The following is a 57,671-nucleotide window of genomic DNA, read 5'->3' as shown; positions in this document are numbered from 1 at the left end:
AAGCTCGCCCATCTCCGCGTCCGAGACGTTCGGGAAGACCCGAAGCCCCTCGCCTTCCAGCAGGGCCACGTCCGCGGGCTCGCCCCGCCCGACGAGCGCGAAGACGCAGGCATCCTTCGCCTCCGGATGCAGCAATCCGAACTCCTGGGCGATATCGACGTAGCGGTCGACACCCTTGTAGTTCCGTTCGGAGGCCGTGAAGCGGCAGACGTTCAGGATCACGAACCGGTTCGTCAGGTTCCAGCGCGCGCGAAGCGCATCCCGGCGGGCGGCCCATTCGGCGTTCCACGCCGTCAGGTGCGTGCCGCCGTTGCGCAGGACCATGGCGTCCTGTCGGAACTGCTGCCCGTAGATCGTGCGCGAGATCGTGAAGATGCGCTTGGCGAAAGCCGCCGAGAGCCGCTTCTCGCGGTCCACGGCCTCGCGGCCGACGCGATCGGGAAACAGCTCCGGGCTCGGCTCTCCATGGTCGACGAAATACGTCGCCGGATGGGCGCCGAGCAGGCGGGCGACGCTGAAGAACGGCTGCGTATGCGCCACGACGCAATCGATGCCCTCGCTCACCGCGAAGTTTGCTGCCGCACGCGCGTCTGCGAGCGCGACGCGGCGGCAGCCCGGATACTCGGTGTCGCGCTCGGAGACGGGGCCGCCGACGGTCACCTCGAAGCCGCGGGCGCGGAGCGCCGCCGCCTGCTGCGCCAGGACCACCGGCACGCCGAACCCCTGTCCGTGGACGAGGCTCAGCATCAGCACGCGCTTCGCCCCCCGGCTTCGCCGCCACGGCCGCACGATGCGCGGCGGGAAAGCCGGGTCGTAGAGGCGGGTCAGCGACAGGTTCGGGCTGTAGGCCGGATCGTCGCGAAACATCGCGGGGACCTGGGCAATCAGGGTCGCTGCCTCCCGATAGAGGCGGTTGAGCTTGGCGCTCGAGTCGCTGTAGCCGCGCGACTTCGACTCGTGGTGGTAGAGCAGCGGTTCGGCGATGTTGACGGTGCGGTATCCGGCCTGGACGGCCGCCACGCAGAGCTTGGTGTCGTTGAAGTTCACCTCCAAACTCGGATCGAAGCCGCCGAGTTCGAGGAAGAGCTCGCGCCGCATGGCGAGGCAGGCGCCGGTGACGGCCGAGAATTCGCGGGTGACGTCCGCCGTCGCGATCGCCGTGTACGGAACGCCGGCATGGCGGTGGATGCCGACGCCGTGGACGCCGAGGATGACGCCCGCATGCTGCACGGTGTCGTCCGGATAGAGCAGCGTCGCGCCGACGGCGCCGACCTCCGGCCGGCGGGCCTGGGCCACGAGCTTCTTCAGCCAATCGGCCCGGTTCACCGTGGTGTCGTTGTTGAGGAAGACGAGGATGTCGGCGTTCGAGCGGGCCACGCCCGCATTGTTGATCGCCGAGAAATTGAACGGGCCGGGCGCCGGCACGATGACGACGCCGCGCGCCGCGATGTCCCGGAAGTATTCCGCCGTCTCGGGCTTCTCGGAGCCGTTGTCGACGACGATGATCTCGCGGCGGTCGGCTGGATAGTCGGTCTGCGCCAGGATGCTCTCGATGCAGGGCCGCAACAATTCGATGCGGTCGCGGGTCGGGATCACGATGCCGACACTGGCGAAGGCCTCGCCCGGCTCGGCGATCACCGGCTCAGCCGTCACGAAACGCGGCGTCGGCGCCGCGCCGATCCGGTGCGAGAGCACGAACGGCACCCGCGTGACGGCGGCGGGATCGAGTCGTTGCAGGAAGGCGCTCGGCAGGGTCGCGCTCGGCTGCGCCCGGGCATAGGCATCCGAGAGTGCCGCGCGGGTGCCCGCGTCGGAGCGGAAGGCGGCGGCCGGCCCGGCATAGGCGACGCGGCGCAGGTAGTCCGGCGACATCTCGGGAGTGAAATCCGGCGCCGTCCGCTCTGTCCCGGTCAGGCGGTCGTGATCTGCATAGGCGGCCGTGGCGCCATGCGCGCGAAGCCAGCGCGCGAAGGCGTCGGCGGCATGGGCCCGCAGGATCGCGTCGCCCGCGCAGAGCAGAACGGTGCTGCCGTCTGCGATCTCGCCGAGCGCGAGATCGAGCGAGATCGCACATCGGATCTGCGAGTGTCCGGAGACGCCGGTTTCGCAACGCCGCCAGAGCTCGGCGGGAAGGTCGGCGGCGGGGGCGAGCGTGGCCTGCCAGTCCGCGCCGATCTGGCCGCGCAAGGCTTCGAGGATCCGCGGCAGGCCGTCCACGGCCGCGGCGTCGAGCACGCAGAGCACCTGAACCGGCGGCAGCGGATCCCGCTCGGCCTCGGCGCGGATCGCGGCCTCGTCCTCGGGCGTGAGGGCGTCGTGAAGCTGGATCCAGCGCTGGTAGAGCGGCGCTCCGCTGCCGGCATGGCCGCGCGCGCGGCCATACAGCACGAAATGCTCGATCGGGGTCGGGAACAGCGTCCGGTAATCCGGGTAGAGTTCGGTGTAATATTCCGGATCGAAGGCCGGACCCGGCGCGCGGTTCTCGAGGCGCCCGTAGCGGATGTAGTGGTCGAACGGTTTCGACGTGGTGCGGGCGACGTCCGGGTTCTGCGCGAAGTAGAAATCCGGGTCGAACAGCCCGCTCGCCAGGATCACCGGCCGCAGGGCTTCCTCCGTCGAGGGCGTCCAGAGATAGGCCGAGTCCGGCTCGCGGCGGCGCATGGCGTGCAGGAAGGGCGGTTCGCCCGAGGCCGCGACGCCGGTCGCCCGCGCGCGGTAGGCGTCCGTGCTGAAGAGCGGGCCGGGATCCTTGCCCTCGTAGATTCCGTGCTGGCAGAAATGCGCGAGCGGGCCGGCCGGGTAGGTGCGCACGTCGGGATAGCGCCGCAGATACCAGCGCGGGGCGAACAGGCCCGACTGGCGTACCGCCGCGATCAGGACCGGGTCAAGCTTGCGATGCCAGGTGAGGCGGCGAACGATACGACGCAGTCGCATGCGATGGGACGATCCGGGTGCCGAGAGCATGATGCGGGATCGCGCCCGCGCCGACGGGTCCTCACGGGCCGCGACCCGCTCTTGGCCCGTCCGGAAGCGAGCGCTTGGTACAACGGGGCCGAGGGGCGGTCCAGCGAGGGAGGCTCGATCAGCCGGCCTGCCGGATCGCTTCGCCGAGGATCATCGCCGCCGCCACCGCGACGTTGAGCGAGCGCAGCCCCTCGCGGATCGGCACCACCACCCGCGTGTCGGCCGCCATGTGGACCGCCTCCGGTACGCCGGCAGATTCCCGGCCGACCAGGATGCAGTCGCCGTCCCGGAATGCATGCTCCGTGTAGGGCACCGCGCCCGCCGTCGTCGCCAGCACCAGCCGAATGCCGGCCTCGCGCCGCCAGTCCTCGAAGGCGGCCCAGGAGCGGTGGCGGGTGATCGCGACGTGTTCGAGATAGTCGAGCCCCGAGCGGCGCAGGTGCCGGTCCGAGACGTCGAAGCCTGCCGGCTCGATGATCTCGACGGCCACGCCGAGGCAGGCGGCCATGCGCAGCATGGTGCCGGTGTTCTGTGGGATGTCGGGCTGGTAGAGGGCGAGGCGAAGCATGGACTCATCGATCGGACGGCCATGTGGCCGTTGGCAAGCGCGAATGCACGTCGCAGCCCATGCTGTGGACGGTCCCGGCGGCGTCGGCCGGCAGGGCCACGCGACGTGTCCGGTCATGCCCGCGGCATCGCAGCGGACTTGGCTGATCGTCGAGGCGGCTTAAGTCTGGCTCTCCAACCTCAATCGGTACCCCACGCATGTTTCTCGACTGGCTCGAGCGCCGCATCGACCCGTTCGCGGCGTTCGACGACCGGCAGATGCCGCCCAAAACCGTGATGGGCTTCGTCGGCTTCTACCTGAGGCCGATCCGCTTCGCCCTGGCGATCCTGTTCGTCGCCGCCGTCTTGGCCGGCACGATCGAGGCCTCGCTCTACCTGCTGATGCGCTGGTTCATCGACCTGATGAACGGCGCCGACCGCTCCACCGTGCTCGCCGAGCACGGAACGGGGATCGGGCTGGCGCTGGCGCTGCTCCTCGTGGTGCGCCCGGTCTCGATCTGGCTGCACGAGATCTGCTCGAACCAGCTCATCGTGCCGCAGACCGCGAGCCAGATCCGTTGGCGCACGCATCTCTACACGCTCGGGCACTCGCTCTCGTACTTCCAGTCCGACTTCGCCGGGCGGCTGGCCAACCGGATCGTCCAGGTCGGGCCGGCAGTGCGCGAGCTCGCTGTCGTGTTCATCGACACGTTGCTCTACGTGGCGATCTACGCCGTCACCGCGATCGGGCTGTTCAGCTCGATTTCCCTGTGGCTCGCGCTGCCGGTCGTGGCCTGGGTCGCGGCCTATGCAGCGCTGACGACGTGGTTCGTGCCGCGCGCCCGGGAGCGCTCGCACAAGAGCGCCGAGACCCGCTCGACCCTCGTCGGCCGCGTCGTCGACAGCTACACCAACATCCTGACGGTCAAGCTCTTTGCCCGCGACCGTGAGGAGCGCGCGGCCGTGCGCGAGGCGGTCGACGCCAACACGGCGGCCTATCTCCACCAGTTCCGGCTGACCACGCTGACGACGACGCTGCTCGGGATCCTCAACAGCGTCCTCCTCGTCGCGACGGCCTCCGCCTGCTTCCTGCTCTGGCGCGACAACGCCATGACCACCGGCGAAGCCGCCGCCGGCCTGGCACTGGTCATGCGCCTCCTCGCCATGTCGGGCTGGGTGATGCAGACCGTGCGCGGCGTCTTCGAAAATGTCGGTGTGATCCAGGAGAGCATGGCCACCGTCTCACGCCCGCACGCCCTGGTCGATGTGCCGAATGCCGGCACGCTGCGGGTCTCCGGAGGCGACATCCGCTTCGAGGACGTCGACTTCCACTACGGCCGGGGCGATGCCTCGATCATCGAGAACCTGTCGTTCCGCATCCGGCCCGGCGAAAAGGTCGGACTCGTGGGCGTCAGCGGCGCGGGCAAGACCACCATCACCGCACTGCTGCTGCGCCTACACGACCTGGAGGGCGGCCGCATCCTGATCGACGGCCAAGACATCGCCGAAGTCACGCAGGATTCGTTGCGCGGCTCGATCGCGATGGTGACGCAGGACACCTCGCTGCTGCACCGCTCGATCCGAGACAACATCGCATACGGCAATCCGGAGGCGTCTCAGGCCGAGATCGAGCGGGCTGCCCGGCTCGCGCAGGCCGACACCTTCATCGGTGACCTGATCGACCACAAGGGCCGGCGCGGCTACGACGCCCAGGTCGGCGAGCGCGGCGTGAAGCTATCGGGCGGTCAGCGCCAGCGCATCGCCATCGCCCGCGTCATCCTCAAGGACGCGCCGATCCTGATCCTCGACGAGGCGACCTCGGCCCTCGACTCGCAGGTCGAGGCGGCGATCCAGGACAGCCTCGACATGCTGATGCAGGGCAAGACCGTGCTCGCCATCGCTCATCGCCTCTCGACCATCGCGGCGCTGGACCGGCTCATCGTCATCGACAAGGGCCGCATCGTCGAGGAGGGCAGCCATGCCGAGCTGATCCGCTCGGGCTGCCTCTATGCAAGGCTCTGGCAACGCCAGTCGGGGGGCTTCCTCGGAGATGGCGCCGCAGGCGCCGACGCCTCACGCAGCCTCGACACGACGGCAGCGGAGTGAGGTCGGGTTCGCCCACGGTCAGGAGCGGGCCACCGCCCCCAGCGCCGACAGGATACGCGCCCAGCTGCGCGTACCCTTGTGGAAGCTCTGCAGCTCGTACTTCTCGTTCGGCGAGTGGATCCGGTCGTCGTCGAGGCCGAAGCCGATCAGCAGGGTATTGAGGCCGAGGATGCGCTTGAAGTCGCCGACGATCGGGATCGAGCCGCCGGCCCCGACCGCGATGGCGTCGCGGCCCCATTCCTCGGTGAGCGCAGCCTGCGCGACGGCGAGCTGCGGCATGTCGAAAGGCAGCGCCAAGGCGCGCGAACCCTTGTAGCAAATCACGTCCACCTTGCAGTCGGCCGGAACGCGCTCGCGCACGAACGCCTCGAAAGTCTTCGCCAACACCTGCGGGTCCTGGTCGTCGACCAGTCGGAACGACACCTTGGCGCTCGCCTGGCCGGCGATGACCGTCTTCGTACCCTCCGCCGTATAGCCGCCGATGATGCCGTTGACGTCGCAGGCCGGGCGCGACTGGATCAGTTCGATCAGCATGCGCCCACGCTCGCCGGCCGGCTCCTTGAGGCCGATCGGCCCCAGGAACTTCTCGGCGGTGAAGTCGAGGCCCTTCCATTGCTCCAGCACCTCGGGCGGCGGCTCGCGCACCCCCTCGTAGAAGCCCGGCAACGTCACCCGGCCGTCGTCGTCGTGGAGCGCAGCGAGGATCTTCGACAGCACATGGATAGGGTTCGCCGCCGCCCCACCGAAGAAGCCCGAATGCAGGTCGCGATCGGCGCAGGTCACCGTCACCTCGAAATAGGCGAGACCGCGCAGGGACGTGGTGATCTGCGGAGTGTCGCGGTCCCACATCGCCGTGTCGCAGACGAGGGCCACGTCGGCCTTGAGCCGGTCGCGGTTCGTCTCGACCCATTCCGGCAGCCCCTGCGACCCACTCTCCTCCGCCCCCTCGATGACGATGGTGACGGCACAGGGCAGTTCGCCGGTCATGGCGAGATGCGCCCGGCAGGCCTCGATGAAGGTCATGACCTGACCCTTGTCGTCCGAAGCCCCGCGGGCGACGATCTGGCGGTGATCGCCTTCTCCGGTCAGGCGCGGCTCGAAGGGCGGGTGCGTCCACAGGTTCAGCGGGTCGACCGGCTGCACGTCGTAATGGCCGTAGAACAGAACGTGCGGCGCACCGGGCTTGGGCTTGTGCGCGTAGACCACCGGGTGGAGCGAGGTCTCCTCGACGCTGGTCTCGAAGCCGAGCGCCGTCAGCGTACCCTCCAGCCAGTGCGCGGCCCTGCGGCACTCGCCCTTGTAGGCGGAATCGGTCGAGATCGACTCGATGCGCAGGAAATCGAACAGCCGCTCCAGGGCGTTGTCGAGGTCCTTGTCGATGTCGTTCAGGATCGGATCCAGCGCGGCCATGGCCTGTCCTTCGAGAAGATTGTGCGGGTTGGGCCAGCGTTAGCCGAGCGGCAGCCGCGGCGTAACCCCGCTGCAATCCGCTGACGCGGCAGGGAACGGCGCCAGATTGGAACGGTTATCGAAACAATCCGGCGCGGCGTCCGTCCGCGCTGCATCCGTTCAATCGCCCTGCCTCTAGCCGCTACAAGTCACGTTCGCACGGCAGGCGGCGGACCCACCAATCGCAGACGCTCCGGTTCCATGGACCGGAGCAGCATCATGGAAAACGCCATGCTTATCGACAGCGGCTCATCCGGAGCCCATGCCAAGATCGGCATCACCCTAACCATCAATGGCGAGAAGCGCGAGATCGAGGTCGCGCCCTGGACGACGCTGCTCGACCTCCTGCGCGAGCGCCTCGACCTCACCGGCACCAAGAAGGGCTGCGACCATGGTCAATGCGGTGCCTGCACCGTTCTGGTGAACGGCACCCGCATCAATTCCTGCCTCGCGCTCGCCGTGATGAAGGACGGTGCCGAGATCACCACGGTCGAGGGGCTGGCCGGCATGGCCCAGCGCCAGGGCACCAACACCCTGCACCCGATCCAGGAAGCCTTCGTCGAGCATGACGCCTTCCAGTGCGGCTACTGCACGCCGGGGCAGCTCTGCTCCTCGGTCGGCCTGATGAACGAGGGCCACGCCAAGACCCGCGAGGAAATCCGCGAGGCCATGAGCGGCAACATCTGCCGCTGCGGCGCCTACACCAACATCATCGATGCGATCGAAGACGTCATGCAGGGAGCCGCCCGATGAACCGCTTCGATTACGTTCGCCCGACCACTGTTGCCGAGGCCATTCAGGCTCTCGGCTCGGATGCGAGTGCGCGCTTCATCGCCGGGGGCACCAACCTCGTCGACCTGATGAAGTACAATGTCGAGAAGCCGGGCCGGCTCATCGACATCACCCGGCTGCCGCTCGGCGGCATTGCGGAGCATGAAGGCGGCCTGCGCATCGGCACGCTCGTATCCAATGCCGACCTCGCCTACGACGCGCGCATCCAGACCCGCTACCCGCTGTTGTCGAGCGCGCTGCTCGCCGGGGCGTCGGCACAGTTGCGCAACGCGGCTTCGACCGGGGGCAACCTCAACCAGCGTACGCGCTGCTACTATTTCTACGACGAGGGCACGCCCTGCAACAAACGTGAGCCGGGCTCCGGCTGCCCGGCGATCGGCGGCGTGAACCGCATCCATGCGATCTTCGGGGCGAGCGAGGCCTGCATCGCCACCAACCCTTCCGACATGTGCGTAGCCTTGGCCGCCCTGGAAGCGACGGTGCAGGTGACCGGTCCCGACGGCGACCGTGCCATCGCATTCGCCGATTACCACCGCCTGCCGGGTGACGACCCGTCGAAGGACAACAGCCTCAAGCCCGGCGAGATCGTCCTCTCCGTCGACCTGCCCGCGCGAGATTACGGCCAGCATCACACTTACCTGAAGCTGCGCGACCGGCTCTCCTACGCCTTCGCGCTGGTCTCTGTGGCGGCCGCCCTCGAACTCGACGGCCGGACCATCAAGACCGCTCGCCTCGCATTGGGCGGCGTCGCGCACAAGCCGTGGCGCAACGTGGAGGCCGAGGCCCTGCTGCAAGGCAAGCCGGCGACGCGCGAAAGCTTTCAGGCCGCCGCCGACCTCATCGTGGCCGAGGCCAAGCCGCAATCCGAGAACGGTTTCAAGATCGAGCTGGCGCGGCGCGCCATCGTGCGCGGCCTCGAACAGGCCGCCGCGGGCACGCCGCAGAACCAGTCCGACAAGCGCATTCAGTAAGGATCTTTTGCCCATGGCTACGCAGATCAGCCCGGCATCCGGGCGCGACAAATTCGTCGGCAGCGCGCAAAACCGCGTCGACGGTCCCGCCAAGGTCACCGGTCTCGCCAAATACGCCGGCGAGTTCACCTCCGAGAACCTCGCGCACGGCTACGTCGTGTCGAGCGCCATCACCAAGGGCCGGATCACCGCAATCGACAGCGCGGCAGCCGAAGCCGTGCCCGGCGTGCTCAAGGTGATCACCCACGAGAACAGGCCGAGCGTCGCTGGCGAGGCTGAGGCCTACCAGGACATGGTAGCGCCGCCCGGCGCGCCCTTCCGCGCGCTCTACGACGAGACCATCGCGTTTTCCGGCCAGCCTGTGGCGCTGGTCGTGGCGGAGGATTTCGACACGGCACGCCATGCGGCCTCGCTCGTGAAGGTGTCCTACGAGGCCCAGACGCCGCACACCGACATCGCAGCGCTTCAGGATCAGTCCTACGACCCGCCGGAAAAGCGCGGGGGCATCAAGACGCCGCCGAAGCCTTGGGGCGATGCCTCCGCCGCGTTCGACGGCGCCCCGATCAAAGTGAGCGAGCAATACCGGATCGCCCACGAGCATCACAATCCAATGGAGCCCCACGCCTCGACCGTCGTCGTCGAGGATGACGGCACCTATACGGTCTACGACAAGATCCAGGGTGTCGCGAACACTCAGATGTACTTGACCAACGCCTTCGGCCTGAAGCCGGAGCAGGTGCGCTGCCTCAACCCCTATCTCGGGGGCGGCTTCGGCTGCGGTCTGCGCCCGCAATACCAGCTCTTCCTGGCGATGCTGGCCGCACAGGACCTCGGCCGCTCGGTGCGCGTCGTGCTGACCCGCGACCAGATGTGGAGCTTCACCTACCGGCCGGGTGCGATCCAGACCGTATCGCTCGGCGCTGAAAAGAACGGCGTACTTCAGTCGCTGAAGCACGATGCCCTGCACGGCACCTCGCAGTTCGAGGACTACCAGGAGAACGTCGTCAACTGGTCGGGCATCCTTTACCGCTGCGACAATGTCGAGTTGACCTATCGGTTGTCGAAGCTCGACACGGCGACGCCCGGCGACATGCGCGCCCCCGGCGCCGTCACCGGAATGTTCGCCCTCGAGACGGCGATGGACGAACTGGCCTACGCGACACGGATCGATCCGATCCAGTTGCGCATCACCAATTATACCGACACCGACCCGGTCGAGGAGAAGCCGTACGGCTCGAAGGCCTTGAAGGACTGCTTCGTGCAGGGCGCCGAGCGCTTCGGCTGGGCCAAGCGCACCCCCGAGCCGCGCTCGATGCGCGACGGAAAGGAGCTCGTCGGCTGGGGCATGGCCTGCGGGATCTGGGAGGCGCTGATGATGGAGTCGAGCGCCAAGGTCACGCTGACCGCCGACGGCCGGCTCGAAGTCGGAAACTCGACGGGAGACATCGGCACGGGCACCTACACGATCCTGACCCAGATCGCGGCCGACGCCCTCGGCCTGCCGATGGACCACGTCACGACGAAACTCGGCGACACCGACCTCGCCAAGGCCCCCGTCGCCGGCGGCTCCTGGACGGCCGCGTCGTCCGGCACGGCCGTGATGAAGGCCTGCCGAAATGTCGCCGAGCAGGCTTTCAAACTCGCCCGCGGCCTGGAGGGCTCGCCGCTGGCGAACGTTGATTTCGACCGTATCGTGTTTTCGAAGGGCCGCATCGAAGCGGCCGGCGATCCCTCACGTGGCGTGGCGCTGACCGATGTTCTGAAGGCCTCGGGCCAAGACAGGATCGAGGCGACGGAAACCGCAAACCCCGACAAGGACTTCGCCAAGAAGTACGAGGCCTACACCCACTCTGCCGTCTTCGCCGAGGTGAAGATCGACGAGGACCTCGGCATCGTTCGTGTCACCCGCATCGTTTCGGCGATCGCGGCCGGCAAGATCCTCAACACTAAGACGGCGCGCAGCCAGATCATGGGTGCAGTGGTGATGGGCATCGGCTCGGCGCTGCATGAGGAATCGATGCTCGACCACCGCCTCGGCCGGTTCATGAACCGCAACCTCGGCGAGTATCACGTGCCTTCCAACGCCGACATTCACGACATCGACGTGATCTTCGTCGAGGAAGAGGACAAGGCGAACCCATTGGGTGTGAAGGGCGTCGGCGAGATCGGCATCGTCGGCACGGCCGCCGCGATTTCGAACGCGGTGTTCCACGCCACCGGCAAGCGCATTCGCGACCTGCCGATCACGGTGGACAAGATCCTGGCAGCTTGAGCCGACCTGAACGGTGCGACCCGAACCGGCAGCCCTCGCGGCTGCCGGTTCTTTTTTGCGCAGCGACCGCTCCCGCGTTGCGGTCGCCGATCGACGCGCGGTATCGCCGGGCAATGTTGAGTCTCTCAATCGGCTGACCGGATGAACCCCCTCCTCGTCTTTTTCGGTGCCGGGATCGGTGGCGTGCTGCGCCATGGCGTGAACCTCGCCGCCATCCGGCTCGGCTCGGGCTTTCCCTGGGGCACGATGACGATCAACGTCGCCGGCTCGATCCTGATGGGCGTCGTTACCGGCTGGTTCGCCCTGCGCGGCGGCAGCATGCAGGCGCGGCTGTTCATCGCGACGGGCATACTCGGCGGCTTCACCACCTTCTCGACCTTCTCGCTCGAAGCCTTCATGCTGTTCGAGCGCGGCGAGACCGGCGGAGCGATCGCCTACATTCTCACATCCGTGATCGCCGGCATCGGCGGGCTGGCGTTCGGCCTGCTGCTGATGCGCCAGATTCTCTGACGGAAGCGGCATGGCCGAGCTCGCGCAATCCTGGCGGTTCTGGGCGCTGCTTTCGGCAGGGTTCGCGGCGCTGACCGCGATCCTGGCCAAGGTCGGCGTCACGGGCGTGGAATCCGACGTCGCGACCTTCGTGCGCACGGTGGTGATCCTCTGCCTCACCGGCGCGATCGTGCTCGCCGCCGGCCAGAGCCAGGCGCTGACGCAGATCCCCGGCCGCAGTGCGCTGTTTCTCGTGCTCTCCGGCCTTGCGACCGGCGCGTCCTGGCTCTGTTACTTCCGCGCACTTTCGCTCGGGGATGCCTCGCGCGTCGCGCCCATCGACAAGCTCAGCGTCGTCCTCGTGGCAATCTTCGGCGTGGTGATCCTCGGCGAAAAGCTCTCCGGCGTGAACTGGCTCGGCGTCGTGCTGATCGCGGCCGGCGCCGTGCTGGTGGCGTTCCGCTGATGAGACGGCCGGCCATCGTCGCCGCACTTCTCGCCAGCTGCCTTCGGGTCTACGCGGAGAGTCCGTTCGTCGATGCGGCCTCGGTCGTACCCGGCCTCACGGTGGAGATGCGCTATGCCGGCGCGCACAATTTCGTCGGCCGCCGGATCGCCGGCTACGAGGCGCCGCGCTGCTTGCTGACGCCGAAGGCCGCCCGGGCGCTGGCCGCAGCGCAGGCCGATTTGGCCAGCCGGGGCTACGGCCTCAAGGTGTTCGACTGCTACCGGCCGACCCGGGCGGTGGCCGATTTCGTCGCCTGGGCGTCCGACCCTGCCGACACCCGCATGAAGGCCGCGTTCTATCCGGCGATCGACAAGCGCGACCTGTTTCGCCTCGGCTACATCGCCGAGCGCTCCGCCCATTCCCGGGGCTCCACCGTCGATCTGACGCTGGTCCGTCTCGGCGGCAACGAGGTCGACATGGGCACACCCTTCGACTGGTTCGGCCCGGAATCCGCGCCGGGTTGGCACAAGCTCGCCCCGGCGCAATCGACGGCACGCGGCGTGCTGCGGGCGGCGATGATTCGGGCCGGTTTCCAGCCCTACGCACAGGAATGGTGGCATTTCACGCTTCGCGGCGAGCCCCATCCCGCCACGGCTTTCGACCTGCCGGTGCGCTGAGGTCGGATTGGCGAAGTCGCCAAGCCGATGCCCTGCCTCGCCTTTCGAAACCACATTGAATTCTTCTAATTCAGCACTGCCGATGCCACTGGTGTTTTTGCGCTTTTGAGTATTTCCAATGTTTTCACAATGACTTGATTACGGAGATCGCCTCGTTCACTTAAGCATCCATGTCGAAAGCCTTCAGCCAGATCGCTCTTCATCCACCCCGCAGTTTCGCGGTGTTCGCAGTGCCGAGAGCACGGCCCTGGCGGTTCGATTGGAGCAGAGTGGAGAGCGAGATGGCGCGGGCGTTCGGGGCGATCCGGGAATGCGCGAGGATCGCATGGTGGGACGGTTCGGCCATCGGCCTGCACCTGCACGGCGTCTTCGACCTGTTCGACCTCCTCGACATCCGGCCCGGTTCGGATCGGGGAGACCTGCTGTGACCGCCGGCGTCTCCACGGCCATGCGCATCGCCGAGGAGCGCGGCCGCCAGTCGTCGCTGGAGCGCGCCCTGACCTGCGCCTTCTGGCGGACCGTCCAGAACGAGCCGATGCCGGTGATGGCGGCCCTCGAAGCCGCGGCCCGCGCGCTCGGCCACCTCTACCGCCAGACCGCCGCCGCACACGGCCCCGGCGGCAGTTGTGGCTGCGGGTGGCAGCCGGACCCGGAAGCCGACCTGATCGTATTGGAAGCGATGCTCGCCGCCGCCGTCATGCAGCAGCCAGTGGAGACGCTCGCCGAGATGGAAGTGGCCGGCCGGGCTTAGGTTTCTGAGGGCGCTGAAGTTGGCGGGCGCGTAGTCGGCGCGCCGTCCGCACTCGTCGTCGCGGCAGACCAGGTCCATCACTCAAGGCAGGCTGTTCTCGATGGCTCAATGGCTGCGCACGATGGTGCGGAGGCGCTCGGCCGGCAGGGTCAGGGAGGTGATGTAGAGCCGGGTCTCGCACTCGACCGCGGCTCCGATCTCGCGGCAGCTGACCGTGGTGCTCTTGAAGCGGCCTCCCTCTGCTCGGCGACGAAGAGGTCGAGATCGGCGTGCAGCGTCCTCTGGTTGCCCTTCAGGGCGAGGACGTAGTCGGCGCATCCGTCGAGAATCTTTCGGGCGATGCCGCGTTGGCATCCCATGGCCCTCATCTTGAGCCCGTCGAAGGACGAGCGTCACGACGGCGCCCTCGATGGCGATCAGGTCACGCGCGACGATCCCGGCCGGCGGCCCGGTTCGGCAGGGCCGCGAAGAACGTCAGGAAGACAACCGCTTCGCCCAGCTTCTCGAAGGCCGCCTCGTCGCAACTCACGCCCGTGTCCTCATCCCGATCAGAGGATCACGACAGGTTCAGTATCTCACCCCGATGTCACGCACACGTTCACCCGATTGCCCTGGCGCTCGTACAAGCCTGGATTGCAAAGGGGGCGACTTGCCCATCGAGCAGTCGCAGGACCCTCACGGACCGCAAAGCGCGACACGACGGCCTGACGGCGTGTCGCGGACGACTGATCGGCTCCGCCCCATTCTCGACCGACAATCGCGCCACCTCCCCCGGTAGTGGCCGGCGCTGATTTGGAATGCCGGTTGCAACAGGCTTGGCGCGAGACGGAGCGTCCTCGCGCCCTTCGATCCCGAGGACATGATGAGACAGACCAAGACCAAGCTGCTCGCACTGACGCTCGCTCTGCTCGCGTGCGGAGCGGGCGCGTCGCATGCTGCGGATTATGCGGTTGGCCCGCTCACGATCGCCCATCCCTGGGCGCCGGCGACGCCCGAGGGCGCCAAGGCCGCGCCCGGCTACTTCACGGTGACCAATGCCGGCCGCGAGGCCGATCGCCTGATCAGCGGCTCGTTCGTCGATGCCGGTCACGTCGAGATCGTCAGCGGCGGCGGCAAGGCGACCCAGGCGATCGCTGGCGGGCTCGTCATCGCTCCGGGCGAGACGATCACGCTCTCGCCGACCGGCCCGCACCTGATGTTCACCGGACTGATCGGCCCTCTCGAACAGGGCAACTCGGCGCAAAGCATCCTGCGCTTCGAGAAGGCCGGCCCGGTCGTGCTCGAATTCGCGATCGAGGGCGCTGCCCGCAAGCCCGCATCGGGCAAGGGCGCGCACCACGGGCACTGAGGCGCCGCCCTTGCCAAGGCCCGCATCGCGGTCCATCCCACGCCCGGGACGCGGGCAGCCCTTTCGGGCACATCATCCTGCCGATCGTGCACCGCGATGCCTGGGGATGATCATACGTGGCGCCTGAACCTTCGACCGCCCCGGCGCTACCCAAGGCGCGGACCGGCATTTCCGGCTTCGACGACGTCACCTACGGAGGCCTGCCCGAGGGCCGGCCCTCCCTCGTCTGCGGCGCTGCCGGCTGCGGCAAGACGCTCTTCGCGATCACCTTCCTCGTCAACGGTGCGACGCTGTTCGACGAGCCCGGCGTCTTCATGAGTTTCGAGGAGCGCGCCGAGGACCTTGCCGCCAACGTCGCGTCCCTCGGCTACGATCTCGACAAGCTGGTTTCGGACAGGAAGATCGCCATCGACCATGTCCGGGTCGAGCGCGGCGAGATCGAGGAATCCGGCGAATACGACCTCGACGGCCTGTTCATCCGGCTGGCCTACGCGGTGGAGTCGATCGGCGCCAAGCGCGTGGTGCTCGACACCATCGAGACACTGTTCGCGGGCCTCACCGACGCCGCCGTGCTGCGCTCGGAACTGCGCCGCCTGTTCGGCTGGCTCAAGGAACGCGAGCTGACGGCCGTCATCACCGGCGAGCGCGGCGACGGCCACCTCACCCGGCAGGGGCTGGAGGAATACGTCTCCGACTGCGTGATCCTGCTCGACAACCGCGTCGAGGACCAGATCACCACGCGGCGCCTGCGGGTCGTAAAGTATCGCGGCTCGGCGCACGGCACCAACGAATACCCGTTCCTGATCGACGAGCAGGGCATCAGCGTCCTGCCGGTCACCTCCGCCGACCTCGATTACGGCGCTTCGAGCGACGTCCTTTCGTCGGGTATCGACGGGCTCGACGCGATGCTCGCCCCGGGCGGATTCTTCCGTGGATCGAGCATCCTGATCTCCGGGGTCGCCGGCACCGGGAAGACGACGATCTCCTCGCACCTGCTCGACGCGGCCTGCCGGCGCGGCGAGCGCTGCATGGCCTTCGTCTTCGAGGAGAGCGGCGCCCAGATCTGCCGCAACGCCCGCTCGGTCGGCCTGGACCTGCAGCCACACATCGATTCGGGACTGTTGCGCTTCGAGGCGGCGCGGCCGTCGCTCTACGGGCTGGAAATGCACCTCGCCCGGATGAACCGGGATATCCAGACGTTCGAGCCTACGATCGTGGCGATCGATCCGGTCTCGGCGTTGCGCGGCCCGGTCACCGAGCTGCAGGCGACGCTGCTGCGCATGGTCGACATGCTCAAGAGCCGCGGCATCACAGCAGTGTTCACCAGCCTGCGCACGGACGGCACCTTCGACCAAGCCGGCGATCTCGGCCTGTCCTCGATGATGGATGCCTGGATCAAGCTGCAGGACGTCGACGCCAACGGCGAGCGCACCCGCACGCTCTACGTCATCAAGGCGCGCGGCATGAGCCATTCCAACCAAGTCCGCGAGTTCCAGATGTCGGCCTCCGGCGTACGGCTCGTCGACGCCTATGTCGGACCGGCCGGCGTCCTCACCGGCACCGCCCGCGTCGTGCAGGAGGCCGAGGAGCAGGCCGCCCTGCTGCGTCGCCGCCAGGATTCGGAACGCCGCCGCCGCGAAGTCCTGCGCCGGCGCCAAAGTCTCGAGCGCCAGATTGCGGAACTGCGCGCGAGCCTCGACCTTGCCGACGAGGAGGAGCAGGTGATCCTCTCCGAGGACGAGCTGCGCGAGTCCCTGCTGAATCAGGAACGCACCACGATCGCCGGACGACGGGGGGCCGCGGAATGACCGAGACCATCGCGACCAAGACCGATCCCGACGCGGACGCCGATCTCGAGCCCGGCCATTACCATTTGCGCCTCTACGTCGCCGGACAGACCATCAAATCCGTCACCGCGCTGGCGAACCTCAAGCGCGTCTGCGAGGAGCATCTTTCGGGCCGCTACGAGATCGAGGTGATCGACCTGCTGAAGAGCCCGCAGCTCGCCGCCGGCGACCAGATCCTGGCGATCCCGACCCTGGTGCGGCGCTTGCCCGAACCGCTCAAGCGGATCATCGGCGACCTCTCAAACACCGACAAGGTGCTCGTTGGCCTCGATATCCGCCCCAAGGCGACGTCTTGAGCGGCGACGGGCCCGATCCGGCCCGCTACCGCCTCCGGCTGTTCATCGCCGGATCGGCGCCGCGCTCGCGCCGCACGGTGGAGAACCTGCGCCGGATCTGTACGGCGCATCTCGCCGACCGCTTCGATCTCGAAGTCGTCGACATCTACCAGCAACCGGAGATCGCCAGGGCCGACCGTATCGTCGCCGCGCCGACCCTCCTGAAGCTTGCGCCGCTGCCGACGCGCCAGATCATCGGCGATCTTTCCGACGAGGCCCGCGTGCTGCGCGGCCTCGGCCTTCCCTCCGCAGGCGAACTCTAAGATGAGCTCGGCTCCTGATTCCGTGGCGGATAAGACGGCGGCCGAGGCCGATCGCGCCCGCATCCGCGAACTGGAGGCCCGGCTCGAGGAGAGCGAGGAGACGCTGGCCGCGATCCGGCGTGGCGACTTCGATGCCGTCGTGGTGCAGGGGCCGGACGACCAGCAGCGCGTCTATACCCTGGAGAGCGCCGACCGGCCCTACCGCGTCCTGATCGAACAGATCCAGGAGGGCGCGCTTACGCTCTCGGCCGACGGCCTGATCCTGTACTGCAACCGCCGGATGACGGAGATGTTGGGGCTGCGCCAGGAGCGCCTGATCGGGCAGCCCTTCCACAGCTTCGTTGCCGCGGATGACGGTCCGACCCTGAAGCGGCTCCTGCGTGAGGCTGCCGACGGCAGCGCGCGGGCAGAACTCTGCCTGCAGGCCATCGGCGGCACCAACCTGCCGGCCAACGTCTCGCTCAGCCAGCTCGAGCGTGACGACACCGCGCCGCTGCTTTGCGGCGTCGTCACGGACCTGACCCAGCAGAAGCTGCATCTCCACGAGCTCGCGGAGGCGAATGCCCGCCTTCGTGCCCAGAGTGAGGAGCGCGAGCAGATCGAGGACGCCCTGCGGCAAGCACAGAAGATGGAGGCGGTGGGCCAGCTCACCGGCGGCATCGCCCACGACTTCAACAACCTTCTGACCATCATCAAGTCGTCGACGGACCTGTTGCGCCGTCCCGACCTCGCGCCCGAGCGACACCGCCGCTACGTCGACGCCATCGCCGATACCGTGGAACGCGCCGCCCGGCTCACCGGGCAGCTTCTCGCCTTTGCCCGGCGGCAATCGCTCAAGCCCGAAACCTTCGACGTCAACGATCGTGTCCACCGCATCATCGAGATGCTCGGGACGATCGTCGGTGCTCGCATTCGGATTGAGCGGGCCCTGCACGCGGTGCCCTGCTGCATCGAGGCCGATGTCAGCCAGTTCGAGACGGCCCTGGTCAATCTCGCCGTCAACGCACGCGACGCCATGGAGGGCGAAGGCGTACTAAGGCTCCGGGTCTTCTGCGGGGCGAAGATGCCGGCGCAGGCCGGACAGCAGGCCGAGGCGAAACCGTTCGTCGCAGTAGCCGTGACCGATACCGGCTGCGGCATCCCGCCGGATAGGATTGGACGGATCTTCGAGCCGTTCTTCACCACCAAGGAGGTCGGCAAGGGCACGGGGCTCGGTCTCTCTCAGGTTTTCGGATTCGCCAAGCAGTCCGGCGGCACCGTCGGTGTCGAGAGCGCGCTCGGCAAGGGTTCGACCTTTACGCTCTACCTGCCGCAGGTCGAGCCGGGCACCGGCCCGGAACAAGCGGCGCCCTCGACTCGCGGCATCCAGCGCGACAGCGGCGGCGGCCGACGGGTTTTGGTGGTCGAGGACAACGCCGATGTCGGCGCGTTCTCGACGCAATTGCTGCAGGATCTCGGCTACGCCACGACCTGGGCCGCCCGCGCCTCGGATGCGCTGCTGCTTCTCGTCGAGGACGCCTCGCAGTTCGACGTCGTGTTCTCCGACGTCGTAATGCCCGGCATGAACGGCGTGGAGATGGCCCGCGAGATCCGCCGGCTCTACCCGACCCTGCCGGTCGTCCTCACCAGCGGCTACAGCCATATCCTCGTAGAGGAAGGACCGCAGGGCTTCGAACTGCTGCGCAAGCCTTACGCGGTCGAGGATCTTTCCAGGGTGTTGCGGAAGATCACACGGCAGCACGGCAGCTGATCGGCCACCGGCGTTTCATGTCGATGCGAACATCCAAGATGTTCAGCCGTCATTGCCTGCACGCGCCGTGCGCACCGTTCCCCGGCTGGCGACGCTCGGCAATGCGTCCTGGCCATTGCCCGGCACGACGACGACGCGGGCGATCTGGCCGTTGAGATAAGCCTGCAGGAACCTGTTGTAGTCGCGAAACGAGATGCAGCCGTTCGAGGCGCCGTTCGGGCCCAGCATGTAGGTGTGGGCCAGGAGGCCCGCCCGGCCGTAGATCGAGGCCGCGCCGCCGACGGGGTTGAGGCGGATGGCACGCACGCCGTGAAAGAGCGCCTCGCGCTCGGTGAGGTCGTAGACGCCTGGCGGCGTCGCACCGCGCATCTTGGTCGCAACGGAGCGCGGATCGTCCATGCTCTCGCCAAGGCCGGAATGGGCCTCGAGTTTCTCGCCATTGGGCAGCGTCACGGTGCGGGCGCTGATGTCGTAGACGGCGACGCCGCCGCCCGAGGGTGGGACCGGCGCCGGAGCGACCTGCCGCGGAATCGCCGAGGCGGCCGGCGGCTGTTCCAGCGCGGCATAGGCGAGCACGGGGCTCGTCGGCGCCGGTGCGACGCCGAACAGCTTGTCGAAGAAGGAGCGCGTATCCTCCACCGGTGCCTGCGGCACGGCGGCGGCGACGCGGCGCGAGGCCCGGTTGCTCCGAGAGAATTGCAGCGGATTCGGGCCACGCAGTTCGGGCGGCCGCGGGACCGGCAGCGGCACGGTCTGAGCGAGCCGATCACCCGACTCGGCTTCCGGTTCGGCCGACGTCGCCTGCTCCTGCCGGGCGAACGGAGTGGTTGTCTCGATGGCCGCCACGATATCGGAGGGAGCGGCCGGCGAAGCTGGGACGGCCTCCACGGGCGTCGCAGGGGACGGCGACAGCGACGCGAGGAGGGCGCCGCGCAAGGTGTTGATGGCGTCGTAGTCGAGGGCCGGTCCGGGCTGTGCTGCCTCGGCAACGGCCTCGGAGACCGAATCGCGGTGACCGCCGACAGCTGCGATTCGGGCCGAGTACGAGAGTCCGCCGACGATGCCCAGGCCCGTGACCGCGACCAGAACTCCTCTCAACAGGGCCGGACCACGGCGGCGGAGTTGGAGAAGGCGGGGGGCGTGGCCGTCCGGCGGGGCTGCAGCGTGTTCCATGCGGTCAGTCGGCCCCTCGTCGCCTTGCGGATGCTTGCCCCGCCTTGATCGCGTCGGGCCGATAGCATTCGCCGTGCATCAGACAGCCGGGCCCGCCCGGCTTTTATGGGGCGACAGCATGGTGAATCTGGGCCGAAGCGGGGCGGTTCGCGTCCGGATCGGCACGAGAGCATCGCCACTTGGTGAGGACGGATGCAGACCGGGCATCGTTCGGGCCGCCAACGGTCCTGCGACGAACGGACATGCGCGTTGTCGGGTGACCGGCTGCCTGTTAGAGCGGCGCCGGCAAACCCTGCCGAGACGCCCGCGACCGGTCCTGGTGTTCAACCGCTTCCTCCCTCCCGAAACGCGCTACGCGCGGCGCATGGCGCGCATCGCGAAGTTCGAGCGGCCGATCGTCGGAACGCTCTCGCGGGCCGGGGCCTGGGCGAACATGCTGCTCGTCGACCACGGTGTGTTCCGGCTCGCCTATCTCAACCGGCACCGCGTCGGCAGCGGGATCATCTGGCGATCGGCCCAGCCCAGCCCGCACCAACTCGCCTGGTTCAAGCGGCAGGGCGTGCGCAGCGTGATCTCGCTGCGCGGTGGGCGCGAGCATGGCTCCTGGCCTCTTCAACGCGAGGCCTGCGAGCGCCAGGGCCTCAAGCTCGTCGAGTTCGTGCTGCGCTCGCGGGAGGCTCCGGCCAAGGAGACCATCCTCGCGGCCAAGGACTTTTTCGCGGGCGTCGAGTATCCCGCCGTGATGCACTGCAAGTCCGGCGCGGACCGGGCCGGACTTGGCGCCGCATTGTTCCTGATCCTGCATGAGGGCGTCTCCGTGCGGGAAGCGGCGGCGCAGCTCTCGCCGCGCTACGGCCATTTCCGCTTCGCCAAGACCGGCATCCTCGACGCCTTCTTCGCTACCTACCTGCGCGAGGGCGAGGCGCGCGGCCGAAGTTTCCTCGACTGGGTCGAGCACGACTATGATCCCGAGGCGCTCAAGCGCGATTTCCGGCCGGGCTTCTGGTCGGATCTCGTGGTCGACCGCGTCATCAAGCGCGAATAGGCGCGGCGTGGCTCTCTTGGAGACCGGCAGGCGGGCGCTGCGTCGTGGCCGCGCCCTCCTGCCCTGGACCACCGTCGTCGCGCGAAACGCTTCGGCCGGGCGGACCGGGCCGCGGATCGCAGTGATCGGCAATTGCCAGGCCCGCGGCGTCGCACGCTCGCTGACCGTGCTGCTGCCGAATGCCCGCGTCGACCTGATGCCGATCGGTACGCTCGGCAAGGGTCGGCGCAGCCTGAGTGCCTTCGCCGAGAGTTTGAGGGCCTACGACCACGTCTTTTCACAGCCCTTCCTGACGGGACGCTTTCGCGACGGCGGCTCCGCAGAACTCGTCGAACTGCTGCCGCAGGCACGGCTGTTTCCGGCAATCGTGTTTCCGGCCTTTCATCCCGACATGGTCTATGTCGGCGATCTCGGCTCGGGGGCGGAGGCGGCCCTCGTCCCCTCCCCGCTCCACACTTACCACTCGGCCATCACCCTGTTCGGATACCTGCGCGGCGTATCCGCCGCGCGCATCGTCCGGCTGTTTCGCGAACAGACCTTCGCCGCCCTCGGCTATCTCGATGGCTGGCAACTGTCTGCCGAGGACCTGGCACGATCGAGCCGAGCCGTCGGCGTCGACCTTACGCCGGAGATCCTGCGCTGGTCGCGCAGGGGCGCGTTCATGCATGCGATCAACCATCCGAAGCTGTTCGTGCTGGCGGATCTCGCAGCGCGACTCGCGCGCGACGCCGATCTCGCCCCCGCCGATCTGTCCGTCGACGCCTATCTGGTCGACGACCTGCTCGACGACGTGATCTGGCCGATCTATCCGCCGATCGCCGACGTGTATGGACTGGCCGGCTCCTACACGTTCAAGCAGCGTACGGCGCCCGGTGCGGCCCCGTCGATGCTGGATCTGCAGACCTTCATCGCAGGGAGCCTCGCGCTCTACGACACGATGCCGAAGACGCGGCTGACCTGCCACCGGACCGAGCACTGGTCCGGTGCGCCTGAGATTCGAGCCCTATTCGACGCCGCCTGACGCTAGAGCAGGCTGCGAAAAAGTGGCGACGGTTTTTCGCGCGAAGCCTGCTCTAAACTTTTGAATCGATCATGCCTCGGGTTCAGCGCCCTTGTCTCCAGCCCGCTCGGCGAGGCGCGCCAGCGTGGTGAGTTCCCGGAACCAAGTGCGCACGGGCTTCGCCGGCGTTCCGCCCCAGCGCGATCCCGGCGGAACGTCGCGGTTGACGTTGGACGACCCGGCGATCTGCGAGCCCATACCGATGCGCACGTGGCCGACCACGCCGACCTGCCCGCCGAGCACCACGTAATCTTCCAGCGTCGTCGATCCGGAAATGCCGACACCGGAGACGATCACACAATGCCGCCCGATCACCACGTTGTGGGCGATCTGGACGAGATTATCGATCTTGGTGCCCTCGCCGATCACGGTGTCGCGGCTCGCACCGCGGTCGATCGTGGTGTTGGCACCGATCTCGACGTCGTCCTGGATGATGACCCGGCCGATCTGCGGCACCTTGAGATGGCCGGCCGCGCCCATGGCGAAGCCGAAGCCGTCCTGGCCGATCCGAACGCCGGGATGGATGATGACGCGGTTTCCGACGAGCGCATTCGTCAAGGTCGCGCCCGCGCCGACGGACGAGTCCCGCCCGATGCAGACGTTCGGACCGACGGCTGCCCCAGGTCCGATCACGCTGCCCGATCCGATCTCGGCACCCGGTCCGATCACGGCGCCCGGATCGACGCGTACGCCGTCTTCGAGGCGTGCCTCGGGATGGACATGCGCACCCAGAGAGACGCCAGCCGATCCGAACAGCGACCCCGGCCGCAGCGCGTCGGGATGGAGTCGTCCGAGGAGCGCCGCATAGACGCGGTAAGGGTCGCGCACGACGAGCGCGACGGTTCCGGCAGGGACGCGTGCCGAGAAACGCTTCGAGACCAGACAGACCCTGGCCCGGGTCTGCGCCAGCGCATCGCCGTATTTGGCATTGTCCATATAGGCGAGATCGTCCGGCCCAGCGCTTTCGAGCGGGGCCGCTCCGGTGACGATTGCGGCAGGGTCGGCGCCTTCGGGTAACGGGATCCCGGCGGCCTCGGCGATGTCGGCGAGGCTCAGCGTGCCGTTGGTCGTGAAGAAGGCGCGGTCCGACATCAGGCGATCACGGTGGTTGCTGCGGTCATCCGGTCCAAGACCATGGAACGGCAGGAATTCCAACAACCAGGAGCATTTTCGAGCGACGTCGCTTCCGCTCTACCGTGAGGGAATGCGGGTCCGCCAGAAACGACGAAGCCCGGAAACGACTGGCGTTTCCGGGCTTCTGCAGAGATTGCCGCCGCCCGGAGACCGGGCGGTGCGTCGTTGAGATCAGAAGCGCGAACCACCCGAAAAGCGGAAGGCCTGGATCTGGTCTTTGCCGACGCGGCCGAAGGCCGTCTGAACGCCCTCGTCCTTGCTGAGCGCGTAGGCGTAGTCGAAGCGGATCGGTCCGAGCGGCGAGTTCCAGAGAATCGAGGCGCCGACCGAAGAGCGGATCGTGGGCTTGTCGCGCACGTTCACGCATTCCGGCTCGACCCTGATCGCGCCGGTACCGATGCTGGTGAAGTTGCAGCGGCCGCCGGGGCCGATGCCGTTGATGAGGGCGTCGCCGTTGACGTTGAACTGCGTCTGACCGCTGTAGCCGAACAGGGTACCGGCATCGGCGAACACGGCGCCCTTCAGGCCGAGATCCTTCGGGATGAAGGGGATCGGGAACTGAACTTCGAGGGTGCCGCCGAAATAGGTGGTGCCGCCGATGGCGTTCGAGCGGGCGTCGGTCGTTCCGACGTCACGCGGGCCGATACCGTTCGGGGCGAAGCCGCGAACGAGCGACGGGCCGAGGAAGAACTGGTCGGTGATGCGGAGCGGCTCGTCGTTGAGGGCCGAGATGTGACCGCCCTGGATACGGACGAAGCCGACGACGTCCTCGTAGAGTTCCTTGTAGTAACGGGCATCACCCGTGACGCGGAAGAACTTCGAGTCGCCGCCGAGACCGGCGATGTCGGGCTTGATCTCGCCGTAGAAGCCGTTGGTGGGCCGGGCGATGTTGTCCAGCGTCGAATAGGCGAGCGTCGCACCGACGAGCGAGGTCAGCGTGTTACCCTGAGAGCCCTTTAGAGCGATCGAAGCCTCGCCGTCATAGGCGCAGTTCGGATATAGCGGCGGTCCGTTAGCGGAACCGGCAGTGATAGGTTGCCCATCCTGCCCCAGCGTGTAGCCCGGAATCGGGATCGAGCAGTCGTTGTAGGGCCGCTTGATCGTGTTCGGGACCGTCAGCTCGGTGTTGTACAGCGAGTAACGGAACGTCACGCCGAGTTCCTGCGTGATCGGCAGGCCGATGCGGAGCTGGCCGCCATAGACCGTGGTCTCGTAGCGCGAGAACCGGGTCAGGTCCGAATACTTGTAGAAGGCATCGAAGCCGGCCGCGAGGCGGTAGCCGAGGAAGTACGGCTCGGTGAACGAGAAGTCGACGCCCTTGGCGTACTGGCCGCCGGTGCCGGCGATGCGCACGTACTGGCCGCGGCCGAGGAAGTTCGACTCCGAGACCGAGACTTCGCCGATGATGCCGTCCTGGGTCGAGTAACCGCCCGAGACCGAGAACGACCCCGTGGGCTGATCCTCGACGTCGATGTTCACGACGACACGGTCGGGGGCCGAACCGGGCTCGTTGGAGAAGCGCACCTTCTTGAAGAAGCCGAGCCCGTTCAGCCGGCGCTCGGCACGGTCGACCAGCACCCGGTTGTAGGCGTCGCCCTCGCCGAGATCGAGCTCGCGGCGGATGACGTAGTCCCGCGTGCGGGTGTTGCCACGCACGTTGATGCGCTCGATGTAGACGCGCGGGCCGTCCTCGACGACGAAGCCGAGCGCCACCTGATGGGTGTTGCGATCGCGTTGGCCGGTGGGGCGGACCTGGGCGAAGGGATAGCCCTGGCGGTTGACCTCAGTGGTAACGCCCGAGAGCGTCTTCTCGACGTTCTCGGCATTGTAGACGTCGCCGACCTGGGCGCGGATCTCGCCGTCGAGGGCGCCCTGGTCGACGCCGGGCACGCGGCTGTCCACCGAGACGGCGCCGACGGTGTACTGCTCGCCCTCTTCGACCGTCACCGTGACGACCCAGCCGGCCTCGCCGTCACCGTCGACGTAGCGGGCATCGGCCGAGACGACGCGGAAGTCGGCGTAGCCGTTGCGGAGGTAGTAGCGGCGGACGATCTCGAGATCGGAGGCGATGCGATCGGGATCGTAGACGTCGGAGGTCTTGATGAAGCTCAGGAAGTTCATCTCGGAGGTGGTCATCAGACCCTTGAGGGTCGATTCCGAGTAGACGTTGTTGTTCACGAACGCGATCTGGCGCACGCCGGTCTTGTCGCCCTCGTCGACCTGGAACACCACGTCGGTGCGGCCGTTCGGAAGATCGACCAGACGGTAGGTCACCTTCGCGCCGCCGCGGCCCGAGCGGCGGTAGGTCTCGCGGATGCGCTCGACGTCGGCGGCGATCACGGCGTTGCTGAGCGCACCGCGGTCCTTCGACTCGACGACGCCCTGGAGCGTCGCCTTCTCGAGCTTCTTGTTACCCTCGAAGACCACGCGGCCGATGATGTTGTTCTCACGCACACGAACAACGGTGGTCCCACCGCGCGCAGAAACCTGGACATCGGAAAACAGGCCGGTGGAGAGCAGGTTTCGCCGCGCCTCCTCGGGCGACCCGGAGGCCGTCCCGGTCACGTAGGAGCGGATGGTATCCGATTCGACCCGGCGGTTGCCTTCGACGACGATCTGCTGCGCGAATGCCGCGCCGCTCAGAACGACGCCGACAGCTGCGGTGGCGATCAGTCCGATGGTCCGCTCCGCCGACTTGCGCCGGCGCTTCCCCGTCATCGAGATCATGTATTCGCCCGTCTCTTTATTATCAGTACGGGTTCGCACCCGCAGACGTCCGCTTTTGCAGCGTAACGCCTTCTGGTCCCAGCCACGCTTCTATCGGGATTCCGAAGCGAAGCAACGGCTACAGGGACGACCCAAAGGGATTTTGGCGGGTCGTGGCCTTCGGGCAACTTAACGATGCAGGGGAGTTCCGCACGATTTCACGACAGGGTGAACGCCCCGTAAACATCGGAAGCGCCGAGGCTTTTTCGAAAAGCCTCGGCGCTTCTTCAGGGTTCGTGAACGGTTGGTTTTTGGACTTTTTCGTGGCGGGCAAGCCGATAACGCCAAGCCCGCCGGTCCTGCACTCCCGGCTCAGGTCCCGCGGGGACTCCAGGATGCGACCGCATTGAAAATGTCGTTCTTGGTCGCGAACAGCATCAGCATCAGAACCAGCGCGAGGCCGATGCGGAAGCCGATTTCCTGCACGCGCTCGCTCAGCGGACGGCCGCGGATCGCCTCGCAGGCATAGAACAGCAGGTGACCGCCATCGAGGAGCGGGATCGGAAAGAGGTTGAGCAGGCCGATCGAGACCGACAGGAATGCGATCCAGTTGATGATGCCGCCGACACCGCCGACCCGGGCGACCTCGCCGGAGACCCGCGCGATGCCGATGGGACCGGAGAGCTGGTCGACCGATTCCCGTCCCGTGACGAGCTTGCCGAGGAAGTTGATGGTGCGCTCGACGATGAAATAGGTTTCCTGCGAGCCGAACGCGAGCGAATCGAGCGGCCCGTAACGGACCACCTTGCCCTCGTTGCCCTTCGGACCCTGGATGCCGAGGCGGCCGAGGCGATGGCGGCCGAACGGCGTCGTCTCCTCGTAGACTTCCGGCTTGGCGGTGAGCCGAGTCTCGGCGCCGGCGCGCTCGACGGTGAAGACGAGATTCGAATCGGCGTTGGTCGAGACGATCCGCTGCATCCCGTTGAATGTGCCGACCAACTTACCGTCGATCGCCTTGATGACGTCGCCGGGCTCGAAGCCGGCGCGCGCGGCGGCGCTGTTCGGCATCACCGCGTCGACGCGTGGCGGGATTTCGTAGCGGCCGGCAATCCAGATCGCGCTGCTGTAGACGGCGATTGCCAGGATGAAGTTGGCGATCGGCCCGGCCGCGACGATGGCGGCACGCTTGGCGACGGACTGGGTCGGGAAGCTGATGGCCCGCTCGTGCGGATCCATCTTCGCGATGGCTTCCGGGTCCGGCACGCTGGCGCCGTTGGCGTCGCCGACGAACTTGACGTAGCCACCGAGTGGGATGGCGCAGAGCTTCCAGCGGGTGCCGTGCCGGTCGTTGAAGCCGACGATTTCCGGCCCGAAACCGATCGAGAAGGCATGGACGCCGACGCCGCACCAGCGTCCGACCAGGAAGTGGCCCATCTCGTGGACGAAGACCACGATCGTGAGCACGACGAGAAAGGTGAGGAGCGCGCTGAAGAAGCCCGCCGCCGTGCCGCTCATGGCGGTCAGAAATTCCATCGTTCCATCCCCTCGCCGCGGCTTTCGTGATCCGGTCGGCACACGGATGCAAGTGCGGCGGCAATCCCGGATCGTCGCACGGCCCGCACCCGTTCGCGAGCCCCCATCCCGGCAGTTGCTCGCTTTCCCCGCTGTCCCCGATATCCGTCAGCCGGCGGCGCGGGTCTCGGCCAGACTCTCCGTCGACCAGGTCCGTACCTCGGCATCGATCGCCAGTGCCTCGTCGATGTCGCCCGGGGCGGTGCGGAAGGCAGGCGCGAAATGCTCGCAGGCCCGCTCGACCAGTGCGGCAATTCCGTAGAAGGAAATCTCGCCGCGGATGAAGGCTGCGACTGCGATCTCATTGGCAGCATTCATGACCGTCGGCGCGGCGCCGCCCTCGGCCAGGGCCGCGCGGGCGATCCGGAGGCAGGGAAAGCGCTCCTCGTCGGCCGGTTCGAAGGTCAGGCTGCCGGTGGCGGCGAGATCGAGACCCCGGCCGCGGGCGATCGACAGGCGGTCGCCGAGGCCGAGGCAATGCGCGATCGGGACGCGCATGTCCGGCATGGCGAGGCCGGCCGTCACCGCGCCGTCGCGCCAGGTGATGAGGCCGTGCACAATCGATTGCGGGTGGACGATGACGTCGAGGCGGTCGTGCCCGATGGCGAACAGGTGATGCGCCTCGATCAGTTCGAGGCCCTTGTTCATCAGCGAGGCCGAATCGATGTTGATCTTCATCCCCATCGACCAGGTCGGATGCTTGGCGGCCTCGGCGGCACTCGCCGCCTGGATGCGCTCCCGCGTCCAGGTCCGGAACGGGCCGCCGGACGCCGTGATCGTCATCTTGGCCACATCCGAGACCGGGCCGCCGCCCAGCGCCTGAGCCAGGGCATTGTGCTCGGAATCCACGGGCAACAACAAAGAGTTGTAGCGCTTGGCGTCGCGCATGAAGGCGTCGCCGGCACAGACCAGGCTCTCCTTGTTGGCGAGGGCGATGGTGCGCCCGAGGCGAAGCGCGGCGTGCGTCGGCTTCAGGCCGGCCGCACCGCTCACCGCCGCCACGACGATGTCGGCGTCGCGCGAGACCGCCTCCAGCACCGCGCTCTCGCCGGCACCGTTGGGGATGCCGGAGCCCGAGAGCGCCTCGGCCAGGGCAGGCCCGGCGCTGTCGTCGGCCAGGGCGGCGAAGGAGGCGTTCGTCTCTCGCGCGAGCTTGGCCAGGGACGCGGCATCGCGGCCGCCGACCAGGGAGCCGACGCGGAAGCGGTCCGTATGCTGCGCGAGCAGGTCGGTGGTGGAGGCGCCGATCGAGCCGGTGGCGCCGAGGATGGAGACGGTGAGCACGATTCTTCCCCTCAGGCCGGCAGCGTCTCGCGGGCCAGAACAACGTGTAAGATTAGATAGATGCCGACCAGCAGCGCGACGGCGAAGAAGCCGTCGAGGCGATCCATCACGCCGCCGTGGCCCGGGATCGAGCGTCCCGAATCCTTCACGCCGTAGCGGCGTTTCAGGGCGGATTCGAGGAGGTCGCCGGCTTGGCTGACGATGGAGGCGGCGGCGCTGGCCAGCGCGACGGCCGGGAGCGGCAGGGCGGCGAGCGTGCTCCAGCCGTGGTCGCGCGCGATGAGCACGACGGCGAGGCCCGCGAGGGTGCCGGCGGCGAGGCCGCCAAGGGCGCCGGACCAGGTCTTCTTCGGGCTGACGCGCGGCAGAAGCTTCGGTCCACCTAGGCTGCGGCCGGTAAAATACGCAATGATATCCGTGCTCCAGACCACCGCGAACATCCAGGCCGGCCCGACCAGGCCGATGCCGGGCATCTCGCGGAGCACCGTCGGCACCACAGCGATGACGGCGCCCCCGAGGAGTCCGGCGACGGCATTGCGGCGCGCGGAGCCGTCGCCCCTGGCGAGCCCCAGCATCGCGGCGAGGCCCAGTGCGAAGACCCCGAGAACCAGCCAGGGCGGCGCGCCCGCTAAGATGACGAGGATAGCCACGGCAAGCACCGCGCCGTTCGCCAGGGTCAGCACCAGGGTCGGTTCGGTGCGGCTGATGGTGAACCACTCGGCGGCCCCGACGATACCCGCGGCCAGCCAGACCAGTGCGAACGGCCAGCCTCCCACGACGAGCGCGCCGAGCACGACGGCCCCGAGCACGATCGCGGAGATAACGCGCAGAAAGAACTCGCGAGAGGCGAAGGCCGTGCGTGGCGCCGGCGAAACGCCGGCTTCGTCTGGATGCGTCATCCGCCGCAACCGTTCCGGGAGGCCACCGTGACGGTCCGGCACGCACCGTGCGAGCGGTTCACCGCGCCTCTCCCCCGATCTTCGAGCCGGCACGATCCTAGCGGCCCGCGCCTAAACGGATTCATGCGGGTCTCAAACCTGCATGATTTCCTTCTCCTTGGTGGCGAGTACCTGATCGACCTCGGCGATGAACGAGTCGGTCGCCTTCTGGACGTCGCCGGCCTGACGCTTCTCGTCGTCTTCGGAGATCGCGCCGTCCTTCTCGAGCTTCTTGAGATGGTCGAGGCCGTCGCGGCGCACGTGGCGCACGGCGACGCGGGATTCTTCCGCGTATTTGTGCGCGACCTTGACCATCTCCTTGCGGCGCTGCTCGTTCATCTCGGGGATGCGCAGCCGGATGGTCTGGCCTTCGGTCTGCGGGTTCAGCCCGAGGTCGGATTCGCGGATGGCCTTCTCGACGGCGGTGACCATGGAGCGGTCCCAGACCGAGATCGAGAGCAGGCGCGGCTCCGGGACGCTCACGGTGGCGACCTGCGCCATCGGCATCGCCGATCCGTAGGCGTCGACCTGGATCGGGTCGAGGATGCTCGGCGTGGCTCGGCCCGTACGCAGCGAGCCGAGATCCTTGCTCAGCGATGCGATGGCGCCCTGCATGCGGCGCTTGATGTCGTCGAGGTCGAATTCGGGGAGTGCAGCCATGTTTTTACAGTCGTCCCGTCGCAGTCCGGGGCGCTCTTGTCACGGATGCGGAGGCCGATCCGTCGAGAAAAAGCGCCGCTGGGCAGGTTTTCGATGCGAAGCCCGGACGCCGGCGAGGGGCCGGGCTCACTTGCGGCTTCCATGAACGAAATCGGGCAGCCTCGCAAATCCGCAAGCGCCGTTCGCGACGTCCCAAGGCTGGAAAAGCCTGAGATCGCAACCGATCTCTCGCGAGAAATGCCGGGCGCCGTGTGTCCGCACGTTCGGGCCGACCACAACGGCGCCAGCTCGGCCGAGCCGATCGGTTCCGGCGACCTCCGGCCGCGCCCCATGAGTGTGGTCGCGGGCCAAAGGGGAGCTAGTTTAGAGCAAATCCATAATACAGCGCCGCGGCTGCGGCGTGACACCGGCTGGCGGGCGCCCCCCGTCCAGGCTGCGGTTCGGAGAAAGCGGCATGAAACATCCCGGAGAGTTCGCACTCAACCGGAGGGACCTGGTCGCGGGCGCGTCCGCCTGCACCGCCCTGACCGTGATGCCCCTGACGGCGCGGGCGGAAGCCCCCATCGCCGACAGGGCGGTCAAAACGCCCGTCTCCCTCACGATCAACGGTCGGCGGCACGACCTCGAACTCGACACGCGCACATCGCTCCTCGACGCGGTGCGGGAGCACGCGCACCTCACCGGCTCGAAGAAGGGCTGCGACCACGGCCAGTGCGGCGCCTGCACCATGATCGTGGGGGGCCGGCGCATCAATTCGTGCCTGACCCTCGCGATCATGCACCAAGGCGATGAGATCACGACCATAGAGGGTCTGGGCAAGCCGGACGCCCTGCACCCGATGCAGGCGGCCTTCATCAAACACGACGGCTACCAGTGCGGCTTCTGCACGCCGGGCCAGATCTGTTCGGGCGTGGCTGTGCTCGACGAGATCAAGGCCGGCATTCCGAGCCACGTCACCGCCGACCTAACGGCGGCGAGCGAGGTCACGGCCTCCGAGATTCGCGAGCGCATGAGCGGCAACATCTGTCGATGCGGCGCCTATTCCAACATCGTCGACGCGATGACCGAAGTAGCCGGGAGGCGCGCATGAAAGCGTTCACTTACGAGAAGCCCGCCTCGCCTGCCGAGGCCGCTTCCGCCGCCGCCCGCATGCCGGACGCCAAGTTCATCGCCGGAGGCACCAACCTCCTCGACCTGATGAAGCTGCAGATCGAGACACCGGCGCATCTCGTCGACGTCAACGGGCTGGGGCTCGACACGATCGCGGCGACGCAAGAGGGCGGCCTGCGCATCGGCGCCCTGGTGCGCAACACCGATCTCGCGGCCGACGCAAGGGTTCGTACGGATTACGGCGTGCTGAGCCGGGCGCTCGTCTCGGGCGCGTCGGGGCAGCTGCGCAACAAGGCGACGACGGCCGGCAACCTGCTGCAGCGCACCCGCTGCCCGTATTTCTACGACACGGCCCAGCCCTGCAACAAACGGCAGCCGGGCTCGGGCTGCGCGGCGATCGGCGGCGTCAGCCGGCAGCTCGGCGTGATCGGCACGAGCGAGGCCTGCATCGCGACCTATCCCGGCGACATGGCGGTGGCGATGCGGGTACTCGATGCCACCGTGGAGACGGTCGATGCTGAGGGGGCCGCGCGAAAAATTCCGGTGGCCGAGTTCCATCGCCTGCCCGGCGACACGCCGCAGATCGAGACCGCTCTGAAGCCCGGCGAGCTGATCACCGCCGTGACCCTGCCGAAGCCCGTAGGCGGCACGCAGGTCTATCGCAAGGTCCGCGACCGGGCCTCCTACGCGTTTGCCCTCGTCTCCGTGGCGGCGATCGTCCAGCGCGACGGTTCTGCGCGTGTCGCCTTCGGCGGAATGGCGCCCCGGCCCTGGCGGGTCGAGGCGGCCGAGGCCGAACTGGCCAAGGGCGCCAAGCCGGCAGCCGAGCGGATCTTTGCCGGCGCCAAGCCGACCCACGACAACGCGTTCAAGCTGAAGCTCGCCGAGCGCACGCTCGATGCCGTGCTCACCGAAGCGAGGGGCTGATCCATGAAGTTCGACACACCCGCAGCCCAGAACCCGATCGACCGGCTCACGGTGATCGGCAAGGCGACCGACCGGATCGACGGTCCCTACAAGACCACCGGCACGGCGCCCTACGCCTACGACTGGCACGATCCGGCCCTGAAGCCGGCCTACGGCTTCGTCCTCGGCGCCGGCATCGCCAAAGGCCGCATCCGGTCGATGGACCTGTCGGCGGCCAAGGCGGCGCCCGGCGTGATCGCGGTCGTCACCGCCGAGAGTGCCGGCCAGCTCGGCAAAGGCCAGTACAACACCGCGCCGCTGCTCGGCGGCCCGGAGATCGCGCACTACCATCAGGCCGTGGCACTCGTCGTCGCCGAGGGCTTCGAGCAGGCCCGCGCCGCGGCGGCCCTGATCAAGGTCGATTACGACGCGGCCAAGGGCACGTTCGATCTCGCTGCGGCCAAGGATTCGGCCAAGCCCGCCAAGATCATGAAGGACCCGGGCGATACGGCGGTCGGCGATTTCGAGGCCGCCTACGCCAAGGCGCCGGTTCGGGTGGAGGAGACCTACACCACCCCCGACGAGGCGCATGCGATGATGGAGCCGCACGCCTCCATCGCCTCCTGGGAGGGCGACAAGGTCACGCTCTGGACCTCCAACCAGATGATCGACTGGAGCGTCGGCGACGTCGCCAAGACGCTCGGGATGCCGAAGGACAAGGTGCGCCTGATCTCGCCCTTCATCGGCGGCGGATTCGGCGGCAAGCTGTTCATCCGCTCAGACGTGATCCTCGCGGCCCTCGGTGCCAAGGCGGCCGGACGCCCGGTCAAGGTCGCGCTGACGCGGCCGCTGATGTTCAACAACACCGTCCACCGGCCGGCGACGATCCAGCGGATCCGCATCGGCGCGAACAAGGACGGCACGATCACCGCCATCGGCCACGAGAGTTGGTCCGGCAACCTCCCCGGCGGCCGGCCGGAAGCCGCAGTCTCGCAGACGCGCCTGCTCTATGCCGGCGCGAACCGGATGACGGCGACGCGATTGGCCACGCTCGACCTGCCCGAGGGCAACGCCATGCGCGCCCCGGGCGAGGCACCGGGCCTGATGGCCCTCGAGATCGCCATGGACGAGGTCGCGGAACGGCTCGGCATGGACCCGGTCCAGCTGCGCATGCTCAACGACACTCAGGTCGACCCGGAAAAGCCCGACAGGCCCTTCTCGAAGCGCGAGTTGATCGCCTGCCTCCGCGAGGGCGGCGAGCGCTTCAGCTGGAGCAAGCGCGTCGCGACGCCGGGTCAGGTCCGCGACGGGCGCTGGCGGGTCGGGATGGGCGTCGCCGCCGCGTTCCGGAACAACCAGTTGATGACGTCGGGCGCGCGCATCCGGCTTGGACCCGACGGCACGGTCACGGTCGAGACCGACATGACCGATATCGGCACCGGCACCTACACCATCATCGGCCAGACCGCGGCCGAGATGATGGGCGTGCCGCTCGACAAGGTGACGGTGCGGTTGGGCGACTCAAGCTTCCCGGTCTCGTCCGGCTCCGGCGGCCAGTGGGGTGCGAACAGCTCGACCTCCGGAGTCTACGCGGCTTGCATGAAGCTGCGTGAAGCGGTGGTGCAGAAGCTCGGTTTGCCGGCTGCGGACGCGGTGTTCGCGGACGGCGAGGTCCGTTCGGGCGGCAAGAGCGTGAAGCTGGCGCAGGCTGCGTCGGCCGGCGAGATCGTCGTCGAGGACGCGATCGAGTTCGAGGGGCTCGCCAAGAAGTACCAGCAATCGACCTTCGGCGCGCATTTCGTCGAGGTCGGAGTCGATGCCGCCACCGCCGAGATCCGGGTGCGGCGGATGCTGGCGGTCTGCGCGGCCGGGCGCATCCTCAACCCGAAATCGGCCCGCAGCCAGGTCATCGGCGCGATGACCATGGGCGTCGGCGCAGCACTGATGGAGGAACTCGCGGTCGACAAGACCCGAGGCTTCTTCGTCAACCACGACCTCGCCGGGTACGAGGTGCCGGTGCATGCCGACATCCCGCACCAGGAGGTCGTCTTCCTCGACGAGGTCGATCCGATCTCCTCGCCGATGAAGGCCAAAGGCGTCGGCGAACTCGGCATCTGCGGAGTGGGAGCTGCCATCGCCAACGCGGTCTACAACGCCACCGGCATCCGCGTGCGCGACTATCCGATCACCCTCGACAAGCTCCTGGAGCGGATGCCCGACGCCGCCTGACGGAAGCGGCGGCGGCTCCGGCCGCTGCCGCCTCGGACGTCTCTTACGGCACCACGTGTGTCGAGGGGGCCTCGCCCATCAGGATCGCCTTGATCGACGACGGGGCGTGGACCGAGCCGACGACGATCGAGAGCCGGCTCTCTCGCGCTAGCGCGAAGGCGGCGGTGTCCATCACCTTGAGGTCGCGCGCGATGGCCTCGTCGTGGGTGAGGCGGTCGTAGCGGGTGGCGGTCGGGTCCTGCTTTGGATCGGCCGAATAGACGCCGTCGACCTGCGTCGCCTTGAGCACGGCGTCGCAGCGCAGCTCCGCCGCGCGCAGGACGGCGGCGGTGTCGGTGGTGAAGAACGGATTGCCGGTGCCGCCGGCGAGCACCACGACCTGCCCCTTGTCGAGGTGATGCAGGGCGGGCTGGCGGGCATAGGTCTCGCAGATCGTCGGCATCGAGACCGCCGACATGGTGCGGGCCGAGACGCCGGCCGCGTTCAGCGCCGTCTCGATGGCCAGCGAGTTCATGACGGTGGCCATCATGCCGAGGGAGTCGCCGGTGGCCCGGTCGATCCACCCGGCGGCTGAGATGCGGGCGCCGCGGATCAGGTTGCCGCCGCCGACGACGATGGCGATCTCGATGCCCTGCTCGGTCACCCGGCCGATATCCTCGGCGAGGCCGGCCAACGTCTGCGGATGCAGCCAGTAGCCGTCTGGGGCGGCCAGCGCCTCCCCGGAGAGCTTTACGAGGACGCGGCGAAACGGCGTCGTCTCCGGCATCGAAGGCTCTCCATGGCCGGCCCGAGCCGCCATCCGATTGATGATGTCGGCGGCTTCTAGAGCATGGGGCGGGCCATGGGAATTCGGTTTCGGGCGGTCACTCCGCCGTCATCGCGAGCGGAGCGAAGCGATCCAGGGCCGCACCCACGACGTCGTGCGTCGGCCCTGGATTGCTTCGCCTGCGGCTCGCAATGACGTGGAGGGTTTGAAACGAGAAAGGGCGGCCTCTCGGCCGCCCTCTTCAGTCCCTGCACTCTGACAAAAACTAGCGCGACATCGCGGCGACTTCGGCCGCGAAGTCCGGGCCCTCTTCCTTCTCGATGCCCTCGCCGAGTGCGTAGCGCACGAAGGCGGTGAGCTTGACCGGGGCGCCGGCCTTGCCCTCGGCCTCCTTGAGGACCTGGGAGACGGTCTTGGAGCCGTCGTGGACGAAGGGCTGCTCGAGGAGGGTGACCTCCTTGTAGTAGCTCTTCAGGCCACTCTCGACGATCTTGGCCATGACGTGGTCCGGCTTGCCGGCGTTCTTCTCGCGCAGGATGTTCGACTCGCGCTCGAGCACGGCCGGATCGACGCCCGAGGCGTCGAGCGCCACTGGGTTCGTCGCGGCGACGTGCATGGCGATCTGGCGGCCGAGGGTCGACAGGAAATCGACGTCGCCCTCGGATTCAAGCGCGACCAGCACGCCGATCTTGCCGAGGCCGGGGCTGACCGGGCCGTGCACGTAGTTGGCGACGACGCCCTTCGACACGTCGAGCTTGGCGACGCGGCGCAGGGTCATGTTCTCGCCGATGGTGGCGATGAGGCTCTGCAGCTTGTCGGTCACGGTCTCCTGCGAGCCCGGGAAGGTCTTGGCCTGCAGGCCTTCGAGGGTGCCGTCGGAATCGAGCGCGAGCTTGGCGGCTTCGCGGGCGAAGGCCTGGAAGCTGTCGTTGCGGGCGACGAAGTCGGTCTCGGAATTCACCTCGACCAGCGCGGCATGGTGGCCGGCGGACTCGACGGCGACGAGACCTTCGGCGGCGACGCGGCCGGCCTTCTTGGCAGCCTTGGCGAGGCCCTTCTGGCGCAGCCAGTCGACGCCGGCCTCTAGGTCGCCGGCGACCTCGGTCAGGGCGCGCTTGCAGTCCATCATGCCGGCGCCGGTCTTCTCGCGAAGCTCCTTCACGAGGGCTGCGGTGATCTCGGCCATGGGATTCTCTCTCAGCGAATGGGGGGCGGCGGTGGGGTCGTGAATGGTCTTTGAAGTGAGTGAGCCCGGCGCTTGGATAAGCGCCGGGCTTTGCAGTGAAGTGACGCGCGATCGGACCGGGCCGACGCCCGGCCCGAACCGGCCTCTAGGCAGCGGGGGCGTCGAGCAGGCCGCGGGCCTGGGCGATCCAGCCGTCGCGCTCGATGCGGCCGTTGAGCTTGAGGTCGGCGTCGAGCTTGGTGACGTCGTCCGGGGTCATGGCGACGAGCTGCCAGTAGTGCCAGACGCCGGCGTCGTTCAGCTTCTGCACGATCTGCGGACCGGCGCCGTGCAGCTTGCTCAGGTCGTCCGGTGCGCCGCGCGGAGCGGGGAGCAACTCGTAATGCTCGGTCGAATCGGCGAGTGCGGCGACGTCGGCCTGCGTGATCGCGTCGGACTCGATCGAGGCCGGGGCGGAGGTCTCCTCGGGCGGCAGCTCCTCAGCGGTCGGCTCGACGGAGGCGCCGGTGTCGACACCCGACTGGCCCTGGCCGCGGCCGATGCCCTCGATCGCCGCGCGGGCGATAAGATCGCAGTAGAGCGCAATGGCGCGGCCGGCGTCGTCGTTGGCGGGCACGATGTGCGTGATGCCCTCGGGATTGCAGTTCGTGTCGACGATGGCGGCCACCGGGATGCCGAGGCGGTTCGCCTCCTTGATCGCGAGCTGCTCCTTGTTGGTGTCGATGACGAAGATCAGGTCGGGCACGCCGCCCATATCCTTGATGCCGCCGAGCGCCTTCTCAAGCTTGTCCTTCTCACGCGTGAGCATGAGGCGCTCCTTCTTGGTGAGGCCCGTGGCCCCGCCTTCGAGCGTCTCGTCGACCTTGCGCAGGCGCGCGATCGAGCCGGAGATGGTCTTCCAGTTGGTCAGCATGCCGCCGAGCCAGCGGGAGTTGACGTAATACTGGGCGGAGCGCTTGGCGCTCTCGGCGATCGCCTCGGCCGCTTGGCGCTTGGTGCCGACGAACAGCACGCGGCCGCCCTTGGCGACCGTGTCGCTCACAGCCTGCAGCGCAGTGTGGAGCGCCGGCACGGTCTGGGCGAGATCGATGATGTGGATGTTGTTGCGGGTGCCGAAGATGTAGGGCTGCATCTTCGGGTTCCAGCGGTGCGACTGGTGACCGAAATGGGCGCCCGCTTCGAGGAGCTGACGCATAGTGAAATCGACGGCCATATCCGTTTTTTCTCCGGTTTGATTCCGCCGCGGAGGATGTCGCCGGCTGAGATGCCGACCACCGGAAGGCCTCATTCAGGCATGAGGCCGCCTCCGCGTGTGGGATGGGCGGTGGCGTTAGCAGATTTGCGCGATTTCATGCAAGCCGCAAATGACGGCGCCGATCAGCGCAGGAACCGCAGTGGCGGATTGCAGTCCAGACGCCGACGGCCTCAGGCCACCCCGGCCCGCAGCAGATCGTGGATGTGCAAAATCCCCACCGGCCGCCGCTCGCTCGTCACGAACAAAGCCGTGATCCGCTTGCGGTTCATCAGACCGAGCGCCGAACTCGCCAGCAGGTCCGGCTCGACGATGATCGGGTCGGCGGTCATCACGTCGCGCACCGGCGTGTTGAGCAGGGCCGGGCCCATGTGGCGGCGCAGGTCGCCGTCGGTGACGATGCCGACGAGGCGGCCGTCGGCGTCGGTGACGCCGCAACAGCCGTAGCGTCGGCTGGCGATCACGATCAAGGCCTCGGACATCACGGTATCGTCCCGCACCAGCGGGACCTCGCTGCCATCATGCATGAGCTGCTGCACGTTCTTCAGGCGCGCCGCGAGCTTGCCGCCCGGATGCAGCACCTTGAAGCCGGCGGAGGTGAAGCCGCGCTTCTCGATCAGCGCCACGGCCAGCGCATCGCCCAGCGCCAGCTGGATCAGGGTCGAGGAGGTCGGCGCGAGGTCGTACGGGCAGGATTCGCGCACCCGGGGTAGCGCCAGCAGGACGTCGGCGGCGCGGCCGAGCGTGCTGTCGGGCTTGCTCGTGATCGCGATCAGCGGAATCGAGAACCGGCGCGAAAAGCTGACGACGTCGCCGAGTTCGGCGGTTTCGCCGGACCAGGACAGGGCGATGATCACGTCGTCGGGCGCGATCATGCCGAGATCGCCGTGGCTCGCCTCGGTCGGGTGGACGAAGAAGGCGTGGGTGCCGGTGGAGGCGAGGGTCGCGGAGAGCTTGCGGCCGATATGGCCGCTCTTGCCGACGCCGCAGACGATGACTCGGCCCTTGGCCTGCACGATGGTCAGTACCGCCCGTTCGAAGGCCTCGCCGAGATCGCCCTCGAACGCCGCCGTCAGCTCCCGCATTGCCGCCATGCCGGATTGCAGGCTGCGCGTCGCCGACAGGCGGATGTCGTCCGTCGCGTCCTGCGCCGGGACGAGGCTGAGATTGCGGAAGGGAACCGTCTCGGTCGCGGTCTTCATGTGCCGGTATCGACTCCAGGCAGTCCCCGTCATCGGGACACGACGTGCCGAACGACTGCGAAAGATCTCGGAAAATCGCGTGCGCGCAGGGCGTTGAACCTGCCGTTCGAGGGTGTGTAGACGGTATGGTTTAATTGTGACGGTTGCCGCTCCGCTCGCGCGGCAGAGCCATTTCCGGCCGGGCGGCGAAGGCCTATCTGACAAGCGCAATGCGCCTCCTCATCATCGAAGACGACCGCGAGGCCGTCGCCTACCTCGTCAAGGCCTTCCGCGAGGCCGGCCACGTCGCCGACCAGGCCTCGGACGGGCTCGACGGCTACGCCATGGCCCGCGAGGGCGGCTACGATCTACTCATCGTCGACCGCATGCTGCCGAAGCTCGATGGGCTCTCGCTGATCCGAAGCTTGCGCGAGCAGGAGGTGGCGACGCCAGTGCTGATCCTCTCGGCGCTTGGCCAGGTCGACGACCGGGTCAAGGGCCTGCGCGCCGGGGGCGACGACTACCTGCCGAAGCCCTACGCCTTCTCGGAGCTGCTGGCCCGGGCCGAGGTGCTGGCCCGCCGGCGGTCGAGCACGGCCGGCGCGACCGAGGCGACGGCGTACCGCGTCGGCGACCTCGAACTCGACCGGCTCTCGCACCGAGTCGTGCGGGCCGGCCGCGAGATCGTGCTGCAGCCGCGCGAGTTCCGGCTGCTCGAATACCTCATGCGTCATGCAGGCCAAGTGGTGACCCGGACGATGCTGCTGGAGAACGTCTGGGACTACCATTTCGACCCGCAGACCAACGTCATCGACGTCCACGTCTCGCGGCTGCGCGGAAAGATCGACCGCGGCCACGAGCATGCGCTGATCCAGACCGTGCGCGGCGCCGGCTACGTCGTCCGCGCCGAGGAGCCGCGCGCGTCGTGAGTGGCCCGGCGCCGCATCGCGAAAACCTGCTGGCGCGGGTCGGCAAGCTTTTTCGCACCACGGCGTTCAAGCTGTCGCTGGTCTATCTCGCCGTCTTCGCGGTCTTCGCGGTGTTGGCGCTCGGCTACGTCGCCTGGAACGCGCGCAGCGTCCTCGACGACCAGATCGTCCAGACCATCGAGGCCGAGATCAACGGGCTGCAGGAGCAATACACCACCGGCGGCCTGCGCAAGCTCATCACGGTGATCGAGCGCCGCGCCAAGGAGCCCGGTGCCTCGCTCTACCTCGTCACCACGCCGGCCGGCGAGCATATCGTCGGCAATGTCGGCTCGCTGCCCTCGGGGCTGCTGTCGAGCTCCGGCCAGTTCGAGATTTCCTACGGCCGCGACGCAGATTCGAAGGACGTGCAGCACCGCGCCATCGTGCGTATCTACACCTTGGCCGGCGGCTTCCGCCTGCTCGTCGGCCGCGACATCGAGGAGCGCGACAGGCTACGCGCCGCCATCGGCAACACCTTCGGCACCGCGCTGGCGCTGATCCTGCTGCTCGGGGTCGTCGGCGGCTGGTTCGTGGCGAGCCGCGTGCTCAAGCGCGTCGACGACATGACCGAGACCACACGCAGCATCATGGCCGGCAATCTCGACGGGCGCCTGCGCGTGGCCGGCACCGGCGACGAGCTCGACCGGCTCGCCCAGAACCTGAACCTCATGCTGGAGCGCATCGGCGAGCTGATGCGCGGCATGCGCGAGGTCTCCGACAACATCGCCCACGACCTCAAGACGCCCCTCACCCGCTTGCGCAACCACGCCGACGAAGCGCTCCGCGGCGAGCGCTCGCCGGAGGAGCTTCGGACGGCGATCGGGGCGGTGATCGAGGAGAGCGACGGGCTGATCCGGGTGTTCGAGGCGCTTCTCACCATCGCGCGCCTCGAAGCCGGGAGCGCCCGCGAATCTTTCTCGGAGATCGATGCCGGCCAAGCCTTGCGCGAGGTCGGCGAACTCTACGAAGCGCTGGCCGAGGAGAACGGGCTGACGCTCACCGTGGACGCGGAGCCCGGCCTGATGCTCCACGGCAACCGCGAACTCGTCGGCCAGGCGCTCGCCAACCTCGCCGACAACGCCATCAAGTACGGCGCGTCCGGCAGCGGCGAACGGCGCATCGCGATGACGGCGCGGCGCGGGCCGGACGGGATCGAACTCGTCGTCGCCGACCATGGACCCGGCATTCCAGAGAGCGAGCACGGCCGCGTGCTCGACCGTTTCGTGCGGTTGGACGACGCCCGGTCGCGCCCCGGCTTCGGGCTCGGCTTAAGCCTCGTGAACGCGGTGGTGCGGCTGCATGGCGGGACACTGGCCTTGCGAAACAACGCGCCGGGTCTCGCGGTTAGGCTGTCGCTGCCGGTCGCCTGAAGGCCCGGCGCGAAAGCGACACCCGCTTGGTCACATGCTAGGAGACCGGCATGCTTCATGTGCCGCCGCGCGACCCTCTCCATCGAGACCGTTTTCGCGATGCGCCCCTGCCGCGCTACGGCGTCCGCCGATGACGGTCGAACCCCCAGCGAACGGGGACGAGGCGGGGCGTCTCGCGGCTCTGCACAGCTACGACATTCTCGACACGCCGCCCGAGCCCGAGTTCGACGACATCGCGCAGATGGCCGCTCAGGCCTGCGGCACGGCGATGGCGCATATCAACTTCATCGACGCCGACCGCCAGTGGATCAAGGCCGCCGTCGGCCACGAGGCCCGCGAGATGACGCTGCATCTCGGCTTCTGCACGGACACGCTGGAGAAGGCCGATCTCCTGATCGTCCCGGATCTCTCGGAGAATCCCGAACTGGCGGACAATCCGCTCGTCAGCGGCCCGCCGCATCTGCGCTTCTATGCCGGCGTTCCCCTGAAGAGTTCCGAAGGCTGGGTCATCGGCACGCTCTGCGTGCTCGACCGGGTGCCGCACGAACTCAGCGAGCAGCAGATCTTCATCCTGCGGGCGCTGGCCCGCACAGTGATGACCCAACTCGAGATGCGCCGCACCGACCAGGCCCTGCGCCGCAGCGAAACCCGCCTGCGGCTCGCCCTCGCCGCCGCCGGCCAGGGCGACTGGGAACTCGACCTGTGGACGCTCGATCTGCAGGCTTCGGAGACCTGCCGGGCGCATTTCGGACGCACGCATGACGAGCGCTTCACCTACGAGGATTTGAAGGCGGGCGTTCACCCGGACGATCGCGAGCGGATGCAGGCCGCGGTGGCGGAGGCGATCGCTGGGCGGACCGACTACGACATCGAGTACCGCTGCATCCGGCCGGATGGCGGCGAGTGCTGGCTGCACATGCATGGCCGGCCGAGCTACGCGGAGGACGGCAGCCCGCGCGTCATGGTCGGCATTTCGACCGACGTCACGGCACGGCGCGAGACCGAGGCGGCCCTGCGTGCCAGCGAGGCCCGTCTCGCCGCCAGCGAGGCGCGCCAGGCCTTCCTGCTCAAGCTCACCGACACGATCCGGGCGCTGACCGATCCGCATGCGATCATGTCGGCGTCGGTCGAGGCGTTGGGCCGCCACCTCAAGGTCCCCCGCACCGGCTATGGGCGCATACAGCCTGACGGGCACACCATCGTGCGCGAGGTCGGCTTCACCGACGGTGTCCAGCCGACGACTGGTCCCCAGGACATCGAAGCCTTCGGCGGCGAGTTGCTGGGCAAGCTGCGCGCCGGCAAGACCATCGTCGTGACCGACGTCGCGTCCGGTACGACGGCCGACCCTTCGGTCTGGCAAGCCGTCGGCGTCCGCGCCTTCGTCGGGGTGCCGCTGGTGCGCGACGGGCGCCTGATCGCGACGCTCTACGCGACCGAGAACGAGCCGCGTGGCTGGACCTGGGACGACGTCACGCTGGTCGAAGACGTCGCCGCGCGCACCTGGGACGCGGTCGAGCGGGCCGGCGCCGAGGCCTCGAAGCGCGAGGGCGCGACGCGCCACCGCCAGATCCTCGATAGCGCCATCGACTACGCCATCATCGCCACGGACCGCGACGGCCGGGTCACCGAGTGGAACGAGGGCGCCCGGCGCATCCTCGGCTGGGACGAGGCCGAGATGCTCGACCAGACCGCCGAACGCTTCTTCACGCCGGAGGACCGCGCCAAGGGGCAGATCGAGGCCGAGATGCGCCTGGCGGCGGAGACCGGCATCGGCAACGACGAGCGCTGGCACTTGCGCAAGGGCGGCGAGCGCTTCTGGGCGAGTGGCGAGATGACGCCGTTGCGCGACGAGGCCGGTGCACCGATCGGCTTCGTGAAGGTGCTGCGCGACCGGACCAGTGACCAGCTCGCCCGCGAGGCACTCGACGAGGTCGTGCAGCGCCAGGAGATCGCCCTCGATACCGGCCGGGTCGGCTTCTTCGATTGGGACGTCGACAGGAACGTCGTCCAGGGGGACGAGCGCTACGCGGGCTTCTTCGAGATGCCGGCGAAGACGCTCGCCGACGGCGTGCCCCTCGATACGCTGCTCGGCAAGGTTCAAGCGGAGGACAGGCAGGCCGTCTCGGATCACATCACGGCAGCGCTGGAATCCCTGAGCGACTACGCCGTCGAGTTCCGGGTGAAGCCGGCCGCCAGCGAGCGCTGGCTCGTCGCGCGCGGCCGCTGCTACGCGAGCGCGGACGGGCGGCCGCTGCGCTACGCCGGCACCGTGATCGACGTCACCCACCAGAAGACGACGCAATCGCGCCTGCACGAGAGCGAGGAGCGCTACCGCTCCCTGTTCGACTCCATCGATGCCGGCTTCTGCATCATCGACATGATCTTCGACGCGGACGGCCGACCGGTCGATTACCGCTTCGTCGAGGTCAACCCGGCCTTCGAACGCCAGACCGGCCTGACGGCTGCCGTCGGACGGACGATGCGCGATTTCGCGCCGGACATGGAGCAGCACTGGTTCGACACCTACGGGCAGGTCGCGCTCACGGGTGAATCGAAGCGCTTCGAGAACGCGGCGGAGGCGCTCGACGGCCGCTGGTACGATGTCTACGCCTTCCGCAGCGGCGAGCCGTCGGTCTGCCGGGTCGCAGTCCTGTTCAACGACGTCTCACCGCGCCGCCACCTGGAACTGCAGTTGCGGCGGCTCAACGAGACGCTCGAAGCGCAGGTGGCCGAGCGTACGGCCGAACGCGACCGCGTCTGGCGCAACGCCCGCGACCTGCTCGCGATCATCGATCGGACGGGGGTCTTCCGCGCCGTGAACCCGGCCTGGGAGACCACGCTCGGCTTTCGCTCGGACGAGATCCTGGGACGCAACTTCCTCGATTTCCTCGCGCCCGAGGACATTGAGCGCAGCCGGCGCGCGCACGAGGTCGCCACGCACGAAAGCCTGTCCAACTTCGAGAACCGCTACCGGCATTTCGACGGCAGCTATCGCACCATCGCCTGGCAGACCTCGGTGGAGGGCGAGCTCGTCTACGCCTACGGCCGCGACGTCACCGTCGAGCGCGAGCGGCACGAGGAGCTGACCCACGCCCAGGAAGCCCTGCGCCAGTCGCAGAAGATGGAGGCGGTCGGCCAGCTCACCGGCGGCGTCGCGCACGACTTCAACAACCTCCTGACGATCATCCGCTCCTCGGTCGACTTCCTGCGCAGGCCCGACCTGCCGGATGACCGGCGCAAGCGCTACATGGACGCCGTGTCGGACACGGTGGAGCGGGCGGCCAAGCTCACCGGCCAGCTCCTCGCCTTCGCCCGCCGGCAGGCGCTGAAGCCCGAGGTATTCGACGTCGGCAGCCGGCTCGGAAGCGTCGCCGACATGCTCGACACCGTCACCGGCGCGCGTATCAGCGTCGTGGCGCACGTGCCGGACCATCCCTGCTTCATCCGGGCCGATATCAGCCAGTTCGAGACGGCACTGGTGAACATGGCCGTCAACGCCCGCGACGCCATGGATGGCGAGGGTACGCTGACGCTCCGTCTCGTCTGCTCGACACCGATGCCGGCCTTGCGCGGCCATGCCGGCGCGCGCGGGCCCTTCGCCGCCGTCTCGCTTCACGATACCGGCTCGGGCATCGGCTCCGAGGCGCTGGCACATATCTTCGAGCCATTCTTCACGACGAAGGAAGTCGGGCGCGGCACCGGCCTCGGCCTCAGCCAGGTCTTCGGCTTCGCCAAGCAATCGGGCGGCGACGTCTCGGTGGAGAGCGAGCCCGGCACCGGGACCACCTTCACGCTCTACCTGCCCGAGATCGAGGCGCCGGAAGGCGGCGAGATCGTCCAGGCCCTCGAATCCGACCTCTCCTCCGACGGGACCGGGCGGCGCGTGCTCGTCGTCGAGGACAACATCGAGGTCGGCCGCTTCGCCACGCAGATCCTGCAGGATCTCGGCTACGCCACCGCTTGGTCGGCCAATGCCGAGGAGGCGCTCGACACGCTCGGCAGCGACGGCGCCGGTTTCGACGTGGTGTTCTCCGACGTGGTGATGCCGGGCATGGGCGGCGTGGCGCTGGCGGAAGAACTCCGCCGCCGCCTGCCCGACCTGCCGGTGGTGCTCGCCTCCGGCTACAGTCACGTCCTCGCCCAGGAGGGCGCGCACGGCTTCGAGCTTCTGCACAAGCCCTACTCGGCCGAACAGCTGTCGCGGGTTCTGCGACGGGTCAGCGCGCGGTGGCGGCGGCCGAGGGTGGAATAGCAAGCGTGGAGGCGCCATGAGAAGCCGGCCGAAGCTGATCGCGCGCCTCGGCGCCATTCCTCCCCCGTCGAACCCGGACGAGGCGGAGGCGCGCTTTGCGACGATCGCAGGCGCGTTGCCGGCATCGCTCCGGACCGGGCCGGCGCGCGACCTGCTGCTGACGCTGGCCGACCACTCGACCTTCCTCTGGGGCCTCGCCGCCCGCGATCCCGAAGGCCTCGCGCGGCTGTTCGACGAGGCGCCGGAAGCGACCGATGCCCGCATCGTCGCCGACCAGTGCGCGGCCGGGCGCGAGACCGACGACCTCGACGCGATCGGCGCCCGGCTCCGCATCAACCGGGCCGAACATGCGCTGCTGGTTGCGCTCGCCGATATCGGCGGCGTCTGGCCGGTGAAGACGGTGACGGAGGCGCTGTCGGACTTCGCCGACGCCTCGGTCTCGGCCGCGGCCGACGCGATGCTGCTGCAGGCGGCAGCGGCCGGCCGGTTCGTTCCAAAAGACCGGAAGAACCCGCAGGTTGAGTCCGGCCTCGTCGTACTGGGCCTCGGAAAGCTCGGCGGCCGGGAGCTGAACTATTCGAGCGACGTCGACCTGATCGTGCTCTTCGACGGCGCAGCCGCGCCGCTCAGGGAGGGCCTGGAGCCGACGCCGTTCTTTTCGAAGTTGGCGCAGGGCATGGCGAAGCTGCTGCAGGAGCGCACCGCCGAGGGCTACGTCCACCGCGTCGACTATCGCCTGCGGCCCGACCCCGGCTCGACTCCGACGGCGCTGAGCCTCGATTCCGCCTATCACTATTACGAGAGCACCGGGCAGAACTGGGAGCGTGCCGCCTTCATCAAGGCGCGGCCGATCGCCGGCGACGTCCCGGCAGGCGAGCGCTTCCTCAAGGACCTGACGCCCTTCGTCTGGCGCAAGTACTTCGATTTCGCGGCCATCGCCGACGTCCACGCCATGAAGCGGCAGATCCACGCCGTGCGCGGACACGAGGCGCTGGCCGTCGCCGGCCACGACATCAAGCTCGGGCGCGGCGGCATCCGCGAGATCGAGTTTTTCGTGCAGACGCAGCAGCTCGTCTTCGGCGGCCGGCGGCCGGACCTGCGCGGGCGCGGCACGATCCCGATGCTGTCGGCCCTGCAGGCGGACGGCTGGATCTCGGGGCAAGCCCGCGACGAACTCGGCGCGGCCTACGGCTTCCTGCGCACCATCGAGCACCGCCTCCAAATGGTCCGCGACGAGCAGACCCAGCGCCTTCCCACCGACGAAGCCGAGCTGGGACGGTTTTCGCGCTTCGCCGGATACGAGACCCGAAAGGAATTCGAGCAGGCGTTGCTGGGCCATGCCGGCCAGGTGCAAGCGCATTACGCCCTGCTGTTCGAGGCGGGGCCGGACCTGTCTTCCGAGATCGGCGACCTCGTGTTTTCGGGTTCCGAGGACGATCCCGCTACGCTGGAAACCCTGCGAAAACTCGGCTTCCGCGAGCCGGAGCGCGTGGCCGAGACGGTGCGTGGCTGGCATTTCGGGCGGCGCTCGGCCGTGCGCAGCGCCCGCGCCCGCGAGGTGCTGACCGAACTGGTTCCGGCGCTGCTCAAGGCGCTCGCCGGCACGCCGGACCCGGATGCGGCCCTCGACAACCTCGACCGCGCCTTCGCCCGGATGCCGGCCGCCGTCGAGCTCCTGACCATCCTGCGCGAACGCGAACGCCTGCGCACGCTCTTCGCCGACCTCGTCGGCAGCGCGCCGCGGCTGGCCGACATCGTCGCCTTCAGCCCGCATGTGCTCGACGCGGTGATCGACCCCGGCTTCGTCGAGCCGACGACGGACGCGGCCGAGATCGCCGCGCATTACCGTGGGCTCGTCGGCACGCCCGACAGCCATGAGATCTTTCTCGACCGCTCGCGCGACGCGGCCCGCCAGCTTCGCTTCGTCACCGGCGCGCGCCTGCTCTCGGGCATCCTGACGCCCGAGGGCGGCGGCCGGGCGTTTTCGGCGATCGCCGACGCGGCCGTTGCGAGTTCGCTCGACGAGGTCACCGGGCACTTCGTTACCGAGCACGGCACGGTTCCGGGCGGGCGCATGGCGGTGCTCGGGTTCGGCCGGCTCGGCTCGCATCAGCTCACGGCGGAGTCCGACCTCGATCTCGTGGTCCTCTACGACTTCGACGCGGAAAGCCGTGCGAGCACCGGCAAGCGCCCGCTCGACGCGGCGGTCTACTTCAACCGGCTGACGCAGCGCCTCGTCGCGGCGCTCACCGTCCCGACCCGGCGCGGCCATTTCTACGAGGTCGACCTGCGCCTGCGCCCCGGCGGCGGACAGGGCTCGGTCGCCACGCAGTTCCGCAGTTTTCGCGACTATCAGCGCGAGGAGGCCGAGCTCTGGGAACACATGGCGTTGAGCCGCGCCCGCGTCGTCGCCGGCGATACCAGCCTCGCCGAGGAGGCCAAAGCGGTGATCCGCGACGCCCTGATGCGGACGCGCGACCCAAAAACCGTGAACCGTGAGGTGCGGGCCATGCGCGCCCTCGTCGCCAAGGAGAAGGGCGACGACGGCCCCCTCGACCTCAAGCTCGCACCAGGCGGCCTGCTCGACCTCGACTTCCTGGCCCAGGCTCTGGTGCTCGGCCACGCCGCCAGGATGCGCGACCTGATCGGGCTCGACGCGCCGTCCGTGTTTCGGATCGCGGCGGAGCACGACCTGCTGCCGGCCGGCGACGCCGAAACCCTCGTCGCGGCCTACCGCCTCCTCGACGACGTCCACCACTGGCAGCGCCTGATGGTCGAGGGCGATCCCGCGAAGGCGACACCCGTGGCCCTTGCCCGCCTCGCCCGCGCCGTGAGCCTGCCGGATACGCGGGCGCTGGAGACGGAGTTGGATACCCGGCGCAAGGCGGTGCGGGGGTTGTTCGATCACCTGCTGAAGGTGAAGCACTGAGCATTGTGTAGCCCGGCACGTCCGGTGTAGCCGGAAGACGCTATCCAAGTGGTTGGGGTCGCCCTGTGCAGGCCCTCTTCCTCCTTGTGGGGAGGGAAACGCTGCTGAGCCGAACAGACCTAAGCGGACAGCATAAATCACTCCCCTCGAACGCCACGAGGCTCCATGACCTTCCGCTCCGGCAACCCGGCCGTCGACCGTTACATCGCCGAGGACTACGAGAGCGTGCGCGGCATGTCTTCGCGCTTCGCGGCGACGATCTGCGCGCATGTGATCCGCCGACAGGGTGACCTCGGGATCGCGGGTCATTTCGCCGAGATCGGCACCTTCGAGGGCCGGTTCTTCATCGCCATGGCCCTCGGACTGGCGCCCGGCGAGAAGGCGCTCGGCATCGACACCTTCGACTGGCCGGATGCCGGCATCATCGACCGGTTTCACGGCCACTGCGCCCGGCTCGGGCTCGCCGAGGACCGCGTCGTCGCGATCAAGGCCGCCGCCCGCGATCTCACCCGCGCGGACATCCACGGCGCGCTCGGTGGCCCGGTGCGGTTCTGGCACGTCGACGGCGATCACACCCCCAAAAGCCTGACCGCCGACCTCGACCTCGCCGTGCAGAGCCTGCATCCGAAAGGCATTCTCTGCCTCGACGACATGCTGCACCCGGGCTACCCCCTGCTGATCGTGGCGGTGCACGAGTGGCTCGCGCGCCATCCCGAGATGCGCATGCTCGCCGTGATCGACCGCGAAGACATCGTCGCGGCGGCCAAGGTGATGATCTGCCGGGCCGACGCCATCGACCTCTACGGCCAGGACCTCGTCGACGCCTTCCCGGCCCATCACTGGAAGCTAGGGTCCGACTGGGGCGATTATTTCGCGGTGGTGCTGACGCCGAACCCGCGGCTGGCCGTGGTGGAGTAAGGGGCTTTCCATCCCCGTCATTGCGAGCCGAAGGCGAAGCAATCCAGGGCCAATGGGCCGACGTCGCGGGTGCGGCCCTGGATTGCTTCGCTGCGCCCGCAATGACGGGCGAGTGCAGCAGCGGCCCCGGTGAACAGACACTGCTCAGCGCCGCTCTTTCGGATGCGTCCCCCGATATTTACCTCTATAAGCCCGCCCAACGCCGGCTGACGGTGCCGTTTCGGCATCTCGCAGGCGACGCTTTCGAAGTCCGCAGGTTCACGATGCTCGGTGCATTCGCCAAGAAGATTTTCGGCTCGGCCAACGACCGTCGGGTCAAGGGCTTCCGCCCCCGCGTGGCGCAGATCAACGCGCTGGAGCCCGAAATCTCGGCGCTTACGGACGAGCAGCTGCGCGAACGCACGCTCGCCCTGAAGGCCGAAGTCGCCGCCGGCAAGAGCCTCGACGACGTGCTGGTGCCGACCTTCGCCCTGGTGCGCGAGGCGGCCAAGCGCGTGCTCGGCCAGCGCCACTTCGACGTGCAGCTCATGGGCGGCATGGTGCTGCACGAGAGCGGCATCGCCGAGATGAAGACCGGCGAGGGCAAGACCCAGGTGGCAACGCTCGCGGTCGTGCTCAACGCGCTGTCGGGCAAGGGCGTCCACGTCGTCACCGTGAACGACTACCTCGCCTCGCGCGACGCCGAGTGGATGGGCCGGATCTACAACTTCCTGGGGCTGACCGTCGGCACCATCGTGCACGGGCTCGACGACGATCAGCGCAAGGAAAGCTACGCCTGCGACATCACCTACGGCACCAACAACGAGTTCGGCTTCGACTACCTGCGCGACAACATGAAGTACGAACTCTCGCAGATGGCGCAGCGGGGGCATAACTTCGCGATCGTCGACGAGGTCGACTCGATCCTGGTCGACGAGGCGCGCACGCCGCTGATCATCTCCGGCCCGGTCGACGACCGCTCCGAGCTCTACGTCGCCGTCGACGCGGTGATGCCGCAGTTGCTGCGCGAGCATTACGACCTCGACGAGAAGCAGCGCACCGTCTCACTCACCGAATCCGGCAACGAGTTCATGGAGGAGGTCCTGCGCGAGGCGGGCATCCTCAGGGAGGGCGACCTCTACGACGCGCACAACGTCACGATCGTCCACCACGTCACGCAGGCCCTGCGCGCCCACACCCTGTTCACCCTGGACAAGGACTACATCGTCAAGAACGACGAGGTGGTGATCATCGACGAGTTCACCGGCCGCATGATGCAGGGCCGGCGCTACTCGGAAGGCCTGCACCAGGCGCTCGAGGCCAAGGAGCGGGTGACGATCCAGCCCGAGAACCAGACCCTCGCCTCGATCACCTTCCAGAACTACTTCCGCCTCTACGACAAGCTCGCCGGCATGACCGGCACGGCGGCGACCGAGGCCGACGAGTTCGCCGAGATCTACAAGCTCGACGTGGTCGAGATCCCGACGAACAAGCCGGTCGAGCGCGTCGACGAGGACGATCAGGTCTATCGGACCGTCCAGGAGAAGTACGACGCGATCATCCAGGAGATCGACAAGGCGCATGAGCGCCACCAGCCGGTCCTCGTCGGCACCGGCTCGATCGAGAAGTCGGAGCTGATCGGCGAACTCCTGACGAAGCACGGCTACACCCTGCTCGACTACTCCGACCCGAACGCCCTCACCGACGTCTACAAGGCCGCCCGCGAGAACCGCGTCACCAAGCGCTTCGCCGTGCTGAACGCCCGCTTCCACGAGCAGGAGGCCTACATCGTCGCCGAGGCCGGCGTGCCCGGCGCCATCACCATCGCCACCAACATGGCCGGCCGCGGCACCGACATCAAACTTGGCGGCAACCTCGACATGCGCATCGAGAAGGAGCTCGCCGATCTGGCCGACGGCCCCGAGCGCGACGCCGCCGTCGAGGCGCTCAAGGCCGAGATCGCAGAAAACCGCGAGAAGGTGCTGAACTCGGGCGAGAAGGCCAACCCCGAGGCCGGCCTGAAGAAGGACCTGCCGGGCGGCCTCTACATCGTCGGCACCGAGCGCCACGAGAGCCGGCGCATCGACAACCAGCTCCGCGGCCGCTCCGGCCGCCAGGGCGATCCCGGCCGCTCGAAGTTCTTCCTGTCGCTGCAGGACGACCTGATGCGGATCTTCGGCTCCGACCGCATGGACGGCATGCTGACGCGGCTGGGCCTGGAGCAGGGCGAGGCGATCATCCACCCCTGGATCAACAAGGCCATCGAGAAAGCGCAGCAGAAGGTCGAGGCGCGCAACTTCGACATGCGCAAGAACGTGCTCAAGTACGACAACGTCATGAACGACCAGCGCAAGGTGGTGTTCGAGCAGCGTCGCGACCTGATGGGCCAGGACACGGTGCGCGAGACCGTCGACGACATGCGCGAGGGCGTGATCGACGACCTCGTCGCGGTCCACGTGCCCGAGAACGCCTATGCCGAGCAGTGGGACATTGCCGGCCTGAAGGAGCGCACCCAGGAGGTGCTCAACCTCGACCTGCCGGTGCAGGACTGGGCGGCCGAGGAGGGCATCGCCGACGAGGAGATGCGCGAGCGCCTGAAGAAGGCGGCCGAGGAGGCCTATGCCGCGCGCTCCGAGCAGAACACGCAGGAGGTGATGACCTATGTCGAGAAGCAGGTCGTCCTGCAGACCCTCGACCACCTCTGGCGCGAGCACCTCGTCACCCTCGACCACCTGCGCCAGGTGATTGGCTGGCGCGGCTTCGCCCAGCGCGACCCGCTCAACGAGTACAAGTCCGAGGCCTTCGACCTCTTCAACAGCCTCGTCGTCGCGCTGCGCGAGCAGGTCACCGGCCAGCTCTCGCGCATCGAGATCATGTATCAGGACCCGGAGGGCGCGGACGGCACCTCGGCGAGCTTCGAGCAGGCCGGCCTCGGCCAGCCGCAGCTGCCGCAGATGTTTGCCCAGCATCTCGACCCCGTCACCGGCGAGAACGAATTCGGCCGCGGCGGTTCGGGCAGCGATGGCGGCGGCGGGCCGGCCTACGGCTACGCCGCGCGCGAAGTCTCGGCCGACACGGCCGTGCTGGAACGCAACCCCGACGACAGCACCACTTGGGGCAAGGTCGGCCGCAACGAGCCCTGCCCCTGCGGCTCGGGCAAGAAGTTCAAGCATTGCCACGGGCGGTTCGAGACCGAGGCCTGAGGGCCGCATTGGCCATTTCGGGCTCGGCCCGAACCCGCCGGGGCCTCAGGCCCCGGGCACCGTGATCACCCCGGCTGCCCGGCCGGTACCAGGATCGGCGATGGGATCCGCGCCCGCACCTTGCGCACCTGCCGCACCGTCACCGGGCGGTAGAGCTGTTTCGTCGCGTCGATGACGTGCAGGCCGGCGAAGGGCAGCGACAGGCTGGTGCCGAGCCATTCCCAGGTGCCCGCCGTCTGCAGCATCAGCCGCGAGCGCACCGGCGGCATGTAGAGCGTCTCGGCCCAACCCTCCGGCGAAAAGAGCGTGTCGCGCATCAGCCGGCCGAGCTGCGAGCGGCTATAGGGCTGGCCATGACCGAAGGGGGTGGCGTCGCGCCGCGCCCAGACACCGGTGCGGTTGGGGACGACAAGGATCATCCGGCCGCCCGGCGTCAGCACCCGCCAGACATCGGCCAGGAGTTCGCTCGGGCTCTCGACGCCTTCCAGCGCGTGGACGAGGATGACGCGATCGACCGCGGCTTCGGGCAGCGGCATCATGGTCGGGTCGGCAAGCGCCGTGATCGAGCGGCCGGTGGCCGGCCAGTTCACGACACCCTGCGTCGCCGGCATGAAGGCCAGCGTACGCTCGGCGATGTAATGGACCGACCCGAGATAGGGCGTCACGTAGCCGAGGCCGAGGATGCGCAGGCCGGAGACCGAGCCCAGGAAGCCCTCGATCGCCCGCGCTACGAAGCGATGCGTGACGAGGCCGAGCGGGCTCGCGTAGAAGGCACGCAGGTCGTTGACGTCGAGACGCATCGGGACGGGTTCCGGCACGGCCGGTTTCCTCTGCCGGACAGCTTCAGGCATGAATGGGGGTTGCCCGCTACGTGGGCAAGCGCGGCGGGGCCCATGGCTCGGAACTGCGGTGGGCAATCGCCCGTTCTCCCGCGCAATCCGCATTCGCCGCAAGGACGCGAGGCTTCATGAGCGCTGACGGATCCGAGATCCGCACCTTTCTCTGCCGCAGCGACAACATCGGCGTCCTGATCCGCGATCCCGCAACGGGCGCGTGCGCCGCGATCGACGTGCCGGATGCCGAGCCGGTGCTTGCGGCCCTCGACGAGGCGGGATGGACGCTCACGGACATCCTCGTGACGCACCGTCACGGCGACCACGTCGCCGGCATTCCCGAGGTCAAGGCGCGCACCGGCGCGAAGGTCACGGCGCCCGCCAAGGCCAGCGATGCCGTGCCGGACGTCGACCGCACGGTGGCGGAGGGCGACCAGGTCCAGGTCGGACGTTTGGAAGCGGAGGTCTGGGAGACGCCGGGCCATTGCGCCGACCACGTCAGCTACATCTTCCACGATGCCGGAGTAGCGTTTTCCGGCGACACGCTGTTCACCCTCGGCTGCGGCCGGGTGATGGAGGCCCAGCCCGAGACGCTGTGGCGCTCGCTCGAACGCTTCCTCGCTCTGCCGGACGCGACCGAGGTCTATAGCGGTCACGATTACGTGCTCGCCAACGCTCGCTTCGCCCTGGCCGCGGACCCCGACAACGCCGCGCTTCGAGAGCGTATGGCGGAAGCCGAACGGCTCAAGGCACAGGGGCGGTTCATGATCCCCTCGACGATCGGCGCGGAGAAGGCGACGAATCCGTTCCTGCGCGCCGCCGAGCCGCCGCTCGCCCGCTCGGTGAAGCTCGAACCGGGAACGGACCCGGCCACAGTGTTCACCGCGCTCCGCGCCTGGAAGAATTCCTTCTGAGAAATACCGTTCGAGGCGTATGGCCCAGCCCATCGCTTCACGCGTGCTCGCGTGACAAGCGGCGGGATGCGTGAAGCCGTCTCGACCGGAGCGCATGCCCTCCCCATCCACCACGAACCCCAAGAGTGACGCGTGATCTTTCCTGTAACCACGGCCTTCTTCGCCGGCCTGTTCGGCCTCCTCTATGTCGGCCTCAGCAGCTGGGTCGTCGGCGGGCGCGTCTCGAACGACGTCCTTTTCGGCGGCGGCGGCGACTCGCTGCAGAGACGCATTCGTGCACACGGCAATTTTTCGGAGTTCGTCCCGCTCGCGCTTCTGCTGGTCGCCTTCCTCGAAGCCGGCGGCACGAAGCACTGGATCGTCCAGGCCCTGCTTGTGGTTTTGCTGATCGGCCGGATCCTGCATCCGTTCGGCTTGTTCGCGCCCAAGAACTCCCCGCAGCAATTCGCTTGCCGCGGCGGCGGTATCCTCACCACGCTCATCGTGCTGCTGATTTCCTCGATCCTGCTGCTGGTCTGATACCGGCGGCCGTAAGCGGCGCCTTCTCTGGCAGGCGGCCTCGTGCAATCGCGACTGCACGCGGCGGAGGCGTCGACCGAGAGGGCCGCTGGTTTGGCTGTCGCGACACGCTTTCGCTTGCCAAGGGCCCACTCAGCAGGGAGGTTCACCGCAGCAGGAGCGGAGCCTCCAGCGGAGTGACATGCAGCCGGCCGCGAGCATCGAGACCAGCGCCGATCCGCGCGACGACCTCGACCACGTCGGGGTCCCGCCGACATTGCGCCTGCCACCGCGGTCGCCGCGTCTCAGCGGACCGGCGGCGAGGGCACGGCCGACACCCGTCTCGACCGATGCGCGGCTGCTGGCCATCGCCTCCGACCATCTCGCCCGGCTCGGGCCCAAGGGCGTCACCGTCGTGGCCGTCGCGGCGGAAGCCGGGATGACCCACGCCAACGTCTACCGCTACTTCCCCTCGAAGGACGCTCTGCTCGATGCCGTCGCCGGGCGCTGGCTGCGCGATGTCGAGACCCGGCTCGCCGGCATCGCCGACGCGCCCGATCCGGCCGACGACAAGATCGAACGCCTGCTCACCGCGCTCAGCCTCGCCCAGCGCGCGGCGCTCGCCGACGAGCCCAACGTCTTCGCGGTCCATCTCGACGCCAGCGTGGCCTCGCGTCCCATCGCCCGCCGCCATCGCGGCCGCCTGCGTGCCCTGGTGGAGCGGGTGGTCGAGGAGGGTATCGGCACCGGGACCTTCGTCGCCCGGGACCGCGAACGCGCCATCGCCTGCATCTTCGATGCGAGTTATCGCTTCACCCACCCGCTGGCGATCCAGCAGGATGCCGAGGTCCCCCGCGACCTGCTGGAGGCGCGACTCGGTGCGGTGATCCAGGCGATCCAGCGCATGCTGCGCTCGGGCATGTTCTGAGGCCGCCAAAAGGTTAAGTGACAGATTGCACGTTCTGTCACCGAGGCCATTCCGCTGCGGCGCCGTCTCTGCACCGCACCTAAAACGCTCATATCATTGAATTTTCAGGAGGATTTGCCGGCGGTGGATCAGGATCCCGATGCTCGCGAACACCGCCTGCATCCCACGCCTTCGGGTTGAAGCAGCATGGCTTTTCCTCCAAACCAACGCCCGCAACAGGACCGGCCTGTCAGTCGCGACGATCCGGGAGGATTTCGATCCCCCGCGGCAGCCTGACGAGCCGTCGCAGGCATTCGGAGGCTCTTCGTTCATGGCACGCAGCAAGATCGCGCTCATCGGCGCCGGACAGATCGGCGGAACGCTCGCGCATCTCGCCGGCCTCAAGGAACTCGGCGACGTGGTGCTGTTCGACATCGTCGACGGCGTCCCCCAGGGCAAGGCCCTCGACATCGCCGAGTCGGCCCCGGTCGACGGCTTCGATGCCAAGTATTCCGGCGCGAGCGACTATTCCGCGATTGCCGGCGCCGACGTGGTGATCGTCACCGCCGGCGTGCCGCGCAAGCCCGGCATGAGCCGCGACGACCTGATCGGCATCAACCTGAAGGTGATGGAAGCGGTCGGCACCGGCATCAAGCAGCATGCTCCCGACGCCTTCGTGATCTGCATCACCAACCCGCTCGATGCGATGGTCTGGGCGCTGCAGAAGTTCTCCGGCCTCCCGACCAACAAGGTCGTCGGCATGGCCGGCGTGCTCGATTCCGCCCGCTTCCGCCACTTCCTGGCGGAGGAATTCAAGGTCTCGGTGGAGGACGTCACCGCCTTCGTGCTCGGTGGCCACGGCGACGACATGGTGCCGCTGACCCGCTACTCGACGGTGGCCGGCGTGCCGCTGACCGATCTGGTCAAGCTCGGCTGGACCACCCAGGAAAAACTCGACGCCATGGTCGAGCGCACCCGCAAAGGCGGCGGCGAGATCGTCAACCTGCTCAAGACCGGCTCGGCCTTCTACGCGCCCGCCGCCTCCGCCATCGCCATGGCCGAGAGCTACCTGCGCGACAAGAAGCGCGTCCTGCCCTGCGCCGCCTACCTCAAGGGCGAGTACGGCATCGACGGCATGTATGTCGGCGTGCCGGTGGTGATCGGCGAGAACGGCGTCGAGCGCGTGCTCGAAGTGACGTTCGATGATGCCGAGAAGGCGATGTTCGAGAAGTCGGTCGGTGCCGTGAAGACGCTGATCGCGGCTTGCAAGGACGTGAACCCGGCTCTCGCCTGAGCGGCCAAGCGAGTGGGGAATGGCGAATGGAAGGTGATTCCCTTCTTCGCCGCAGCCTCGACGCACCCCACTTGCCTTTCCCTATTCGCCATTCGCCCGCGGAGCGCACATGAACATCCACGAATATCAGGCCAAGGCCGTCCTCAAGGAGTTCGGCCTGCCGGTTTCCCGGGGCGTCCCGATCTTCAAGCCTGAGGAAGCAGAAGCGGCCGCCAAGGAACTCGGCGGCCCGGTCTGGGTCGTGAAGTCGCAGATCCATGCGGGCGGACGCGGCAAGGGCACCTTCAAGGGCGCGCCCGAGGGTGCCAAGGGCGGCGTGCGCGTTACCAAGTCGATCGACGAAGTGAAGCAATATGCCGGCGAGATGCTCGGACAGACGCTGGTCACGATCCAGAC

The 57,671-nt window shown here is 68.1% G+C and carries 45 protein-coding genes (2 of these 45 cut by a window edge); 30 read left to right on the top strand and 15 right to left on the bottom strand.

Annotated features, from left to right (window positions below; genetic code table 11):
* Positions 1–2,934, bottom strand: the 5' portion of a protein-coding gene (locus MFF07_RS03855) for a glycosyltransferase (RefSeq protein WP_187272391.1). 303 nt of this gene lie to the left of the window's left edge; only the first 2,934 of its 3,237 coding nucleotides appear in the window; it begins with the start codon at positions 2,932–2,934; its stop codon lies beyond the left edge, outside the window.
* 148 nt (positions 2,935–3,082) lie between these two features.
* Positions 3,083–3,532 carry a tRNA (cytidine(34)-2'-O)-methyltransferase gene (locus MFF07_RS03850; protein WP_147813565.1) on the bottom strand — a complete coding sequence of 150 codons (450 nt, stop codon included), beginning with the start codon at positions 3,530–3,532 and terminating at the stop codon, positions 3,083–3,085.
* 197 nt (positions 3,533–3,729) lie between these two features.
* Here MFF07_RS03850 and MFF07_RS03845 point away from each other — a divergent pair, with 197 nt between their 5' ends.
* The gene (locus tag MFF07_RS03845) at positions 3,730–5,616 is read left to right on the top strand and encodes an ABC transporter ATP-binding protein (RefSeq protein ID WP_147813563.1); all 1,887 of its coding nucleotides are present in this window, start codon (positions 3,730–3,732) and stop codon (positions 5,614–5,616) included.
* 18 nt (positions 5,617–5,634) lie between these two features.
* Here MFF07_RS03845 and MFF07_RS03840 read toward each other — a convergent pair whose 3' ends face one another.
* Entirely contained in the window at positions 5,635–7,026 is a 1,392-nt protein-coding gene (locus MFF07_RS03840) for a dipeptidase (RefSeq protein ID WP_238230732.1), read from the bottom strand.
* Positions 7,027–7,296: 270 nt separating this feature from the next.
* Here MFF07_RS03840 and MFF07_RS03835 point away from each other — a divergent pair, with 270 nt between their 5' ends.
* The 13 genes from MFF07_RS03835 to MFF07_RS03770 all read left to right on the top strand — a co-directional run bounded on the left by MFF07_RS03835 (position 7,297) and on the right by MFF07_RS03770 (position 19,008).
* On the top strand, positions 7,297–7,818 hold the full coding sequence (locus MFF07_RS03835) for a (2Fe-2S)-binding protein (protein WP_238230730.1): 522 nt from the start codon (positions 7,297–7,299) through the stop codon (positions 7,816–7,818).
* Positions 7,815–8,828: an FAD binding domain-containing protein gene (locus MFF07_RS03830; RefSeq protein WP_238230727.1), complete on the top strand. Its 1,014-nt coding sequence runs from the start codon at positions 7,815–7,817 to the stop codon at positions 8,826–8,828. The genes MFF07_RS03835 and MFF07_RS03830 overlap by 4 nt, the downstream gene beginning before the upstream one ends.
* A 13-nt stretch (positions 8,829–8,841) precedes the next feature.
* The gene (locus MFF07_RS03825) at positions 8,842–11,100 is read left to right on the top strand and encodes a xanthine dehydrogenase family protein molybdopterin-binding subunit (RefSeq protein WP_147813555.1); all 2,259 of its coding nucleotides are present in this window, start codon (positions 8,842–8,844) and stop codon (positions 11,098–11,100) included.
* Between the two features lie 141 nt (positions 11,101–11,241).
* Positions 11,242–11,610, top strand: a complete 369-nt coding sequence (gene crcB / locus MFF07_RS03820; RefSeq protein WP_147813553.1) for a fluoride efflux transporter CrcB — start codon at positions 11,242–11,244, stop codon at positions 11,608–11,610.
* A 10-nt stretch (positions 11,611–11,620) separates the two neighbouring features.
* On the top strand, positions 11,621–12,055 hold the full coding sequence (locus tag MFF07_RS03815; RefSeq protein ID WP_147813551.1) for an EamA family transporter: 435 nt from the start codon (positions 11,621–11,623) through the stop codon (positions 12,053–12,055).
* The gene (locus MFF07_RS03810) at positions 12,055–12,714 is read left to right on the top strand and encodes a M15 family metallopeptidase (RefSeq protein ID WP_147813548.1); all 660 of its coding nucleotides are present in this window, start codon (positions 12,055–12,057) and stop codon (positions 12,712–12,714) included. The genes MFF07_RS03815 and MFF07_RS03810 overlap by 1 nt, the downstream gene beginning before the upstream one ends.
* Before the next feature lie 281 nt (positions 12,715–12,995).
* Complete coding sequence (locus MFF07_RS03805) at positions 12,996–13,142, top strand: hypothetical protein (protein ID WP_187272390.1); 147 nt, start codon at positions 12,996–12,998, stop codon at positions 13,140–13,142.
* The gene (locus MFF07_RS03800) at positions 13,139–13,465 is read left to right on the top strand and encodes a hypothetical protein (RefSeq protein ID WP_147813546.1); all 327 of its coding nucleotides are present in this window, start codon (positions 13,139–13,141) and stop codon (positions 13,463–13,465) included. Before MFF07_RS03805 ends, MFF07_RS03800 begins: the two co-directional genes overlap by 4 nt.
* Positions 13,466–14,327: 862 nt before the next feature.
* On the top strand, positions 14,328–14,813 hold the full coding sequence (locus MFF07_RS03790; protein ID WP_187272389.1) for a copper chaperone PCu(A)C: 486 nt from the start codon (positions 14,328–14,330) through the stop codon (positions 14,811–14,813).
* 116 nt (positions 14,814–14,929) lie between these two features.
* Positions 14,930–16,621: a circadian clock protein KaiC gene (kaiC, locus tag MFF07_RS03785; protein WP_147813542.1), complete on the top strand. Its 1,692-nt coding sequence runs from the start codon at positions 14,930–14,932 to the stop codon at positions 16,619–16,621.
* Positions 16,618–16,956, top strand: a complete 339-nt coding sequence (locus MFF07_RS03780) for a circadian clock KaiB family protein (RefSeq protein WP_147813540.1) — start codon at positions 16,618–16,620, stop codon at positions 16,954–16,956. The genes kaiC and MFF07_RS03780 overlap by 4 nt, the downstream gene beginning before the upstream one ends.
* Positions 16,953–17,258, top strand: a complete 306-nt coding sequence (locus MFF07_RS03775) for a circadian clock KaiB family protein (RefSeq protein ID WP_147813538.1) — start codon at positions 16,953–16,955, stop codon at positions 17,256–17,258. The genes MFF07_RS03780 and MFF07_RS03775 overlap by 4 nt, the downstream gene beginning before the upstream one ends.
* Before the next feature lies 1 nt (position 17,259).
* A complete protein-coding gene (locus MFF07_RS03770; protein WP_147813536.1) occupies positions 17,260–19,008 on the top strand; it encodes an ATP-binding protein in 1,749 nt (582 codons plus the stop codon).
* Between the two features lie 42 nt (positions 19,009–19,050).
* Here MFF07_RS03770 and MFF07_RS03765 read toward each other — a convergent pair whose 3' ends face one another.
* Entirely contained in the window at positions 19,051–20,181 is a 1,131-nt protein-coding gene (locus MFF07_RS03765) for a DUF2778 domain-containing protein (RefSeq protein ID WP_147813534.1), read from the bottom strand.
* Positions 20,182–20,500: 319 nt separating this feature from the next.
* Between MFF07_RS03765 and MFF07_RS03760 the strand changes: the two genes are divergently transcribed.
* A complete protein-coding gene (locus MFF07_RS03760) occupies positions 20,501–21,226 on the top strand; it encodes a fused DSP-PTPase phosphatase/NAD kinase-like protein (protein ID WP_147813532.1) in 726 nt (241 codons plus the stop codon).
* Between the two features lie 7 nt (positions 21,227–21,233).
* Complete coding sequence (locus tag MFF07_RS03755) at positions 21,234–22,247, top strand: WcbI family polysaccharide biosynthesis putative acetyltransferase (protein WP_238230725.1); 1,014 nt, start codon at positions 21,234–21,236, stop codon at positions 22,245–22,247.
* A 69-nt stretch (positions 22,248–22,316) separates the two neighbouring features.
* Here MFF07_RS03755 and lpxD read toward each other — a convergent pair whose 3' ends face one another.
* The 6 genes from lpxD to frr all read right to left on the bottom strand — a co-directional run bounded on the left by lpxD (position 22,317) and on the right by frr (position 30,580).
* Positions 22,317–23,378, bottom strand: coding sequence for a UDP-3-O-(3-hydroxymyristoyl)glucosamine N-acyltransferase (gene lpxD, locus MFF07_RS03750; RefSeq protein WP_238230724.1), 1,062 nt, complete (start codon positions 23,376–23,378; stop codon positions 22,317–22,319).
* 213 nt (positions 23,379–23,591) lie between these two features.
* Positions 23,592–26,147, bottom strand: a complete 2,556-nt coding sequence (bamA, locus tag MFF07_RS03745; RefSeq protein WP_147813526.1) for an outer membrane protein assembly factor BamA — start codon at positions 26,145–26,147, stop codon at positions 23,592–23,594.
* A gap of 351 nt (positions 26,148–26,498) precedes the next feature.
* Positions 26,499–27,659, bottom strand: a complete 1,161-nt coding sequence (locus MFF07_RS03740; RefSeq protein WP_147813524.1) for a M50 family metallopeptidase — start codon at positions 27,657–27,659, stop codon at positions 26,499–26,501.
* Between the two features lie 147 nt (positions 27,660–27,806).
* The gene (gene dxr, locus MFF07_RS03735) at positions 27,807–28,985 is read right to left on the bottom strand and encodes a 1-deoxy-D-xylulose-5-phosphate reductoisomerase (protein ID WP_147813718.1); all 1,179 of its coding nucleotides are present in this window, start codon (positions 28,983–28,985) and stop codon (positions 27,807–27,809) included.
* Positions 28,986–28,993: 8 nt separating this feature from the next.
* Positions 28,994–29,881, bottom strand: a complete 888-nt coding sequence (locus MFF07_RS03730) for a phosphatidate cytidylyltransferase (protein WP_147813522.1) — start codon at positions 29,879–29,881, stop codon at positions 28,994–28,996.
* Positions 29,882–30,013: 132 nt separating this feature from the next.
* Positions 30,014–30,580: a ribosome recycling factor gene (frr, locus tag MFF07_RS03725; protein ID WP_147813520.1), complete on the bottom strand. Its 567-nt coding sequence runs from the start codon at positions 30,578–30,580 to the stop codon at positions 30,014–30,016.
* A 454-nt stretch (positions 30,581–31,034) separates the two neighbouring features.
* Here frr and paoA point away from each other — a divergent pair, with 454 nt between their 5' ends.
* From paoA to paoC, 3 genes are read left to right on the top strand one after another with little or no spacing between them, the layout of a single operon-like run.
* Entirely contained in the window at positions 31,035–31,670 is a 636-nt protein-coding gene (gene paoA / locus MFF07_RS03720; protein ID WP_147813518.1) for an aldehyde dehydrogenase iron-sulfur subunit PaoA, read from the top strand.
* Positions 31,667–32,617: an FAD binding domain-containing protein gene (locus MFF07_RS03715; protein ID WP_147813516.1), complete on the top strand. Its 951-nt coding sequence runs from the start codon at positions 31,667–31,669 to the stop codon at positions 32,615–32,617. The genes paoA and MFF07_RS03715 overlap by 4 nt, the downstream gene beginning before the upstream one ends.
* A gap of 3 nt (positions 32,618–32,620) precedes the next feature.
* Positions 32,621–34,825, top strand: a complete 2,205-nt coding sequence (gene paoC / locus MFF07_RS03710) for an aldehyde oxidoreductase molybdenum-binding subunit PaoC (protein WP_238230723.1) — start codon at positions 32,621–32,623, stop codon at positions 34,823–34,825.
* 43 nt (positions 34,826–34,868) lie between these two features.
* Here the strand turns inward: paoC and pyrH are convergent, their stop codons facing one another.
* The 4 genes from pyrH to MFF07_RS03690 all read right to left on the bottom strand — a co-directional run bounded on the left by pyrH (position 34,869) and on the right by MFF07_RS03690 (position 39,231).
* Positions 34,869–35,591, bottom strand: a complete 723-nt coding sequence (pyrH, locus tag MFF07_RS03705) for a UMP kinase (protein WP_147813512.1) — start codon at positions 35,589–35,591, stop codon at positions 34,869–34,871.
* A 265-nt stretch (positions 35,592–35,856) separates the two neighbouring features.
* Positions 35,857–36,777: a translation elongation factor Ts gene (tsf, locus tag MFF07_RS03700; protein WP_147813510.1), complete on the bottom strand. Its 921-nt coding sequence runs from the start codon at positions 36,775–36,777 to the stop codon at positions 35,857–35,859.
* Between the two features lie 145 nt (positions 36,778–36,922).
* On the bottom strand, positions 36,923–37,990 hold the full coding sequence (locus tag MFF07_RS03695; protein ID WP_147813508.1) for a 30S ribosomal protein S2: 1,068 nt from the start codon (positions 37,988–37,990) through the stop codon (positions 36,923–36,925).
* Positions 37,991–38,202: 212 nt separating this feature from the next.
* Entirely contained in the window at positions 38,203–39,231 is a 1,029-nt protein-coding gene (locus MFF07_RS03690; RefSeq protein WP_187272387.1) for a KpsF/GutQ family sugar-phosphate isomerase, read from the bottom strand.
* A 209-nt stretch (positions 39,232–39,440) separates the two neighbouring features.
* Between MFF07_RS03690 and MFF07_RS03685 the strand changes: the two genes are divergently transcribed.
* From MFF07_RS03685 to secA, 6 genes are all read left to right on the top strand, one after another.
* On the top strand, positions 39,441–40,139 hold the full coding sequence (locus MFF07_RS03685; RefSeq protein ID WP_147813506.1) for a response regulator transcription factor: 699 nt from the start codon (positions 39,441–39,443) through the stop codon (positions 40,137–40,139).
* Positions 40,136–41,548, top strand: a complete 1,413-nt coding sequence (locus MFF07_RS03680; protein ID WP_147813504.1) for a sensor histidine kinase — start codon at positions 40,136–40,138, stop codon at positions 41,546–41,548. Before MFF07_RS03685 ends, MFF07_RS03680 begins: the two co-directional genes overlap by 4 nt.
* Before the next feature lie 130 nt (positions 41,549–41,678).
* Positions 41,679–45,800 (top strand): PAS domain S-box protein, encoded by a 4,122-nt coding sequence (locus MFF07_RS03675; RefSeq protein WP_238230722.1) that lies wholly within the window; start codon positions 41,679–41,681, stop codon positions 45,798–45,800.
* Between the two features lie 16 nt (positions 45,801–45,816).
* Positions 45,817–48,729, top strand: a complete 2,913-nt coding sequence (locus tag MFF07_RS03670; RefSeq protein ID WP_147813500.1) for a bifunctional [glutamine synthetase] adenylyltransferase/[glutamine synthetase]-adenylyl-L-tyrosine phosphorylase — start codon at positions 45,817–45,819, stop codon at positions 48,727–48,729.
* 165 nt (positions 48,730–48,894) lie between these two features.
* Positions 48,895–49,647: a class I SAM-dependent methyltransferase gene (locus MFF07_RS03665; RefSeq protein WP_147813498.1), complete on the top strand. Its 753-nt coding sequence runs from the start codon at positions 48,895–48,897 to the stop codon at positions 49,645–49,647.
* Between the two features lie 263 nt (positions 49,648–49,910).
* Positions 49,911–52,829 carry a preprotein translocase subunit SecA gene (gene secA, locus MFF07_RS03660; protein WP_147813496.1) on the top strand — a complete coding sequence of 973 codons (2,919 nt, stop codon included), beginning with the start codon at positions 49,911–49,913 and terminating at the stop codon, positions 52,827–52,829.
* A 65-nt stretch (positions 52,830–52,894) separates the two neighbouring features.
* Here the strand turns inward: secA and MFF07_RS03655 are convergent, their stop codons facing one another.
* A complete protein-coding gene (locus MFF07_RS03655; RefSeq protein ID WP_238230824.1) occupies positions 52,895–53,629 on the bottom strand; it encodes a methyltransferase domain-containing protein in 735 nt (244 codons plus the stop codon).
* Between the two features lie 167 nt (positions 53,630–53,796).
* Here MFF07_RS03655 and gloB point away from each other — a divergent pair, with 167 nt between their 5' ends.
* The 5 genes from gloB to sucC form a co-directional block, all read left to right on the top strand.
* Entirely contained in the window at positions 53,797–54,576 is a 780-nt protein-coding gene (gloB, locus tag MFF07_RS03650; RefSeq protein ID WP_238230720.1) for a hydroxyacylglutathione hydrolase, read from the top strand.
* A gap of 132 nt (positions 54,577–54,708) precedes the next feature.
* Positions 54,709–55,095, top strand: a complete 387-nt coding sequence (locus MFF07_RS03645) for an MAPEG family protein (protein WP_238230717.1) — start codon at positions 54,709–54,711, stop codon at positions 55,093–55,095.
* Between the two features lie 181 nt (positions 55,096–55,276).
* A complete protein-coding gene (locus MFF07_RS03640) occupies positions 55,277–56,002 on the top strand; it encodes a TetR family transcriptional regulator (RefSeq protein ID WP_147813490.1) in 726 nt (241 codons plus the stop codon).
* A 310-nt stretch (positions 56,003–56,312) separates the two neighbouring features.
* The gene (mdh, locus tag MFF07_RS03635) at positions 56,313–57,275 is read left to right on the top strand and encodes a malate dehydrogenase (protein WP_147813488.1); all 963 of its coding nucleotides are present in this window, start codon (positions 56,313–56,315) and stop codon (positions 57,273–57,275) included.
* A 109-nt stretch (positions 57,276–57,384) separates the two neighbouring features.
* On the top strand, positions 57,385–57,671 hold the beginning of the coding sequence (gene sucC / locus MFF07_RS03630; RefSeq protein ID WP_147813486.1) for an ADP-forming succinate--CoA ligase subunit beta. It continues 910 nt past the right edge of the window; 287 of the gene's 1,197 nt are visible here — the first part of the coding sequence; its start codon is at positions 57,385–57,387; its stop codon lies beyond the right edge, outside the window.

The organism is Methylobacterium thuringiense, assembly GCF_022179645.1.
GTDB classification, from domain to species: domain Bacteria; phylum Pseudomonadota; class Alphaproteobacteria; order Rhizobiales; family Beijerinckiaceae; genus Methylobacterium; species Methylobacterium thuringiense.
This window is presented reverse-complemented; position numbering and strand designations above follow the sequence as displayed.

What these genes read in the sequence shown, in the direction of transcription:
- MFF07_RS03690 (WP_187272387.1), bottom strand. Translation starts at nt 39,231, where the DNA reads ATGAAGACCGCGACCGAGACGGTTCCCTTCCGCAATCTCAGCCTCGTC.
- pyrH (WP_147813512.1), bottom strand. Translation starts at nt 35,591, where the DNA reads ATGCCGGAGACGACGCCGTTTCGCCGCGTCCTCGTAAAGCTCTCCGGG.
- MFF07_RS03805 (WP_187272390.1), top strand. Translation starts at nt 12,996, where the DNA reads ATGGCGCGGGCGTTCGGGGCGATCCGGGAATGCGCGAGGATCGCATGG.
- MFF07_RS03765 (WP_147813534.1), bottom strand. Translation starts at nt 20,181, where the DNA reads ATGGAACACGCTGCAGCCCCGCCGGACGGCCACGCCCCCCGCCTTCTC.
- MFF07_RS03825 (WP_147813555.1), top strand. Translation starts at nt 8,842, where the DNA reads ATGGCTACGCAGATCAGCCCGGCATCCGGGCGCGACAAATTCGTCGGC.
- MFF07_RS03845 (WP_147813563.1), top strand. Translation starts at nt 3,730, where the DNA reads ATGTTTCTCGACTGGCTCGAGCGCCGCATCGACCCGTTCGCGGCGTTC.
- MFF07_RS03740 (WP_147813524.1), bottom strand. Translation starts at nt 27,659, where the DNA reads ATGGAATTTCTGACCGCCATGAGCGGCACGGCGGCGGGCTTCTTCAGC.
- lpxD (WP_238230724.1), bottom strand. Translation starts at nt 23,378, where the DNA reads ATGTCGGACCGCGCCTTCTTCACGACCAACGGCACGCTGAGCCTCGCC.
- MFF07_RS03670 (WP_147813500.1), top strand. Translation starts at nt 45,817, where the DNA reads ATGAGAAGCCGGCCGAAGCTGATCGCGCGCCTCGGCGCCATTCCTCCC.
- MFF07_RS03675 (WP_238230722.1), top strand. Translation starts at nt 41,679, where the DNA reads ATGACGGTCGAACCCCCAGCGAACGGGGACGAGGCGGGGCGTCTCGCG.
- paoA (WP_147813518.1), top strand. Translation starts at nt 31,035, where the DNA reads ATGAAACATCCCGGAGAGTTCGCACTCAACCGGAGGGACCTGGTCGCG.
- MFF07_RS03665 (WP_147813498.1), top strand. Translation starts at nt 48,895, where the DNA reads ATGACCTTCCGCTCCGGCAACCCGGCCGTCGACCGTTACATCGCCGAG.
- MFF07_RS03695 (WP_147813508.1), bottom strand. Translation starts at nt 37,990, where the DNA reads ATGGCCGTCGATTTCACTATGCGTCAGCTCCTCGAAGCGGGCGCCCAT.
- secA (WP_147813496.1), top strand. Translation starts at nt 49,911, where the DNA reads ATGCTCGGTGCATTCGCCAAGAAGATTTTCGGCTCGGCCAACGACCGT.
- MFF07_RS03850 (WP_147813565.1), bottom strand. Translation starts at nt 3,532, where the DNA reads ATGCTTCGCCTCGCCCTCTACCAGCCCGACATCCCACAGAACACCGGC.
- MFF07_RS03770 (WP_147813536.1), top strand. Translation starts at nt 17,260, where the DNA reads ATGAGCTCGGCTCCTGATTCCGTGGCGGATAAGACGGCGGCCGAGGCC.
- paoC (WP_238230723.1), top strand. Translation starts at nt 32,621, where the DNA reads ATGAAGTTCGACACACCCGCAGCCCAGAACCCGATCGACCGGCTCACG.
- MFF07_RS03730 (WP_147813522.1), bottom strand. Translation starts at nt 29,881, where the DNA reads ATGACGCATCCAGACGAAGCCGGCGTTTCGCCGGCGCCACGCACGGCC.
- MFF07_RS03835 (WP_238230730.1), top strand. Translation starts at nt 7,297, where the DNA reads ATGCTTATCGACAGCGGCTCATCCGGAGCCCATGCCAAGATCGGCATC.
- mdh (WP_147813488.1), top strand. Translation starts at nt 56,313, where the DNA reads ATGGCACGCAGCAAGATCGCGCTCATCGGCGCCGGACAGATCGGCGGA.
- bamA (WP_147813526.1), bottom strand. Translation starts at nt 26,147, where the DNA reads ATGATCTCGATGACGGGGAAGCGCCGGCGCAAGTCGGCGGAGCGGACC.
- crcB (WP_147813553.1), top strand. Translation starts at nt 11,242, where the DNA reads ATGAACCCCCTCCTCGTCTTTTTCGGTGCCGGGATCGGTGGCGTGCTG.
- MFF07_RS03640 (WP_147813490.1), top strand. Translation starts at nt 55,277, where the DNA reads ATGCAGCCGGCCGCGAGCATCGAGACCAGCGCCGATCCGCGCGACGAC.
- MFF07_RS03655 (WP_238230824.1), bottom strand. Translation starts at nt 53,629, where the DNA reads ATGCGTCTCGACGTCAACGACCTGCGTGCCTTCTACGCGAGCCCGCTC.
- MFF07_RS03840 (WP_238230732.1), bottom strand. Translation starts at nt 7,026, where the DNA reads ATGGCCGCGCTGGATCCGATCCTGAACGACATCGACAAGGACCTCGAC.
- MFF07_RS03830 (WP_238230727.1), top strand. Translation starts at nt 7,815, where the DNA reads ATGAACCGCTTCGATTACGTTCGCCCGACCACTGTTGCCGAGGCCATT.
- MFF07_RS03780 (WP_147813540.1), top strand. Translation starts at nt 16,618, where the DNA reads ATGACCGAGACCATCGCGACCAAGACCGATCCCGACGCGGACGCCGAT.
- MFF07_RS03810 (WP_147813548.1), top strand. Translation starts at nt 12,055, where the DNA reads ATGAGACGGCCGGCCATCGTCGCCGCACTTCTCGCCAGCTGCCTTCGG.
- tsf (WP_147813510.1), bottom strand. Translation starts at nt 36,777, where the DNA reads ATGGCCGAGATCACCGCAGCCCTCGTGAAGGAGCTTCGCGAGAAGACC.
- MFF07_RS03715 (WP_147813516.1), top strand. Translation starts at nt 31,667, where the DNA reads ATGAAAGCGTTCACTTACGAGAAGCCCGCCTCGCCTGCCGAGGCCGCT.
- MFF07_RS03790 (WP_187272389.1), top strand. Translation starts at nt 14,328, where the DNA reads ATGAGACAGACCAAGACCAAGCTGCTCGCACTGACGCTCGCTCTGCTC.
- frr (WP_147813520.1), bottom strand. Translation starts at nt 30,580, where the DNA reads ATGGCTGCACTCCCCGAATTCGACCTCGACGACATCAAGCGCCGCATG.
- gloB (WP_238230720.1), top strand. Translation starts at nt 53,797, where the DNA reads ATGAGCGCTGACGGATCCGAGATCCGCACCTTTCTCTGCCGCAGCGAC.
- MFF07_RS03685 (WP_147813506.1), top strand. Translation starts at nt 39,441, where the DNA reads ATGCGCCTCCTCATCATCGAAGACGACCGCGAGGCCGTCGCCTACCTC.
- MFF07_RS03815 (WP_147813551.1), top strand. Translation starts at nt 11,621, where the DNA reads ATGGCCGAGCTCGCGCAATCCTGGCGGTTCTGGGCGCTGCTTTCGGCA.